Annotated in this window: 55 protein-coding genes; 50 read left to right on the top strand and 5 right to left on the bottom strand. The window is 40.5% G+C overall.

Going from position 1 to position 41,313, the window contains the following annotated elements:
* From A5877_RS02290 to A5877_RS02280, 3 genes are all read right to left on the bottom strand, one after another.
* Positions 1-488: Arm DNA-binding domain-containing protein (locus A5877_RS02290; protein ID WP_176273396.1), on the bottom strand; the 488-nt coding region annotated here is incomplete at its 3' end.
* 53 nt (positions 489-541) lie between these two features.
* A complete protein-coding gene (locus A5877_RS02285) occupies positions 542-955 on the bottom strand; it encodes an ImmA/IrrE family metallo-endopeptidase (RefSeq protein WP_086316284.1) in 414 nt (137 codons plus the stop codon).
* Positions 956-969: 14 nt separating this feature from the next.
* Positions 970-1,305: a helix-turn-helix domain-containing protein gene (locus A5877_RS02280; protein WP_086316283.1), complete on the bottom strand. Its 336-nt coding sequence runs from the start codon at positions 1,303-1,305 to the stop codon at positions 970-972.
* A gap of 303 nt (positions 1,306-1,608) precedes the next feature.
* Here A5877_RS02280 and A5877_RS02275 point away from each other — a divergent pair, with 303 nt between their 5' ends.
* Positions 1,609-1,815 (top strand): hypothetical protein, encoded by a 207-nt coding sequence (locus tag A5877_RS02275; protein WP_086316282.1) that lies wholly within the window; start codon positions 1,609-1,611, stop codon positions 1,813-1,815.
* On the opposite strand, the gene A5877_RS02270 is transcribed toward A5877_RS02275, so the two are convergent.
* Positions 1,812-2,012: a hypothetical protein gene (locus A5877_RS02270; RefSeq protein WP_086316281.1), complete on the bottom strand. Its 201-nt coding sequence runs from the start codon at positions 2,010-2,012 to the stop codon at positions 1,812-1,814. The two genes, A5877_RS02275 and A5877_RS02270, sit on opposite strands and share 4 nt — an antisense overlap.
* 101 nt (positions 2,013-2,113) lie before the next feature.
* Between A5877_RS02270 and A5877_RS02265 the strand changes: the two genes are divergently transcribed.
* The 7 genes from A5877_RS02265 to A5877_RS02235 all read left to right on the top strand — a co-directional run bounded on the left by A5877_RS02265 (position 2,114) and on the right by A5877_RS02235 (position 6,196).
* The gene (locus tag A5877_RS02265) at positions 2,114-2,305 is read left to right on the top strand and encodes a helix-turn-helix transcriptional regulator (RefSeq protein WP_042890429.1); all 192 of its coding nucleotides are present in this window, start codon (positions 2,114-2,116) and stop codon (positions 2,303-2,305) included.
* On the top strand, positions 2,305-2,589 hold the full coding sequence (locus A5877_RS02260) for a hypothetical protein (RefSeq protein WP_086316279.1): 285 nt from the start codon (positions 2,305-2,307) through the stop codon (positions 2,587-2,589). Before A5877_RS02265 ends, A5877_RS02260 begins: the two co-directional genes overlap by 1 nt.
* A gap of 2 nt (positions 2,590-2,591) precedes the next feature.
* Entirely contained in the window at positions 2,592-2,783 is a 192-nt protein-coding gene (locus tag A5877_RS02255) for a hypothetical protein (RefSeq protein WP_086316278.1), read from the top strand.
* A 10-nt stretch (positions 2,784-2,793) separates the two neighbouring features.
* The gene (locus A5877_RS02250; protein ID WP_086316277.1) at positions 2,794-2,982 is read left to right on the top strand and encodes a hypothetical protein; all 189 of its coding nucleotides are present in this window, start codon (positions 2,794-2,796) and stop codon (positions 2,980-2,982) included.
* 103 nt (positions 2,983-3,085) lie between these two features.
* Complete coding sequence (locus A5877_RS02245) at positions 3,086-3,913, top strand: hypothetical protein (protein WP_086316276.1); 828 nt, start codon at positions 3,086-3,088, stop codon at positions 3,911-3,913.
* A gap of 25 nt (positions 3,914-3,938) precedes the next feature.
* Positions 3,939-4,253: a hypothetical protein gene (locus tag A5877_RS02240; RefSeq protein ID WP_086316275.1), complete on the top strand. Its 315-nt coding sequence runs from the start codon at positions 3,939-3,941 to the stop codon at positions 4,251-4,253.
* A complete protein-coding gene (locus tag A5877_RS02235) occupies positions 4,250-6,196 on the top strand; it encodes an ATP-binding protein (RefSeq protein WP_086316274.1) in 1,947 nt (648 codons plus the stop codon). Before A5877_RS02240 ends, A5877_RS02235 begins: the two co-directional genes overlap by 4 nt.
* Positions 6,197-6,396: 200 nt before the next feature.
* On the opposite strand, the gene A5877_RS02230 is transcribed toward A5877_RS02235, so the two are convergent.
* Positions 6,397-7,212, bottom strand: a complete 816-nt coding sequence (locus A5877_RS02230; protein WP_086316273.1) for a TIGR02391 family protein — start codon at positions 7,210-7,212, stop codon at positions 6,397-6,399.
* A 45-nt stretch (positions 7,213-7,257) separates the two neighbouring features.
* Between A5877_RS02230 and A5877_RS02225 the strand changes: the two genes are divergently transcribed.
* The 42 genes from A5877_RS02225 (at position 7,258) to A5877_RS17120 (ending at position 41,310) form a co-directional block, all read left to right on the top strand.
* A complete protein-coding gene (locus tag A5877_RS02225; RefSeq protein ID WP_086316272.1) occupies positions 7,258-8,046 on the top strand; it encodes a recombinase RecT in 789 nt (262 codons plus the stop codon).
* The gene (locus tag A5877_RS02220) at positions 8,043-8,771 is read left to right on the top strand and encodes an MBL fold metallo-hydrolase (RefSeq protein WP_086316271.1); all 729 of its coding nucleotides are present in this window, start codon (positions 8,043-8,045) and stop codon (positions 8,769-8,771) included. Before A5877_RS02225 ends, A5877_RS02220 begins: the two co-directional genes overlap by 4 nt.
* 13 nt (positions 8,772-8,784) lie before the next feature.
* On the top strand, positions 8,785-9,687 hold the full coding sequence (locus A5877_RS02215; RefSeq protein ID WP_086316270.1) for a hypothetical protein: 903 nt from the start codon (positions 8,785-8,787) through the stop codon (positions 9,685-9,687).
* Positions 9,662-10,006, top strand: a complete 345-nt coding sequence (locus tag A5877_RS02210) for a hypothetical protein (RefSeq protein ID WP_086316269.1) — start codon at positions 9,662-9,664, stop codon at positions 10,004-10,006. Before A5877_RS02215 ends, A5877_RS02210 begins: the two co-directional genes overlap by 26 nt.
* Entirely contained in the window at positions 9,972-10,406 is a 435-nt protein-coding gene (locus A5877_RS02205) for a hypothetical protein (RefSeq protein WP_086316268.1), read from the top strand. Before A5877_RS02210 ends, A5877_RS02205 begins: the two co-directional genes overlap by 35 nt.
* A 20-nt stretch (positions 10,407-10,426) precedes the next feature.
* Positions 10,427-11,176: a hypothetical protein gene (locus A5877_RS02200; protein WP_086316267.1), complete on the top strand. Its 750-nt coding sequence runs from the start codon at positions 10,427-10,429 to the stop codon at positions 11,174-11,176.
* Positions 11,177-11,440: 264 nt separating this feature from the next.
* A complete protein-coding gene (locus tag A5877_RS02195) occupies positions 11,441-11,668 on the top strand; it encodes a hypothetical protein (RefSeq protein WP_086316266.1) in 228 nt (75 codons plus the stop codon).
* Between the two features lie 445 nt (positions 11,669-12,113).
* Positions 12,114-12,821: an ORF6C domain-containing protein gene (locus A5877_RS02190; protein ID WP_176273395.1), complete on the top strand. Its 708-nt coding sequence runs from the start codon at positions 12,114-12,116 to the stop codon at positions 12,819-12,821.
* Positions 12,822-12,859: 38 nt separating this feature from the next.
* The gene (locus tag A5877_RS02185) at positions 12,860-13,162 is read left to right on the top strand and encodes a hypothetical protein (RefSeq protein ID WP_086316265.1); all 303 of its coding nucleotides are present in this window, start codon (positions 12,860-12,862) and stop codon (positions 13,160-13,162) included.
* Between the two features lie 155 nt (positions 13,163-13,317).
* Positions 13,318-13,788 carry a hypothetical protein gene (locus A5877_RS02175; protein WP_086316263.1) on the top strand — a complete coding sequence of 157 codons (471 nt, stop codon included), beginning with the start codon at positions 13,318-13,320 and terminating at the stop codon, positions 13,786-13,788.
* A 339-nt stretch (positions 13,789-14,127) separates the two neighbouring features.
* Entirely contained in the window at positions 14,128-14,307 is a 180-nt protein-coding gene (locus A5877_RS02170) for a hypothetical protein (RefSeq protein WP_086316262.1), read from the top strand.
* Positions 14,308-14,352: 45 nt separating this feature from the next.
* Positions 14,353-14,604 carry a hypothetical protein gene (locus A5877_RS02165; RefSeq protein ID WP_086316261.1) on the top strand — a complete coding sequence of 84 codons (252 nt, stop codon included), beginning with the start codon at positions 14,353-14,355 and terminating at the stop codon, positions 14,602-14,604.
* Positions 14,605-14,664: 60 nt separating this feature from the next.
* Positions 14,665-15,456, top strand: a complete 792-nt coding sequence (locus tag A5877_RS02160) for a serine protease (protein ID WP_086316260.1) — start codon at positions 14,665-14,667, stop codon at positions 15,454-15,456.
* 35 nt (positions 15,457-15,491) lie between these two features.
* Positions 15,492-16,139: a hypothetical protein gene (locus tag A5877_RS02155; protein WP_086316259.1), complete on the top strand. Its 648-nt coding sequence runs from the start codon at positions 15,492-15,494 to the stop codon at positions 16,137-16,139.
* A gap of 55 nt (positions 16,140-16,194) precedes the next feature.
* Entirely contained in the window at positions 16,195-17,088 is an 894-nt protein-coding gene (gene terS / locus A5877_RS02150) for a phage terminase small subunit (RefSeq protein WP_086316258.1), read from the top strand.
* On the top strand, positions 17,063-18,358 hold the full coding sequence (locus tag A5877_RS02145; protein WP_086316257.1) for a PBSX family phage terminase large subunit: 1,296 nt from the start codon (positions 17,063-17,065) through the stop codon (positions 18,356-18,358). The genes terS and A5877_RS02145 overlap by 26 nt, the downstream gene beginning before the upstream one ends.
* 14 nt (positions 18,359-18,372) lie before the next feature.
* Positions 18,373-19,911 (top strand): phage portal protein, encoded by a 1,539-nt coding sequence (locus A5877_RS02140; protein ID WP_086316256.1) that lies wholly within the window; start codon positions 18,373-18,375, stop codon positions 19,909-19,911.
* Between the two features lie 4 nt (positions 19,912-19,915).
* Entirely contained in the window at positions 19,916-21,064 is a 1,149-nt protein-coding gene (locus A5877_RS02135; protein ID WP_086316255.1) for a phage minor capsid protein, read from the top strand.
* Between the two features lie 536 nt (positions 21,065-21,600).
* Positions 21,601-22,191 carry a phage scaffolding protein gene (locus tag A5877_RS02125; RefSeq protein ID WP_086316253.1) on the top strand — a complete coding sequence of 197 codons (591 nt, stop codon included), beginning with the start codon at positions 21,601-21,603 and terminating at the stop codon, positions 22,189-22,191.
* A gap of 13 nt (positions 22,192-22,204) precedes the next feature.
* Positions 22,205-23,092, top strand: a complete 888-nt coding sequence (locus tag A5877_RS02120) for a capsid protein (protein ID WP_086316252.1) — start codon at positions 22,205-22,207, stop codon at positions 23,090-23,092.
* Positions 23,089-23,253: a HeH/LEM domain-containing protein gene (locus A5877_RS02115; protein ID WP_086316251.1), complete on the top strand. Its 165-nt coding sequence runs from the start codon at positions 23,089-23,091 to the stop codon at positions 23,251-23,253. The genes A5877_RS02120 and A5877_RS02115 overlap by 4 nt, the downstream gene beginning before the upstream one ends.
* A 29-nt stretch (positions 23,254-23,282) precedes the next feature.
* Complete coding sequence (locus tag A5877_RS02110; protein WP_086316250.1) at positions 23,283-23,738, top strand: hypothetical protein; 456 nt, start codon at positions 23,283-23,285, stop codon at positions 23,736-23,738.
* On the top strand, positions 23,735-24,070 hold the full coding sequence (locus tag A5877_RS02105) for a putative minor capsid protein (RefSeq protein ID WP_086316249.1): 336 nt from the start codon (positions 23,735-23,737) through the stop codon (positions 24,068-24,070). Before A5877_RS02110 ends, A5877_RS02105 begins: the two co-directional genes overlap by 4 nt.
* Complete coding sequence (locus A5877_RS02100; RefSeq protein ID WP_086316248.1) at positions 24,070-24,435, top strand: minor capsid protein; 366 nt, start codon at positions 24,070-24,072, stop codon at positions 24,433-24,435. The genes A5877_RS02105 and A5877_RS02100 overlap by 1 nt, the downstream gene beginning before the upstream one ends.
* Positions 24,435-24,833, top strand: coding sequence for a minor capsid protein (locus A5877_RS02095; protein WP_086316247.1), 399 nt, complete (start codon positions 24,435-24,437; stop codon positions 24,831-24,833). Before A5877_RS02100 ends, A5877_RS02095 begins: the two co-directional genes overlap by 1 nt.
* Entirely contained in the window at positions 24,834-25,346 is a 513-nt protein-coding gene (locus A5877_RS02090) for a phage tail tube protein (protein ID WP_086316246.1), read from the top strand.
* Between the two features lie 54 nt (positions 25,347-25,400).
* Positions 25,401-25,781: a hypothetical protein gene (locus A5877_RS02085; protein ID WP_254907411.1), complete on the top strand. Its 381-nt coding sequence runs from the start codon at positions 25,401-25,403 to the stop codon at positions 25,779-25,781.
* A 4-nt stretch (positions 25,782-25,785) separates the two neighbouring features.
* The gene (locus A5877_RS02080; protein WP_086316244.1) at positions 25,786-26,367 is read left to right on the top strand and encodes a Gp15 family bacteriophage protein; all 582 of its coding nucleotides are present in this window, start codon (positions 25,786-25,788) and stop codon (positions 26,365-26,367) included.
* Positions 26,354-31,084: a tape measure protein gene (locus tag A5877_RS02075; protein WP_086316243.1), complete on the top strand. Its 4,731-nt coding sequence runs from the start codon at positions 26,354-26,356 to the stop codon at positions 31,082-31,084. Before A5877_RS02080 ends, A5877_RS02075 begins: the two co-directional genes overlap by 14 nt.
* The gene (locus A5877_RS02070; protein WP_086316242.1) at positions 31,081-31,836 is read left to right on the top strand and encodes a phage tail protein; all 756 of its coding nucleotides are present in this window, start codon (positions 31,081-31,083) and stop codon (positions 31,834-31,836) included. The genes A5877_RS02075 and A5877_RS02070 overlap by 4 nt, the downstream gene beginning before the upstream one ends.
* Positions 31,833-35,018, top strand: coding sequence for a phage tail spike protein (locus A5877_RS02065; protein WP_254907410.1), 3,186 nt, complete (start codon positions 31,833-31,835; stop codon positions 35,016-35,018). Before A5877_RS02070 ends, A5877_RS02065 begins: the two co-directional genes overlap by 4 nt.
* The gene (locus A5877_RS02060) at positions 35,015-35,455 is read left to right on the top strand and encodes a DUF1617 family protein (protein WP_086316240.1); all 441 of its coding nucleotides are present in this window, start codon (positions 35,015-35,017) and stop codon (positions 35,453-35,455) included. The genes A5877_RS02065 and A5877_RS02060 overlap by 4 nt, the downstream gene beginning before the upstream one ends.
* Complete coding sequence (locus A5877_RS02055) at positions 35,442-35,663, top strand: hypothetical protein (RefSeq protein WP_086316239.1); 222 nt, start codon at positions 35,442-35,444, stop codon at positions 35,661-35,663. Before A5877_RS02060 ends, A5877_RS02055 begins: the two co-directional genes overlap by 14 nt.
* Positions 35,664-35,676: 13 nt before the next feature.
* Positions 35,677-37,098 (top strand): BppU family phage baseplate upper protein, encoded by a 1,422-nt coding sequence (locus A5877_RS02050; protein WP_086316238.1) that lies wholly within the window; start codon positions 35,677-35,679, stop codon positions 37,096-37,098.
* A gap of 5 nt (positions 37,099-37,103) precedes the next feature.
* Complete coding sequence (locus A5877_RS02045; protein ID WP_254907409.1) at positions 37,104-37,418, top strand: hypothetical protein; 315 nt, start codon at positions 37,104-37,106, stop codon at positions 37,416-37,418.
* Positions 37,411-37,548, top strand: coding sequence for an XkdX family protein (locus A5877_RS02040; protein WP_086316236.1), 138 nt, complete (start codon positions 37,411-37,413; stop codon positions 37,546-37,548). The genes A5877_RS02045 and A5877_RS02040 overlap by 8 nt, the downstream gene beginning before the upstream one ends.
* A 79-nt stretch (positions 37,549-37,627) precedes the next feature.
* Positions 37,628-38,074 carry a phage holin family protein gene (locus tag A5877_RS02035; RefSeq protein ID WP_241655697.1) on the top strand — a complete coding sequence of 149 codons (447 nt, stop codon included), beginning with the start codon at positions 37,628-37,630 and terminating at the stop codon, positions 38,072-38,074.
* A 35-nt stretch (positions 38,075-38,109) separates the two neighbouring features.
* Positions 38,110-38,373: a DUF6275 family protein gene (locus A5877_RS02030; protein WP_016621078.1), complete on the top strand. Its 264-nt coding sequence runs from the start codon at positions 38,110-38,112 to the stop codon at positions 38,371-38,373.
* Between the two features lie 19 nt (positions 38,374-38,392).
* On the top strand, positions 38,393-39,430 hold the full coding sequence (locus A5877_RS02025) for an N-acetylmuramoyl-L-alanine amidase (protein WP_086316234.1): 1,038 nt from the start codon (positions 38,393-38,395) through the stop codon (positions 39,428-39,430).
* A 94-nt stretch (positions 39,431-39,524) separates the two neighbouring features.
* On the top strand, positions 39,525-40,526 hold the full coding sequence (locus tag A5877_RS02020) for an N-acetylmuramoyl-L-alanine amidase (RefSeq protein WP_086316233.1): 1,002 nt from the start codon (positions 39,525-39,527) through the stop codon (positions 40,524-40,526).
* A gap of 191 nt (positions 40,527-40,717) precedes the next feature.
* Positions 40,718-41,131, top strand: coding sequence for a hypothetical protein (locus A5877_RS02015; protein WP_086316232.1), 414 nt, complete (start codon positions 40,718-40,720; stop codon positions 41,129-41,131).
* A 29-nt stretch (positions 41,132-41,160) separates the two neighbouring features.
* A complete protein-coding gene (locus A5877_RS17120) occupies positions 41,161-41,310 on the top strand; it encodes a hypothetical protein (protein WP_175496482.1) in 150 nt (49 codons plus the stop codon).
* The last annotated feature ends 3 nt before the right edge of the window (positions 41,311-41,313 follow it).

The following is a 41,313-nucleotide window of genomic DNA, read 5'->3' as shown; positions in this document are numbered from 1 at the left end:
ATAACATTGGTGACTGGATTGCTTTCAACGATTTCTAAATTAATCGCCATTTTAAAAACTTTAGAAATGTAGTTCACAAATAAAGGGTATTGCTTTGAGGTTCCTGTCTTACTCCATTCAGTTACAACTTTTTGACAATATGCAACTGTAATTTCCTTGATTCCCAAATTACCAAATTTTGGCAGAATATGTTTGTCAAAAAGCAATGTAGTTCTTGATAATGTACTTTTTTTAACATCAGACTTATAGTGCTCTATCCACAAATCATAGACTTCCTTAAAAGTTACGTTATTGGTATTAACTGAAACTCCTTTTGTTTCAATTTCTAGCTCAAGACGAGAGAGGGCCAGTTTCGCCTCTTTTTGTGTCTTAAAACCTCTTTTGGTTGTATACTTCTTTTTTCTGGTGATCGGATCAATCCCCAGATAAGTTTTAAAGTACCAAGCTTTTTCTCCATTTTTCTTTTGATATTGTTTTATCATGGCCATGTTTAATCACCTCTTATTCGAATGTATGTTCTGTTTTTGTTAAAAAATAATAATTAGGCATAGATTATTGCAAAGTCATCAAGTATATGCTGGCAGAGAAGGTCTTTAACATTTCTTTCATATTTGAAATCTAAGTCTGAAGACTCGATAAAATAAATAGGATTGACCTGCTGGGGGGATAGATCATTTACTTCCATATAATCAATCAAAAGTTGATCCAGCATAAAACAATCTGCTTCGTATTCCATTTTAGAGCGGGGGATGGTGAGTTTGTATAACGCCTCAAGATCGTCATGTAAAACACCATGTCCCAGCTCATGATAAATTGATTTTAAAGCATCTAGTTCAGAAAGATTTTGGTTAATCAGAATGACTCTATTTGCCGAATCATAGTAACCATCAATGTCTAAATCTAAAAAGTACAGGGATATACCCTCGGTCATTAATAAGGCTTTCATTCGCTGCATGTGACAATCCACCTTTATCTATCGCTAAATTTTCCTTTCAAAAATGCACGTATGGTTTCTTTATCACGGTCAGTCATTTCCACACCGCCAAAACTTTTCATATTATCAAGTACATCTTCTAAGTCATCGGTATTTAACTTTGTATTATCTGGATCAGGATTGTCTGTCCTTCCCAATAGGTAGTCAGTAGACACATTAAAATAATCAGCTACCTTCTGAAGTGTATCAGCTTTTGGACTTTGGGTTTTCCATTTGTAAATTGAGTTTTTGCCAAAACCAACTCTATTTTCCAACTCTGAAACAGTTATTCCTCTCTTTTTACATAACTTTTTTATTCTCTCTAAAAGCACTGTAGAGCACCCTTTCCAGAGCAAACGAAAAATAAATAAGATTTCTGGATAGAAAGTCGTTGACAAATCTATCCAGTTGTCTTATATTTATTTCGTAAGCTAATTTAATAAGCTAACAAGCAATAAGAAAGAGACCTAGAAAAAATAAACAATTCGACGTCGCCAAACTAAGAATGTTGATTTAATAGGGAAAATTCTATGCTTATTTAACTGTATATAAATATAAGACAGTTGGATAGATTTGTCAATGCTTTTAGCTAATTTTGTTAGCTTACAAATTTTTAAAGGAATGAGGTGAGAAGGATGGAGAAATCAGATGGGAAAGTAGTAGTTGATGTTCATGTGAAAAACAAAGAGGAAGCTAGAAAGTATCAAGAGGCTATCCGAGAAACAGAATTAAATCTTTTGGAATTCATTAACACGACTGTCGAAATTGATGAGACAAAAAACAATCCTGAAATGGTGTCAGCATTAGCAGGATTGCTCAAGGTGGTTAAAAGAATACCCTAATTAGATAAAATTTTTATCTGAGTAACATTTTGTAAATTAATCATATAGGTTGTTTGATATGCGGTCAATCCAACATATATATAGTTAGGATCATCCAGTGGATCAATCAAAGAGTCCGCACTACAAAAATTGTTTTTATCAAAATGAAACTCAATAAATCTTCCCTCTTTAAGGTATTCAATAAGCATGTTTTTCAAAGGCTTTCTCCTTTCAATTTATTTCAACAAATGAGTTGATAGGAGAATTATATCAAAATTCGAAACTATTTTTAAGAAATATAAGAAAGAAGGTGTTGAATGTGTCACAAGATTTCATTGTCAAAGTCAGGATTCAATTAGCGAAGTATGGGAAATCTCAAAATTGGTTAGCTGATACCATCGGAATTTCTAGACCTTATATGTCCGATATTATGAATGGGAAACGCAATCCTGAAAAGCAAATTAAACCAATCGAGAATGCGTTAGCTTCGTTGAAGGAGGGGAATAGCTAATGGATTTGCACATACCAGATGAACAAATTCAGAAGCAAGTGGCATCAGGAATCGTCACTTTAGCAGTAGCTGAGTTTGAGAAACGCATCAAAATGATGACGATAACTGCTGAGTTACCCCCTTATGCAAACAAAGAAACAATCAAGCAGGTCTTAGGTATCGGGGATGTAAAGCTTAATGGATGGATTGATCAGGGATTGAAAATCCAAGTTTGGAGTAAGCAAGATATCCGGATTCGTCGAGAAGCTTTGCAGCAATTTTTAATAGAACATTACGAGGTGTGACTATGCCATATAACTTCGAACAAGAACTTCTGATCGACGGATTAGTCAAAAAAAGGATTCGATCTCTGCAGCAATTGACCCATGATAAGAAAGGTTTGCTTAGTGATCGTCAGCTTGAAACGGCACGTCATGAGTTGAAGCAGTACCAAGATCTGCAGTATCAAAATAGGCTTAATCGCCAAATAAATGTATAGGAGGAAGTATATGAGAAGAATCTATTGGCTTAGACGTACAGCGTTTTTACTTACTGTTTTTGCGATGGGAACATTGGTTGCAGGGGAAGTTCCTACGTGGGTAAAAATCTTATATCCAACAGCCGTGATGATTTGGTTGATTGCATATGATGATGCGATCTTTGAGCATCGCTCTCGGAGGTGGAAAGAAAATGACTAAATCAGAAATTTTAGATTTATTTTATCGGACGATCGATTGGAAGGAATGTTATTACGAAGCGGAAGCTTTGATGGCATCGAGGACAAACTAAGGAGGGAGCGTAATGAAGAGCTGGACCACAAAGGAATTAGCATATGTTCGAAAGAATGCATTACTGGCCGAAACAAATGAAGTTATAAATTCTGAGCAGCTTGCAAAGAAACTAGGCAGAACAGTTTCAGCAGTTATGAAGAAAGTATCTCAAATGAGAAAAGATGGACAGTTACCACCAATAAAAAGAGAAATGGCTTTTGAGAGTAACGGTAGACCATGGACAGCGACAGAAGAAAAGCGGTTGATTGCGATGCATAAGCAAGGGGCTTCTTATGTTGAAATTGGAGAAGCGCTAGGGCGATCAAAAGGATCATGTTCAAATAAAGTCTCAAAATTGCAAGCAGCAGGAAAGATAAAAAAGAAACGAGTTGAGCAGTGGACTAGTGAACAGGTTCAAGTTTTGTTAGATCATGTGACATTTGATCAAAACGGGTATGTATCAAATTATATGGAATTATCTAGAGTCACAGGTAAACAGTATGCTCAAGTTGTGCATAAAGTTAATAATTTGAGGAAAGAAGGGGAAATTCTCACACGTCCTCTTGATGGAACGACAAGCGTCAAGGCAAAAGAATCAATGCAAAAATTTAATGATGCTCGTTTTGCTCAGTACGAGAGAAAGGAGGACGCGAAATTGGAACAACCAATAAAAGAAAAACGCGTAAGTGCTGGCTCACTCAGTATTGAATCCAAAGAAGAACGTGTGATTCATACAGTCGTAATTTATGCAGGCATAGAAACACATACGTACTTCTCAGCAGAAGGAACCAAAATTGCAGAAATACAAAAAGAGCCTACACCAGTTCCCGCTAGTGAAGGCAAAAGTATAACTAATTAAATTCATTCAAGGAGATTATAACATCATGAACGAAAAAATTCAAAAAATGATCACAGAACTAGCATTGGAATGTCGCAAGGAAGATGTCACTTTATCTTTAGCGGCAATTGATGAAACAGGTCTTTGTTCGGTCGCACGATTTGGGAACAATCAAGGAATTGAATCAGCTATTGTCGCCCAAATTGAACACTGGGAACAGAGTGTGAAGGAATGTAATTGCTCAAATTGTAAAAAACTAGCAACTGCAATGCAAGAAGATGAAGAGGTAGAAGACCCCTCAGCTGCTGTTAACGACTTCACTGACAAATTAGCCGCTTTTTTTAGGGGTGATCTTACATGAAAAAAATTATCTTGAAACGACTATCATTGAAACACTTTAAAGGACTTGAAACATTTGAATTTGAGCCGTTAGGCAATAACGCCACAGTAAGTGGCCAGAACGGATCAGGAAAAACAACGCTTGCTGACGCCTTGTTATGGCTGCTATTCGGAAAAGATACTCGAGGCGCAAAATTGAATCCTAAGCCTTTAGATCAGAACAACGACGAGTTGTTAGGACTGGAGCCAACTGTTGAAGCAGAATTGATCATCAATGACACCATGGTTACGCTAAAACGCGTGCAAGAAGAAAAATGGAATACACCACGAGGACAATTAGAAAAAGTCCGAGGCAACGATACAACGAAATACACAATTGATGGCGTGCCTAAGATGGAAAAGGAATGGAAGGCATACCTCGAAACTATTGGAGCAGAGAACATTCTGCAGATGCTATTTGATTCCACCTACTTTATGAAAATGAACTGGAAAAACCGCCGAGAAATCTTGGTCAACATTACTGGATTGACGGACGAAGAGATCATTGCCAAAGATCCAGAGTTGAAGGGTATCGAAAAGATCATCAAGGAGCATACGATCGATGATTACCGCAAGGTGCTTGCGTCACGAAAAAAAGAGATCAAGCGGCAAATCGATGGTTTACCAGCAAGGATTCAAGAAGTAACTGAAATGTTTGCAAAAGCAAAAGCCGATATCGGTGATCAATCTGCAGACGAGATCCAAGAACAAGTATTTGAATACGAGGCAGATGTATCGGAGCTGCAAAGCAAATTGAATGCTATTGCTGCAGGTAATGCGGCACTTGATCACCAAGAAGAGCTATCAAAGTTGAAAATCAAGCTAGCAGAAGCGCAATCCGCTTATCTATCCAGTACCAACATGGAGACGCGATCCCTGCAAGACGATCTGAACAAGCAGCAGCGAATTGTCAACGAAATTCGATCACTGGTGGCTGAGACCGAACACAAAAAGAGTATTCTATCCACTCAAATTGATGAATTGACGGTCTTTATCGATAATCATTTGAAAGAATATTATGCTCTAAGAGATCAAAAATTTGATGAGCACCAAAAAATATGCCCAACTTGTGCGCAAAAATTGCCTGATGATCAAGTTAAGACAATGGTGGCTACATTCCAGCAAAAGAAATCTCAAAAAGAGGAAGATAACGTTGCGCAAGGCAAGGCGGCTAGAGATCGTAAAATTGCAGCTGAAACTGAACTTGTTGAAATCGAAAATGACTATAAGCGATTATCTCAAAAGTTGGTTGAAGCCGAAGCAACACTTAATAAAATCAATGCAGAGCTAGTATTCATCGAAAGTTCGACACAGAAATTCGAAGATACGGATCCTTATAAAAAAATTCAAGATCAAATAAAGATTGTTCAGCAAAAGATCCTGAATGCAACTAATGATACTGCAGTTGAAGAACAGGAGCTAAAAGAACAGATTCGTCAAAAGCGTCAACTTATCGCTGAGGCACAAGCGAAGTTTCAGCGTTTGGCCAGTCTATCGGATTATGAAAACCGCATTGAGGAACTTAAAAAAGAAGATGCAGCTTTGAAGGCGCAGAATCAAGATGTAGAACGTGAACTATTTCTTCTCGACGAATTTACCCGAAAAAAAGTCAGCTATCTAGAAGAGTCCATTAACAGCAAGTTTGAACTCGTCAAATTTAAATTGTTTAATATCTTGAAAAATGGCGGACTCGAAGAGGTTTGCGAGGCGACATACAACGGCATAGAGTACGGAACTAGCTTGAATACAGGCGCTAGGATCAATTGTGATCTAGACATCATCAACACCTTAAGCAAAGAATTTGGGTTGAGTGTACCGGTGTTTGTTGATAACACGGAATCAGTGAACGATCTCCACCAGATTGATTCTCAAATGATCGAACTTCGTGTGGCCAAAAATAAAAACTTGAAAGTAGAGGTGGCGTAATGGAAACTAGTCCACAATTTCAATTTGAAAAAGTAGATCCATCAAGCTATATCAAAAGGGATCTACTTTACAACGCAACTCAATTAAATGAACAACTAGCAAAAGAATTATCCTTGCTACAAGAAGAGTGTCATTCAAGGATTACCACTAGAGTTATTAATTTGGCAATGGCAACGGCCACAATTACAAAACTAGCTGAGCTAAATCAATCTGACTCGGACACAATCATCCAAAATAGAATGGGCCATTGACATCAATGTAAAAGCAGTGACGGCATCGTTTTCTGAGGATGGATTATAAAGTTTGGGCTCATGGGCTTTAGGATTCCGATATAAATACACAATTGTATTAATTAGACTCTTGAGTCCATTAAATTCACTTTTCTCTGACATCGTTTCATTCTTACTGTTACCAATGATGATAGTAGGATTTCTCAGGATGAATACTTCGTTAACTAGAGTCGTTCCATCGAGTTCTAGTCCAGATAATTCTCGAAGGCGTTGAAGCAAACCTTTACTAGCTTCAAGGATGGCATGGAAGTAATTTTCTGAAAAGAGTTCACTTTGACAATATTTTATAACTTCTGGGTGAATATCATATTCAGATAACCTTTCGTTAAACGATTGAAGACGTTTTTGAGCGTCATTGAATGTTTCAACAACCTCGATCACAATAACCTTTCCAGAATCGTTTACTTCAAATCCATAGAACATTAACTGACTATTGATATCACGCAGAATCTTTTTCCAATCATTTGGTTTATCCATGTATAAGGGTGGATTTAAAACGTACTGTATGACAGAAAATAAAGGGGCGGCGCTATTTGTTCTTTTACATTTATCTAGAACAGATTCGTTAATTCTTCGCCACTTTGTTGTTGTATAGTCACGCTCTAACTGATCAAAGTTTGGAAGATCCAAAAGTTCAAACATAGTATCTATTTTTGAACCTGTTAATTCTTCGGCAAGAATCCTTGAGATATGTTCAACAATTACATTATCAATTGGTTTACTCATTTTTTTCACCTCAGGAAAATTATAACAAAGAAAGGAATCACAAAAATGAAAAATCAAAATGAAATTCAAAAAAGAAAAATGGCAGAGCCAGTCGAATCACCATCACTAAATAATATTTGGACAGATCAGAACGCTTTCCAGACGGCTATGCGTATGGCGAATGCTTTATCTGCATCGACAATTGTGCCACGGGACTATCAAGGGGAGGACGGACTGGGAAATTGTATGATCGCGCTTGAAATGGCTAGTCGTTTGAATACAAGCCCGCTCATGGTAATGCAGAACCTTTATGTTGTTAATGGTCGACCGTCTTGGTCAAGCCAGTACATCATCGCGATGATCAACAACTCTAAAAAGTATCGGACAGAACTGCAGTTTGAGTTTGAAGGAGAAGGGGCTACCCTCGCTTGTACGGCTTATGTGGAAGACTATTCTGGAAGAGTGATCAAAGGTCCAAAAATCACCATGGAAATGGCTCGTGCCGAAGGATGGGTGAACAAAAACGGTTCGAAATGGAAAACAATGCCAGAAGTGATGATTCGATACAGAGCAGCTTCATTCTTTGGTCGACTTAATTGCCCGGATATGATCATGGGGCTTTATTCTACCGAGGAAGCAGCTGAAATTGACGCTGACTTTATCGTTGTTGATGAAGTTGCAGATCGGGTCGAAAAAGAGATTATTGAGAATGCGAATAGCGAGGTCTTAGATCCTGAACCTCACAAAGAAGATGATGAGAAGACTGTAGAACGTCATGACAATGCCAACGAAGACGGAGAAATTGAGGAATCTAGCCAAGAGACGTTAGATCTCGGAGAGGAAGATCCCTATTGATTTCAGTAAAAGTTTTCGGATCAGGAAGTAGTGGGAATGGCTATCTTATCGATGATGGCCATTCTCAGCTGATCATTGAGTGTGGGGTTCAATTTAGCAAAGTTCAGCAGCAAATGAGGCACAACTTTTCGAGAGTGGTAGGTGCGCTGATCACTCATGAGCATCGAGATCACTGCAAATATATCAGCAGTCTAATCGATAAAACTGCAGTTGATATTTTTGCGACACACGGCACCATAGATGCTATGTTTGACGATCCGGTCCTGAAGCTGAAAATCCACCATGGTTATCGATTCAACGAACTGCAGTACAAACAAACTCAAAAAATAGGTACTTGGTACGTCACACCTTTTGAGATCCAACACGACGTACGAGAACCTGCAGGTTTTTTAATCGATAATACTGCAGGCGATCGACTCATCTTTATCACGGATTCCTATTACGTAAAGTATCGTTTCCCAAATGTGACCCACATGATGGTCGAGGCGAACTACTCGAAAGATATCGTTGATCAGAAAATGAGCAAAGGTTTCGATCTCAAACGCAAGGAACGGTTACTTGAAAGTCACTTCGATTTTGATCGGACACTCGATTTTATCAAATCAAACAAAAGCGATCGACTGCGAGAAGTTTGGCTGCTGCATTTATCAGATGCAAATAGTCATGAACAAAAATTCAAAGAGGAAACGCAAAAGTTCGTTGGCGTTCCTGTTTATATAGCTTAGGTGGTGATCCCTTATGGCTAAAGGAGCTTTCCAGACGAGTAGAGAGATCTTTGAAAACCCAATATGGACGGATGTCGTGAAGTTTAGAATCTTCTTTTACATTTATGGAAATGCCGTTTACGCCAAAGAAGGGACAGATATTGCAGGCATTCATTTGAATAGAGGGCAGTTTCTAAGATCATATCGAAACCTTCAGAATGATCTTGCTTACATGGAGAAACGAGCGTTTAAAACTTATTCTATTTCGACGATCAAAGATAAAATTGATCAACTGGTGAAAGAAAAACGAATCAAGATTGAAGTTACCGATTACGGAACACTATTTACAGTGCTGAACTACGAGGAATACCAAGGGTTTGAGCGTTATAGTAAATCGTTATCCGAACAGCAACCGAACAGCAACCGAACACTATCCGAACAGCAACCGAACAATAATAAGAAAGAGAAGAAAGAGAAGAAGGATAAGAATAATAATAATAGTCCTCGCAACAAACGCAAAAAGCGCGTTTATGCGGACGATGATCCTAATAAAATTCTCGCAAAGACACTGTTTAAACTGATCAAAAAGAATCACAACATCAAAGATCCCAATCTAGATGAGTGGGCAAACACGATTCGTTTAACGATTGAATCGGACAAGCGAACAGGTAAAGAAGTTCAAGACGTGATTGTCTGGGCGATGCAAGATGACTTCTGGTACAAGGTTGTTTTATCGCCATCCAGCTTGCGTCGCAATTTTGATCAGATGGTCGCACAAATGAATTCAAAATCATTGTCTTCCAAAAAAACTTTGCGTGAAGAAACTTTACCCGAGTGGGCTAAAGAACCTACAGATTACGGCAATAAAAAAACGGAAGTCACAGAGGAAGATCTAAGGAGGTTTCTAGCGGATGCAGGAGACGAAGAGGGATTTTAGTAAACCCGTGAAAATGATCTACACTCTTTTATCAAAAGAACAACAAGAGTTGATGAAATTCCCGCTTGAATCAATGACTGGATATATCAAGGAGACGGGAGATACACAAGGTAAAGGAGCCGAAAAAAGATTTAGAGTATTTATGTTGCTATATCGGCACTGGCTGATCTCAGAGAAAATCGTTCGAGCGGACTTTTTTGGAAAAAGCTTTATTCAAGCAACGACTGACGAGCTATGGGATGAGTCACAACGCCTTTATATAAAATTAAAAGGAGAGAAAGAAAATGACAGAAAAAGAAGTGAGACCATTGGATCTTGATCTATCAAAAATTGATGAAGGATCCGTTCAGGAAAAATTTGAACACGAGATGGAAAAAGTGATCGAGAACATTCTTGATCGAAATACCAATCCAACTAAAAAGCGGTCAATCACAATCACAATCGATGTTTTGCCAAGCAAAGATCGGGATATGTTCGTGTTGGCTACGCAAACCAAATCAAAACTGGTACCTCGTGAAGAAACAGAAACAAAAGTCCTATTTGGACGTAACCAAGATACAGGAATATTGGAGGCCGCTGAGCTGAAATCAGGTGCACGTGGTCAGTTGTTCATGGATCCGGACGATCTAGAAGTCAAGCTAGACACAGGACAACCAGTTGCTGATCTCGAAAAAAAAGAAAATGAACTTGTTGATTTTAGAAAGCGTCAATCAAACTAAAAAAATTGGAGGAACCAACCATGAGTGAAAATATCAAAGATGCATTAAAGTACGCAGTAGATCTAAGTTCAGGTCAGGAGGTTATATACGAGGTAGATGGTCAGACATTTTACGATAATAGCAAAGCTAGTTTACGTAATTTATTCCCGATAGATTATGCGGCACAGCTTGAAGTCAACTCACTTACGGGCTTAACTCAGTATCTGTTATCTTGTTTTGATCAAGAATCGAAGGATCAGCCTGATGAACTTCTCGTACACGTCGAAAGCCCAACAAGAGTCGTTGTGTACAGCCAATTGAACGAAGAACGGAAACGTGAGAGCTTGATTGTCGCTCAAGCTGAATTGCAGAAATACCCATACGATCGTTTTATGGATCAAGAGCGATTTGTCATCAACATCCAGTCATTATTTGACCGTACAGACGATGCAGAAGCAGTTTTACGTTTTGCAAGTGCCATTCGGATTGATGATAGTGCCGACGTTACAGATAATGGGGTAACCCAAACAGCAACCGTGAAAACAGGTGCTAAAACAGTTGCAGAAGGCAGAGTGCCAAGCCCAGCAGCCCTGCGTCCATATCGTACTTTCTTAGAGGTTGAGCAGCCAGAAGGTCAGTTCATCTTCCGAATCAACGACCGTGGTGAATGTGCTCTCTTTGAAGCAGATGGAGGCCTATGGAAATATCATGCAAAAGAGTCTATCGAAAATTATCTTTCAGATGCACTCTCGGAATTAATCAACAAAAACAAAATCACAATTATCCAATAAGACAATAATAGAATCGACGTTCCCGGCGCACATTAAGCGTCTTACGTTGATTTGGTTTCAAATTCGAGTAACAAGTCGAGAAAATGTTAAAGTCACTTAGAATTGATTATAAGGCTGAAAAAGGTGATCGTATGATTTGCAGCAAATGTAAAGGTGAACGAATCCTTTGGAACAAGAACAAATTTGGACGGGCAGTGGCGAACAGCTGCCCGTCCTGTAATAGAAATGGTGATCCAATTAAGAAAGAACTGAAGGAGTGGGGTCTTGAACGCGAAAAAAGGAGTTATTGAGGTCTTTTGGACAAATGTACAATGGCACATGGAAAAGAAAAACATTAAAATGTCGGATCTTGTTAACGGAAAGACGACTGCAGCAAAAAACAAAACTGCAAATATTATGTTGCGACGTGTTCAAGAAATTGCGGATATTCTTGAAATTGACGACTATGCTATTTTGTTCGAGGAAATTGAAACAACGGAGGCAAATGAATGAATGAACTTTCAGTAATAGGCTTTGTTTTTTGCGTGACCATCATTGTAGTTGGTGTAATTGCGTGTAAAAAAGCGTTGGATGATGAATGACATTTTCCTAAAAATTAATGAGCACAAACTAGGGGTGAAACATTGAGAAATAAATATCCGGGATATTGCTATCGTTGTAGCGGATACGTTGAAAAAGGTAAAGGGCATTTTGAAAGGAAAAACGGTCATTGGAGAATTCAACACGCAGATTGCGCAATCAAATACCGAGGAACCAGTATTCAAGGGAATGGTACACGAGAGGTTGGCAATCCGACGATATAGCAGAAAAATACTCTGTCAGCACATGCAATGTTAACACTTTGCCTTTTTTTTAAAATAATGTCCACTTTTATTTTTAAAAAGTGAATAAGGGAGTGTAAGACAAAAAGCAAAATATATCAACAGGAGGAAAAGCGATGAATGAGCTAATTAAAACCTACAAGAACGATCAGAACGAGACTTTGGTGAACGGTCGTGAATTACATGAGTATTTAGGAGTGAGAACAAGGTATAACGATTGGTTCAATGACATGATTCAATATGGATTCATTGAAAACGTTGATTTTACAAGTTTTACTGAAAAAAGAGTAAAACCTTCAGGAGGTCGCCCATCAATTGATCACGCTTTAAAATTAGATATGGCAAAAGAAGTATCAATGATTCAAAGAACTGAAAAGGGACGACAAGCTCGCCAATATTTCATCGATGTAGAAAAACGATACAATGCAGCACCCATGGATAATACGGAATTATTATTACAAACAGCTCTGCAGCACCAACGTGGTTTTGTAGTCGTCAACGAACGGCTTGACCGTCTTGAAACAGAGACGACAATCAATACAAGTCAGCGCCGGAAAATAAAAGGAGCAGTCACATCAACTGTTATTAAGGTATTAGGTGGCAAAAAATCAAATGCCTATCGTGATGCAAGTATTCGATCCACTGCATTTAGTCAATGTTACAAAGAGCTTCGGGAGTTTTACGATGTGGCTTCATATATGGATATCCCTAAGGTCAAAAACGACGAAGCTATGAGTTTTATTCCAAAGTGGCAGCCTAGGCTCGAACTGCAAATTAGGATAGATTTTGCGAATGGCAAATCTGACTTGTGGGCCGAAGATTAATTCCGCAATCGTCAGCGATAAATGAATGGAGGGATACAATGTTGAACATGAAGGTTTTAGATTATCGAATCACTAGTGATGCAAACCAAGTCACTGTGAACAAAGTACGACGAAACGATCAAGAAGCAATTTTGATGATTACTGATAAAGACGGCACGCAAAGAGAGTCGCAAGGACTTGTGGGGCATTACAGCAACCTAATGAAAGCTCTCGTAGCCATACAGCGTGACTACGTGCTTGCAGAAGGTACAGATATACAAACAGTCAAGGAATATAAAAAATCGCTAGAAACGATCACTAGCACGCTAGAAAACAAATTGGAGTTAGGAGAGAAATTTTAAATGGGAAAGACAAAATCCAAAGTGAAAAAGAAAAAACGTCGGCTCCAGCAAAAAGCAGAGGCGAACGGAACCGCAAAAAAGAAATAAAAAAAGCCACTCCCCTGAGGGTAAGTGACCACTGACATGATTATTTTACCATAAAAGGGGTGGCGTTTGTGAGATTTCAGTGGCTTAAAAATTATCAAGACCTAGAAGAGCAAATTCTCTTCATGAAATGGAATCTTAACAAGAGTAGGTTGGAATTAGATCGATGGGTCAACGGTGACTTGGCAAACGTGCGCCTTGAAAAAAATTCAAGATCATCATCGTTGGAAGAAAGCATCAGAATCATAGAGGATGAACTGGAACTGCTCGAAAAAGATAAAATTGAACTGATGGAATTGATTGACTCGTTCAGTGGAGCAGACAATCAGATTGTAAAGTTAAAGTATATCGATGACATGGATGTTTACGATATATCAGATGAGACAGGCTACAGTGTATCTTATATAAGAAAGCGGCATACTGAGATTCGAAAGACATTGTCATTTGTTGATGAGTATGAATCACGGCGAGAGGAACGCTTGAAGAAGCAAGAAGAAATGGACTACTACTCAGCAGACCAAGATCAGTTGAGCTTGTTTTGACATTGCCACAAAATGCGACCTCAAAGCCTGTGTATATTTCTTGATTTAAACGGGTTATAGTAATAGCGTAGAAGAAACGGAGAGCTGGTTTTGGACTACTCACAACAATCCAAAAATCGAAAGGGGGCATAGTCCCCTCGTCGCTTATTCTTCTTAACTTGACTAGAAAGACAGCACAATTTTTTGGAAGAGGTGGATCATCTCATTTCAAAATTCGCTCGTGCTGTCTTTTTCTCTTGGTTTCACATCAAAATCATAAGATACTAATCAATCCTTTTAACACATGATCTGCTTATCAGAGTTAACATGTTACCAACATAAACGAAGGGATTTGATCAAATGAACGCATTACAATTAGCTACAAAAATCAAAAACAATCCTGAGTGGAGAAAAGCTTACGACTGTATTGCAAATGCTAAAAGTTTCGACAAGAAAATGAAAGCTTATCAAAACTTCGAGATAAGGTTTGGCATTAATTTGAATGATTCCATTGGAATTTATGTAAAAGGATTTTTATAAAAGTCTCTCGAGTTAGAGGCTTTTTAATTTTTAGGAGGAATTGTCATGATCACAAGCGAGACTTTGAAAGCAGATGAAATTAGAGAAGGTACGATGCAGGAATTGTCAATTGAAACAAAGGACAGTTTTAATGAGATTATAGAACTTATTTTTATTGGGGACTTGGATGGTGCACTCAAAAGAATTAGAAAACAATATGAGTTACAAGGAGACAAACTGTCTCTGAAGATGGATCCTATCAAATTTCTAGCTTTAGTAAGTATTATTCAGTTAGAAATATCAGCAAAAAAAAGTTAAATTATGTTTTATTTCACTCCGCTAATTGTTAAAATTGACAAAAAGGAGTGATTAATTAGTATGGATGCTACAGAAAAATTAGTTTCATGTACAGTTAGGCTGCAAACAGATATCAGTGTAGGTACGGGATTTTATTACAAAATGAGAGAAGACGAGAATGGAAATTTCAAGCCTGTGATTGTTACAAATCGCCATATGTTTGAAGGTGCCGAAAGACTTAACATTCACATGCGGTGTAAAAGTGAGTCTGGAATAGTAACTTGCGAGTTTCCGATAGAATCTTTGAAAGGTAGCGTAGTCTTTCATCCAAATCCTGATATCGATTTAGCTGTACTACCAATTCCCGGATTGTTTAAAATTGCACAAAATGAAATGGGGATATCCCCCTTAGTGACCTTTGTAAGTGAGGCAGATATACCGACTGATTCAGAGATAAAACAGCTTAGCTCGATTGAAGACGTTATTGCTGTTGGGTATCCGAACGGACTGTGGGATCAAGTCAATATTAGGCCTTTAGTGAGAAGAGGGATCACAGCTACCGATTACAAATTAGACTATGAGGGAAAACCAATTTTTGTTATAGATTGTCAGATATACCCAGGATCAAGTGGGTCACCAATTTTTCTATACGATAAAGGAACACAATTTCATGGTAACGATATCGTTTTAGGTGGACTGAAGGTAAAGTTTCTGGGTGTTAATTCTAGTGTTTTTATTCATAGTATAGAAGGAAAAATCATAGAAAAACCTATTCCAACAAACTACGGAGCAATTACCAATGTACCTATGGGGCTTGGGATAATAATTAAAGCTTGTGAGCTTAAAGAGATAGAGCCCTATTTACCAATCTGATTAAAAAACATAACTAAGTAAGGAGGCGCTTTACTGTGGAAAAAATTAAAATATGGATGAAGTCATTTAGGTGGGGAGGATTAGTTTTTAAAATACTGCCAATAGGTATTTCTGTTTTATCTTTGGGCTTAGCTCGAGTAAGTTATATCTCTAGCCAGCCGCTTGAAAAACTTTCATACGAAATACTTACGACGAACGATTATGTGGATCCTATTATTTTAGATGGAGAAGAAATAAAGGCAACCTTACCAAGAATAGTAAGATCAAGAGGTTCGATTGATAGGACGACATTAATTTCTTACCATTCTGGTGAGTATAAAAAAATTTCTGAAGCGCCTACAAATCGTCTGCTTGAAGATGTATCTTCGGAAAAAAATAAAAACAGTAATAGATTTGTTACTTCTTCAGGTTTTACTACATTGTATTCAATATATAGTGATGAAGAAAATCAAATATATTATACATATTATTTTTTGTTGATAGAGGGAATGGATAACTCTAAACATCTACATTTAATTACTCATTTTGTAAATAAAAAAGAGAACACAACTCTCACTAAAAACTATTCGGAAAGAACAATTCTTGAGCCGGAAAGAAATGAAGAATATACAAAGTATTTTGAAAAGGCTAAACGGGACTTCTTCCTTTTGAAGAAAGATTTAAGATTAATGGATTTGCTATAAGAAATTATAGAAACAAAACTCAACTAAAATAGCGATCGTGAGGTGGTGCATATGAATGGCTAGGCAACGAGATCCAAGAAGAAATGAAGCAAAAGAAATATGGCTAAAATCTAGTGGACAAAAGCTTTTGAAAGAAATTGCAGAAGAGCTAGGCGTTTCTGATTCGCAAATTCGAAAGTGGAAATCAATAGATAAATGGACCGAAGAATTGAAAGGTAATGTTACCGATGGCAAAAGTAACGTTACCAATCGAGGCGGTGCGCCACCGGGAAATAAAAATGCAGAAGGTAACAGGGGGAATAGTCGAGCAGCAGCACCTGTAGGAAACAAAAATGCGCTAAAAACAGGCGAGTATGAAACTATCTTTGCTGAATATCTAACTGAAGAAGAAAAGGATCTTTATTCAAATTTAGATGATGATCCTTTTTTCATTATGTCGGATGAAATTCGTCTTTTAAAAATTCGACAACGTCGAATGATGAAAAGAATAGCCGATGCAGAAGCTGGCTTGACTGAGAAAGAGACAGAACAGCTTTTTGAGTTGCGAGGGCGCAAAACCTTGGTTGAATCCAAAAAATCGGGACAAAAAATACAAGTTGAGGTGCCTGATTTAGTATTGACCGAGATGAAAGAACATTCTTTTCGTAAGATAGATGATTTACTCTCCATTGAGGAAGCTTTGACACGAGTTAGCGCTCAATTGACAAAAGCAATTAAACAGCTTAATGAATTATCCTTATCTGGTAGGAAAGTTACTCTGATGGAAGAACAAAAACGGAAGATGACTTTCGAAGCTGATATCCTTGAAAACAAAGCTGCTAAACTTGTGATTAAACAAGGTGAACAGAGTAAAGTACAAGGCCTTATTGATATTGGCCAGGCGCTTATTGGTCCAATAGAAGAAGATGAGGAGAGTGGACGAGATGAGTCAGTTGAAGTTATCGACTAAGCAACAAGAAAATATTTTTCAACCACTCAAAGGGATTCGGATGGAATTGAACGAGGGAACGATTCGTTCAGGCAAGACGATGTCAGATGTGCAGAAGATGGCGTTAATCTACGCAGGACATCCCGATACGAATCATCTTGTACTCGCTTATAACCAAGAACAAGCCTACAGAATGTTTATGGATTGCGAAGGGTTTGGACTTGAACATATCTTTGCAAGCTGTGCAGAGATTCGACACGATGAGCATGGCGACCACTTATGGATCAATCTTCCCACAGGGGAAAAGCGAATCTACTACAAAGGTGGCGGGAAAGTCAATGCTGTCGGAGCCATCACTGGAATGTCTTTTGGAACGGTCACTTTCTTAGAGTTCAATCTACTTAATAAAGCGGTAATAGAGGAGGCGTTTCGCCGAACCAAGGCATCTAGCTTTCGTTATCATCTAGCTGAGCAGAATCCGCCAGCGCCCAATCATCCCAATTTAGAGACGCTAAAACCATTCATTAAAACAGGATCCTTTAAGTTCCGACATTGGCGACCACAAGATAATCCTATTTTGACAAAACAGTCTTTGAAAGAATGGGAAGAAGAGTGCAAAGTCTCTGACTATCTCTACAAACGAGATTGGCTAGGTGATCGAGTGATGCCTGAAGGTGTTATCTATTCAATGTTTAATAAAGATACCCATATGACAAATGAAATCATAGGCAAGCCTGTAGAAGTGTTTTTCAGTGCCGATGGTGGTCAAAGCGATGCGACAACTTGTTCGTTAAACCTCGTTACATGGAAAGATGGAAAGTATTATCTCTATCGAATGGCCAACTTTTATCATAGTGGAGCCGATACTGGTGTCACAAAAGCGATGAGCGAGTATGCCAAAGAGATAAAGTTGTTTAAAGAGTGGTGTTATCAAGAATGGTCATGGCTGCCAAAGCATTCCAAATTCTTTGTCGATCCAGCCTGTAAGTCATTGAGTGAGGAATTACGTGTCTTGGGGATTGTTACCACAAAAGCAGACAACAACTCAAAAGACAAAGTTACCAGCAATGGAACCAAAATTGAAATAGGTATCGAACGTATGCAAAGCGCCTTTTCTAAAGGACGCTTTTTTCTTTACGATCATGAAGGCAAATATGGGCATTATTATTTTATCAAGGAGTTAGGGATGTATGTTCGTAATGATAATGGCTACCCGGTTGATAAAAACAACCATGCTCTGGATGAATGTCGGTACGCAATTAATTACTTTACGAAACGTTATGTTCTCTAATAGGAGGTGGTCCAGTGTCATTTTGGCAGTCAATAAAAAGAGTATTTGGAAAGGGGGCGGTTGCGATAGGAGCGAAAAAAGAGCTACAAAGTATTTTGGATCATCCAAAGATTCAAATGAGTCATGAAGAGTATGATCGTATTCAAAGCAGCTTACTTTATTACCAAGGGTACACCCATTGTGATTCTGGTCAACGAAAGAAAGCGAATATTAATATGGCCCGCAAAGTTGCTTCTGAGTACGCGAAAGTGATGTTCAATGAACAGGCAGAAATCACGATCGGAAAAGAGGATAAATCGAAAAAATATGATGAAGCCAGTGCTTGGATCGAATCTGTGTTTCAACATAATGACTTCAAGCGTAATCTCAGTAAGTATCTTGAACCAGCAATGGCGCTAGGAGGCTTAGTTGTGCGACCTTATTTCAATGATCAATCGGGAAAAGTGGAATTTTCATGGGCGCTCCCGGATGCCTTCTTTCCATTGGAAAGCAGTACAAATAAGATCAGTCAGTGTGCAATGGCATTTAAAACGATCAAAACCCAAGGGAACAAAACGTTCTATTATACCTTGTTAGAATTCCATGAGTGGATCGATGGCGAGTATTGGGTCTCTATGGAACTATACGAAAGTGAAAAATCTAATGTGTTGGGGATTCAAGTATCTTTAAATACATTAAAGCAGTATGAAGAATTTGAGGCGGCTGTTCATGGTGAAGAAATTGAACGTCCAATCTTCTCTTATTTTAAGACAGCAGGTTTTAACAATATCAACCCATATTCTCCGCTTGGTGTGGGTGTTTACGACAACTGTAAGCGAACGCTGGATCGACTAAACAAAGCGTTGGATGCGTTTGATCATGAAATTGACGTGGGCAAGAGAAGAGCGGCCTTTCCTGAATCTATGCTAAGTGGAATTCCTGACAAGGGAACAGGCGAAACGAAATTAACATTTGATAAAGATGATGACTTCTATGTCATTGTCCCTGGTACGAACCCTGATGAATTTAAAATTACTGATTTAACGCATGATATTCGAACAGAACAGTACATCGGGGCGATCAATCACCGATTGCGACTTCTAGAAATGGAAGTTGGGCTTTCCACGGGTACGTTCGTTTTCGATGGTGCTGGTGTACGTACTACGAATAAGACTGCAACCGAGGTAATCAGTGAGAACTCGCAGACGTACCAATCTAGAAACCAACAAACCACCGAATTGGAGGAATTCATTCGGGATGTTGTGCTGGCGTTGTGTGAGCTTGGCCGGGCCACAGAAGTTGATGGGAAACCATTGTTTAGTGGAGAATCTCCAAATCGTGAGGACATTGGCGTTAACTTTGATGATGGCATCTTCTTAGATAAAAAGTCAGAATCTGATTATTATCGTGAATTGAAAAATGATGGGCTGATTCCCGGATGGTTAACTTTAGCTAAAATAATGAAGTTGCCTGAAAGTAAGGCAAAAGATCTTTACCGACAAGCACAATTGGATGTGGTCGATGAAACTACTGGGAAAATACGGGATTCTGGATACGAAGACTTTGAGGAGTGATTGAATGACAATTACATCAAAGCAGTTGGAAATCGAAGCTTCATACGTCCAAGATGCTTATATGGCGATGGAAGATGAAATCATGAAGATGCTTGTCCGTCAGTTGAACAAGCCAACTAGAACACCGCTCACAGAAGATAACGCATTCCGGTGGAAGATTGAAAAGATGCAGCAATTAAATTTGTTGAGTCAACAATCATTGCAGCAGCTGGTCAATGAAACAAGTCAGTATTCCTATGATCAGCTACGTAAAATCATTGTGGATATGGGGTTTGAAGTCGTTTCGGACATCGACAAGGATTTGACAAAGCAAACAGGAAAAGAACCGCCACCACGAACTGAGATCGACAACGTGATGGAGTCGTATTTTAATCAGCAATGGCGAGATCTCGACAACCATGTCAATCAGACGCTGATTGATACCAATTACCCTGACAATCGACTAGCTAAGATGTATCAGCAAGTTTTAAACGATACAGTGGCTAAAATCATCGGTGGTGCTAAAACGCCACAGCAGGCACTTAGAGAATCAATCTATGCGATGGTGGAAAAAGGGGTGATGACGACCTTTGTCGACAAGGCAGGGCGTGAATGGAGTCTTGAGCGTTACGTACGGATGGTTTTGAAAGCCACAACTCACAGAGTCTATCAGGATCTGAGACTTAAACGAGGGCTAGAACATGGCATAGTTACTGCACTCATGAGTAGCCATATGGCTGCTCGACCACACTGTGCTCACATCCAAGGGGGATGGGTGCTACTTGTCCGTACAGAAGATGCACCAGAAGAATTACGGCACATTCCATCCATCTATGATTATGGATACGGTGAACCTGACGGCACACAGGGGATAAACTGCCGGCATCGATTGTACATTCAAATTTATGATCCGGATCTTGATGTTCATATGAAACAGTATGATCCAAAGCAAGCGATTGACAATGCGGACTTGGTTGCCAAACAGCGACGCATGGAAGTCGCTATTCGTCGTGCCAAAAGACAACTGAATGCCGCAATAACGATTGAAAATAAAGAAGATGTCCAGCATTTCAAACAGCTGATCAGACGACGACAAGGAGCATTGCGAATATTTATCAATGAGCATGATCAATTGTTACGCCGAGATTATTCAAGAGAACAAGTCTATACCTAAACTCAAAAACTGAAAAGTAATTGTGGAAGCTTATCATCTGTATGTGTTTTTTGAAAGTATTAATTGCAATGCTTCTTCTGAATCATCTAATCCGTGCCAAGTTACAAATCCTTTTGATAAGGAAAAAATGTATATTTTATCAGTCTTATTTGTCTTGCTAACAAGCTGGCTCTTTAGGTCATTTACTCTAAGAGACGTAGCAATTATGAAACTCGTTTTTGTTATGGCGAAATAATCGTCCCCGAAAGAATCTAAATAATTATATAGACTCTCATAATTTTGTTTATCATCTAATACTAAAGAAATGTTGTAAACATAGGTAATCACAGTCTCACCGTCCTTTTTTCACTATACCTAAATGATATACGAAAATAAATAAAAGTTAAATAAAAAATATACTGGAATTAGAGTCATCATAGCGATGGCTATTTATTTTGTCCTGAACATGACATAAAACTATTCGATTTACCGAGTGAGCGGTATAACTCGCACTCTAACTGGTACCAACCAGAATAAAAAGGAACGGAGAATGAATTATGGAATGGATCAAAGAAATTTTGTCAAAACACGTCGGAGAGGATGGGAAGTTTGATTTAGACGGGGCAACAAAGGAAATCAAGTCAGAATTTCCTAAGAATGCAGTGCCAAAGGCTGATTTTAACGATAAGTCTCAAAAGCTGAAAACGGCAAATGAGGATTTGACTGCCGCAAATGCACTTGTTGAGCAGTTGAAAGCATCGAACAGCGGCAACGAAGATTTGCAAAAGCAAATTGATGACTATAAAAATCAGTTAGAAACTGTGACTGCTGAACGATTAGCAGATCGTAAGAACGCTGCGATTGAATTAGCTTTAACACAAGCTGGAGCTAAGAACATTACGGCTGTGAAAGCTTTGTTGAAGACAGATGAGTTGGAAATGACTGACGAAGGTGTCAAAGGATTAGATGAAAAAGTAGCCACATTGAAAAAAGATGAAGGCTATTTGTTTCAAACGAATGATCCTACACCTCAGCCAAAGAAAAAGCAATTTGTGGCTGCTGGGAATACAGGTGGCGGCGAACCACCTAAAGAAAAAAGCTGGAAAGATACTCTAGCCGAGAATATCGCAAAAACAAAAAATAATTAGGAGAGTGGTTTAAATGCCAGTAATTTTAGACAGTAAAGATTTAGCGAAAATCGACAAGGAATTTGCTGCCGAGTCGCAAGTATGGGAAGTATTAACGCAAGGGGCAAAAGATATCACAGAAGAGGATTTTGTGGGGACTCATGAAGTACGTGTAAATGAAATGCAAGGATTTACTGCTGCTGATTATAAGCGTAATAAAGAAAATGAACGGAACAATATCTCAGTTGAGAAATCAACTTTAAAATTGGAAAAGGAACGTTGGATGGGCTACGATATGGATCGCTTGGATCAATCGGAAAATGCAGCGTATCAAGTAGGTGCTGTCATTGAAGAGCACACTCGATTAGTTACGATTCCTGAGAAAGATCAAACCGCTGTTGCTCGTTTACTTGAAGCTGGATTTGACACTTCTGACAATGTTTACAAAGGAAAAACGGTCAAAGAAACAATCACTAAATCTAACATTTTAGATAGTTTCGATGATGCTGAGGCGTACATGACTGATACAGAAGTCATTGGTCAGTTTGTGGCGTTTATGTCTAGTGATGCATACAAAGCATTGAAGAATGCAGATGGCGTCTCTAAGACTTTTACTACCAATACTGTTCAATTCAACGGTATCGATCGACGTGTTGAAATGCTGGACGGCACGAATATCATCATTCAAAAGGTTGCTAAGAATCGTTTGCAGGTCGATGAAGACAAGCATATTAACTTCATTATGACACCTATCACCGTTGCTAAGCCGATTGAGAAGTACAATACGATCGATTTAGTTCCTGCAGACCAGGATCGTGGCGGTTACCGTGACACCATCAAAGGATTGGATTATTACGATTGCTTGGTCCTTAAGAAAGCACGTCCAGCAATCTATATCTCTTATGATGACCCAAAAGCATGACCCCGGAAGAACCGGGGAAGTCTGGCGTAAAAGGTAAGTCAATCGACATCGACGATATGAAAGTTGATGAGTTGAAAGCTGAGCTAGATCGCTTAGGCATCGAGTATTCCTCTACTGCTAAGAAACCAGAACTAATCGAGTTGTTAAAAGAGAGTGAATAACCACTCTCTTTTTTCATGGAGGTGAAACCATGGAACGAATACGTCGTAAGCCGTTGAATGAAATCTTTGACGATCCGGAAAGTAACGAGCAATGTGGCTACCTATCTTTTAGAGAGTACAAACGACTCGTGGATCGTGACACGGAACTGACTGAAAAAGACTTCCGGAAGCTTCTGAGAAAAGCCAGTGCCTTATTGGACATCCAAACCAGACGCTTCTATCAGCGCAACGATCTTGAATCAGATATTCCATTGCGTCGCAACGCTTTTAAGTTGGCTGTTGCCTATCAAATCGAGTACATGCATGAAGCAAATGCCACTACCTCATTTGGCATGCAGGAGCCGGACAGTTGGTCTATTGGCCGCATGAGCGTTTCTAAAAGTAAGGGTGGTTCTTCCTCAACGAACGAAACGCCGCTGCTATCAGGAGACGCTATGCTGCAGTTGTCAGGAACCGGTCTACTATATCGTGGGGTGAGTCGATGAGAATGCCACCTAAACGATTTTTTCCGCATACAATGATCTATCGGAAGAAAATTGGTGTAACCCCAAGAGGTGAGCCCATTCTTGAGGATGAGCTTGTGATTGAGCATGTCCGCTTTGATGACACAGTCAAGTTTGAGCCGAGGGATGTTGATGGGAAAGTACAAACACCCAATGCATTGATCTCTATGGTGAAGAAATACACTGGACCATTACCGGAGTTTTCAGTTGCAGATCAAATTGAGATTTTTGGCAAACAGTACACGATCGCAAAAGTTGTACCGCTGAATGCTGATTCACCTGATCCTTTCGGTTATGAAATTGAGGTGGCCTGATGAGTGGGATCAAAATTGAAATTGATCTAGGTGGTGTCCGGTCAAAGCTCAGTGAAGATAACTTGGGACTAGGTCAGTTGAACATGGCCAACCGGATGCTACAAACCATGAATGAAACTGTGGTGCCATGGGACACGATGCATTTGCGTGACACTGGCCATGTATCTGGTCGGGGAAGTCAGCTGATATTTGATGCGCCATATGCCGGTCCGCAGTATTATGGCGGCCGGAAGCATCCGGTAACTGGTGTATGGATCCCATTTGTCAATAAGCAGCCCGGAACTGGTCCATTTTGGGATGAAGCAGCGAAACCGCTATTCATAAGTGATTGGTTACAGGCATTTAAGATTGGAGCGAAACTATAATGGATTTTATTGATCGGCTACAGGAAGTAGCTAGTAAAATCGATGTGCCAGTAATCATCCAAGCCATCGATCAGGAGGAGTCAATCCGGTTGGCACCACTACCGGGAGGCCGAACAGTCAAATCGTACATGAATGGGGACAAGGTCAAGGAATTGCCGTTTGAATTCCGGTTCAAGACAAAAGATTTTTCTGGCGACCGCGTCATCTATCAGCTTTCTGAGATTTTAGAAAATGTGAAATCTATCCCATCTGAAGATGGTTCTTATCAATTCATGGATTTGACAATTTCCAATGAACCCTTTTTGCTTGGGCAAGATGATCAAAAGTTCTTCTATTATCGATTAGTCGTCCAAGCAAAACTATATTTTAAAAATAAACCACAGGAGAGTGAAGACTAAATGAAAAATGTAAACAGTGAGCGTGGCCATTTTATCGCGCCATTTACGAGTATCAACACAGCACCTACGGAATCAGCGTGGGTAGAATTGGCTGACGGAATTGAAGACATTTCGGACGCAAGTACGGAGGCTACAGAAGAAAAGTCTTACTACAATGGCGTGACAACAAACTTGGTTAACCGTGTATCTGGTGCCTACAATGTCAGCGGAGATTACGATTCTGAAGATCCAGCGCAGAAAATTGTCGCAGATATGAAATACAAAACGGGTGTTGGACGAAAAGTTTGGCATCGAGTGGTAAGTGCTGACAAGACGAAACAATGGACTGGCCATGCGACAGTGACGGACATCGTGGCAGGATCTGGTGCAGCAGATACGACCGAGGACTTTTCTTGTACGATTACCTTTGACGCAACACCAACCGAAGGGGTTCCGGGATCTAGTAACGCAGATGCAGCGTTAAATTCTGCACCAGTTAACAATAAAGCAAGCAAAAAAGAAGAAGCCAAGTAAGAGGAGCGTTTAGCGCTTCTCTTTTTTACATACAATCGAATGGAGGAAACAAACATGGTAAAAATCCCGGTGAAAACAACCCAAATGCCAATTGAAATTGGCGAACATACATTCCACATCGACACATCAGAAAAAGGTGCAGAATCATTTTGGAAATTAGTTGCAGGATATGCGGAAAAATCCTCTAAAATCACGAAAAAGTTGGAAAAAGAACAGATAAAACCAGAAACAGCAAAAAGAAATGCACACGAAGCATTAGAAAAAGTGATTGATGATCTTTTGGGTCCCGGCGCATTTGACAAGTTATTCGAGCTTTCGCCTGACTATATGTTGATTTCTGAATACTACATGGAGATTTGTTCCGCAGTCAGTGAAGAAATTGGCGGGCGTAAGCAACAGTACTTTGATAAAATGCAGCACTACTTAGAAGGTTAGAACGATGAAACTGCAGTATCGATTAGAAGACACGGTGGAAATCGAAGGTGTTAGTTATCCGATCGATCTTTCTTTCGATACGGTACTTCGCCTTTTCGATTTATTAAAAGACCCGGGGCTATCGGAGCCAGAAAAAATCCTTTTAGGCATCAATCTGTTGCTGGGTGTTTCATTTTTATATGACATCGAAACACAAAATACGATTTTTTTGTCGATCTTGGAGGCGTTTGATATTTGGGAAAAGCCAAAACCACGATACGACAAGAAAGGTAACAAACTAAAACCAAAAATGAAAGAGATTGCGGACCAGCAATTTTCTTTTGATTACGATGCGCCGAATATTTACGCAGCCTTTTACCAAGCATACGGAATTGATCTGTTTGATCAGCGAGGAAAAATGAGATGGGAAAAATTTATTGCTTTGTTTGGTGGATTGCCAGATGAAACAAGATTCCGTCAAATCATTTCCATTCGAACGAAAAAAATGCCAACAGGAAAAGGAAACAAAGAAGCAAAGGATGAGCTTCGAAAATTGAAGAAACTCTATGCACTACCGAAAGAAGGTGAAGAAGATGAGCAGAAGTGATGGCAAGGTAACGATCGACATAATCGTCAATGGGAAACAGGTCACAAAAGAGATCGACACGGTCGAACAAGGCTTTTCTCGATTGGGTAAAAATGCCGATGATGTGATGAAAAAAGTCGGTTCTGATATAGGAACAAACACTGAATCAGGTGCCAAGTCCGCTAATAAAGCGGTGGATTCGGTAGAAAAGACTGTTTCAGATTTAGGCAAGACGACTGAAACCTCAACAGCGAAAGCAGGAAAGTCGATCGGTGATAACTTTGATTCTGGGTCTAAGGGAGCGAACCAAGCAACTGATAGCGTAGCGAAGACTGTCGCAGAACTAGCGTCATCTGTCGAATCTTCTGCGCCACTTATGGGGCGTAGCATTAGTGAAACCTTCTTAAGTGCTGCGAAAGATTCTGAAGCGTCAACGTACAAGATCTCAAACGCAACAGGAGAGATGAGTGGCGCTGTTGAAGCTCATGCGACTCGAGCGTCCAATTCAATAGCCAAAGGGTTTGAATCAGGTGCCAAAGATGCAAGTAATTCCACAGATGGGATCACTAATTCTGTATCGAATATGGTTGGTTCAGTAGAAATAGCCATGCCAGGTCTTGGTGGGGCTATCAGCGAGCCTTTTATTATCGGGTCGAAACATGCCACCGCGTCGATGGATGCGATCAAACAATCCTCTGCTAAAATGGTGCCCGAAGTAAATTTGGCGGCAACAGCAGCTGGAAATAGCTTGTCTCGACACTTAGAGGCTGCAGGAAAAGATGGCGCACGATCGATTGCAGATGCAGTTGCTATCATGAAAAAGGATCTTGGGGATCTCGGAGATCGTGCGGAACAAGTAGGAAATCAAACGGGCAATGCCTTTCATATTCCTGAGCCAAAAGCACAAAAACTGACCGGAACGATTGGACAGTTAAGTGCAGCGATGCTAATCACCAAAGGTGCCACAACTGCCTTATCCATGGCCAAAGGTTCGTTGGACAGTGCATTTGGTCGTATTGATACACTGAACAACTTCGAGAACACCATGACGCGATTGACTGGCAGCTCAGAAGAAGCGGCTGAGGGCATGGAAGGTGTGCGAGATGCGGTAGTAGGAACGAACTACATGCTGGATAGTGCCGCTCAGACGGTGCAACGATTGGTCATGCAAAACAAAGACCTTGAGAAATCGACGGAAAGCTACAAGGTTTGGGGTGATGCGGTCGCCTTCTATGGTGATGGATCTGCTGATGCGATGGATAACGTAATGGATGCGATGATCCAAATGCGTGCGACAGGCACGGTCAATATGGCACAAATGGACCGCATGGTTCGTCGTGGTGTTGATCCGTGGGAAATCTATGCCGATGCCACAGGTCGCAGTGTTGGCGAAGTTAGAGATGCTATGCGCGATGGCGAGATGGGAGCAAACGAGTTCTTCGATGCTGTGGAGCATGCGATGCGTGAAGGCGGTAATGAACTCGCTTCTGTTACCGGGATGGCTCAACAAGCAGGAGATACGTGGAAAGGCTCATTTGCGAACATGGCCACCGCTACTGCAAGGGGAACCGCAAGCATTATTCAATCTACTGATGAAGCATTTGGAGAAACTCGCTTTGGATCCATGAAAGAAAATGTCCAAGGGTTTGGGAAAACCTTTGAAGGTGTGTTAAACGGTGTAGCAGGTGTGATTCCACCAGTTGTTTCAGCTATCGATACGATGGTTGGTGGGATTATCGATCTCAAAGAATCATCAGTGGTTTTGGCGCCAGCGATTATTGGGGTAACCACAGCAATCGCTGGTTATATGGTCATCAAGAAAGCAGAATTGTACACTCGTGGTTTTATTGCGTCAATCAAAACCTTAACAGGTGCTAAGACAGCTGCGGCTGCAGTTACTAAAACCTTAACTGTTGCGGAGAAAACACATTTAAGTGAAACAGCCAAAACAAAGGCTCTTATGGCAGGGTCGGCTGCTGGAACCAAAGCTTATACATTGGCTACCGGAGCCCTTACTGCGGCGAAGATGGCGCTAAAAATGGTTATGAATCCGCTTGGAGGGACATTAACCTTGCTTGCTGGTGGAGCAGCGTGGTTAACCAAAAAATGGAATGATAATCGAAAAGCAGCCAAAGAATTGGCAAGTGAAATTGATGGTTTAGGTGATGAATTTGATGGCCTAAATGATGCAACGGAATCCAATGCAAAAGCATTTGAAGCACAAGTAAAGGTCATTGATTCCAATGCCGAACGAAACAAAGACCTAGCTGCAGAATTAGAACGATTGACCGCAATAGAAGGGAAGTCAGCTGCTGAAAAGCAATTGATGGCTGATACTGTTGAAGAGTTAAATAGTTCAGTTACTGGGTTGAATCTTGCCTATGATGAAGAATCAGGTTTGTTAAATGCCACAACCGAAGAAATTCAAAAACGAATTGAAGCTTCTAAAGGTATGGAAGAAGTCAATAGCTTGGTGGAACGTCAAAATCAACTGACACAAGAAGCGGCTGATTATGAGACGACCCTTAAGGAAGTTGCGAAAGAACGAGCGATGCTTGAATATGAGGCTTCTGTTTCAGGTGTCGATGGTAAAAAAGCTGTGCAAGAATCCCTAGCAGAATTGGACGCCAAAGAAGCCGAGGCTATGGGAAATCTTGAAGGAATCTATGCCGAAAAAGACCGTCTTTCGGATGAAGAGCAAGCGAAAAGGCAAGAAACATCTGAGGCTACCGCAGCAGCAAACGAAATGATGATCGTTTCTTATGCAAATTTGAGTGACAGTCAAAAGGCAGTAGTCGACGAATTAAATAGTCAGCTAGATAGTTTTCAAAAGAAGAATGAGGATGTTTTCAAAGATGTGCCTGAAAAAGTCGAATACGGTATGGGGCAGGCTAGGCAACACCTGAAAGATCACCTCACCTATCAAGCACAACATGCCGACAATATGGAGAAACTATGGGCGCGTGCCGGGGATGGCATGGATACAGGATTGCTTGAGAAGATGGCAGAAGGCACACCGGAGATGCGTGCTTTGGCTGCAGACATGGTCAATGCTTCTGAAGAGGAAATGTCGAAGCTGTTAGAGGAATACGCCAAAATAGGCGAAAATGCACCGAAACAGTTCGCCAAAACCCATGGCCTTGGGGAAGAAGATGTGCGACTCGCTTCACGGGAGTTAGCCAATGTTTCTGTAGGTACTCTTCGGGAAGAATTGGATAAAGCAGATTTAACCTCTGTTGGTAAAAAAGTGCCTGAAGAAACTGCAGAAGGAATAAAAGAAGGCGAAGAACAAGTTGCAGAAGTAGCAGAGAATATCGCACAAGTTCCGGGACAAGTGATTGAAGAAACGATCGCTAATACCAATTACGCAGAAATTACTGATCCACTTGCTAAGGGGACGTCAGACGGCATTTTGGCAGGGATCCAACCTGTCGAAGATGCGTCGAAAGAACTAGCCGAAACGCCAGAGAAGTTATTTGGTGAAGTGATTGATCAAGATGTTTTTGTCGCTCACGGAGAGACGCCGGGGAAAGGATATGCCGAAGGAATCGATCGTAGTAAAGAAGCTGTTCAGGCAAGTACCGCCGAATTGTCTGGTGTGCCACGAGAAGTCTTTGAAAAAGAAATGGATCCAGAAACGTTTAAAGGATTCGGTGTAAATATTGGGGAAGGTGCAGCTGGAGGAATTGATCAATCTGCACCACAAGTCGAAAACGCCACGAAACAGATGGCTGAGTTGGCAAACAAGGCTTTCCGTAAGGAAAATGATATCAATTCACCGTCCGGTGTTTACCGAGAATACGGTGGCAACATTACGACCGGTCTTGCCCAAGGGATCGAACAAAATGGCAGCGCACCTGAACGAGCGATCGTACAGCTGGCCAAGAAGCTGATGTCCTTATTAGATAAGGAATTAAATGCCAATCAGATGGGCAAACAAATCGGCAAGCCGATGATGGAAGGAATCGCTCAGGGGATTGATCAGAATTCTTCTAAAGTGTTGAGTTCAATTGCCAAAATGACAGACGAGATGGTCAAGAAGTCTAAGAAGGCTGCCGAAGATGTCGTCAAGGAATTTGAGAAAATGAATCGTGATGTTGATCGAATCTTGCAAAACATGCCAAGAATTGCGATTGCGGCTATGCGTGAATCCAATCAGGCTTATCGTGAGGGGATGCGAGATGCGAACGACACAATCCGTGATGGTGCTCAGCGTATGCCTGACCAGATGAACCATTTACCTGATCAGTTTTATCGCATCGGACAAAATTCCATGATTGGGTTAAACAATGGATTGGTGGCTGGTCAAGCACAGGTGTTGAATACTGCCGCAACGATCGCCAATCAGGTAGCCCAAACGATGCAGAGAGCCTTGGATATCAACTCACCTTCAAAAGTGATGATGATGGATGTGGGGCGATGGATCCCTGCCGGAATTGGTGAAGGGATTGAGCGTTTCAAGCATTTTGCGTTAGATGCCATTGAGGATTTGGGCGCACAACTTGTTTTGCCGAATATCCAAGCCGAGTCAGTGGCCATTGCTGGTAACGCTGGCTTTGGCTTATCTTTACCAGTTGCGAAGAGTGAATCGAGAACAACCAACCAAACGATCCATAATACAACGCACATCGACATTCATTTTGACGAGATTACCATTCGTAACGATCAAGATGTAGCAGAACTAACACAAGATATTGCCCAACAAACTGCAGACGAGATAAGGAGGTCATTAGAATGACGAATGAACCGTATTTTGAATTTAATGGCCAGAGATCAACCGCCAAGAACCTCTATCTCCTAAATGAGATGGAGTTGACGATTCCTGAATCAGACTTGCGTTTTGACGAGGTGGATGGCCGACAAGGCGCAATCATTTACGACAATGAACGAGAAAAAGATATCATCAAAACATTTCCAATGGAACTTAGAAAAGAAGCAGACAAGTCGCTTTTCCAGCAAGTCAGAGAAATTACTCACTGGCTGAAGGAACCAAAGCGATACAGTCGGCTTCTTTTTTCTGAGGATCCGGAATACTTCTACGAAGGTATCTTTCATTCACAAGTTCGAATTCTCGATCGCTGGCGTGATCATTTTGACGTGGCATTGCCGTTCCGGTGTAAGCCAGTGATGTATCGACTAGATGGCCAAAAGGCAGCTGCTCACATATCTGGGCGCACATTAGAGAATCCGGAAACAATCAATTCGTTGCCATTGGTCCAATTTAGATATAGCGGTACAGCAGATGCGACCTTGACCATTAATGGTCGCCAGTTTCGAATCCTAAGAGCTGCCGGTGCTGGCATGATTACGATCGACAGCGAGCTAGGAACGGCTTATCGGGATGGCATAGCCAATATCTCAAGTGCGATCTTGATGCAAAGTGATGGCTACCATGTCCCCGAGTTACGACCGGGAACAAACACGATTTCGTTCACAACTCAAATCACACAAATGACGATTACGCCAAGATGGAGGGTGACTGCAATATGAGTGTGCCGATTTTATACGACAAAGCAAACAATGATTACAGCACGCTTGGCTTGGGTCTCTTAAAAGAAGCAAGCAACGTTTTTGCGACCAGAAAAAGGAATAATTTTCCTTTTTTAGAGTTTACCTATCCGGTTTTCGGCGTTCTCTTCTCTCAGCTTGAGAAAGGGAAAAAAGTTGTGGTCGATGTAGGACCGGGAACGAGATCGAAGCGTCAACGATTTGAAATTGTCCGGATCACTAAACCACAAAATGGAATTGTGTCGATCTACTGCGAACACATTGCTTTAATCACTGAAAAAACAGCACTAAACAAAGGACAGAAGCACACCGCTATTTCAGCCCAAGAGGCGTTGAATCAGTGGCGTGCTCTTTTAGTCCCACAACGTGATTTCACCGTGTTCACAGATCTGACAACCGTTACTGCAATGGACTTTTCTGAAGTTGGCCACTTCGAAAGCGCAGCGGAGGCACTAGGTGGTAAAGAAGGCTCAATTCTTCAAAAATACAATGGCGAATACATTTTCGATAACAATGAAATTCGCTTGATGCGAGAAGGTGGCAAAGAGACCGGTGTTGTTATTGCATATGGCAAGAATTTAGTGGATCTCGTGCAAGAAGAAACGATCGAGAGCACCTATACTTCGATTCGTCCTTATGCTCGGGCAAATGAAGAAGGTGCCAGTGAGTTAGTTCTTCCGGAAGTTATTCTTGATGGTCCACACGTCAATAATTTTCCGGAACGTCGAGTTCAGACGGTGGATCTCAGCAGCCGCAATCCTCAGACTGTGGCTGAGCTTCGGCAGTTTGGGCAGTACTACATTTCTAGTAATCAGGTCGGATTGCCTCGTGTGAATCTAAAAGTGAAGTTTGCGGATCTGTACAGTGCGACTGGAGAAGAACAACATCGACAATTAGAACAGCTAGAATTGTACGACACTGTGACAGTGGCCTTTAATAAGCTAGGTGTAAACGTCAATGCAAAGATTAATCAGACGGTTTGGAATGTCTTGTTAGACAAATACGAATCCATTGAGATTGGCGATTCAAGAGCTACGCTAGGGTCCAATCAAAAAGAACAGGATCGCGATCGAGAGGAACAAGTCAATCGACCGCCAATCATCGGACCCGGAAACATTGCCAACGTGCGTCCCGGAACGATTACGAATTTCGTCGCTTATGGTGGTTTTAGTCAGATGTTCTTATTTTGGGATATGCAGGGGTTGACTGTCAGGGAGTACGAGATTTATGGATCCCAAGAAAAAGGGTTTATTCCGGGACCAAGCAACCTGCTAGGTACGACAAATGTGAATGCCTATACCCATGGAACAGAAACCAAGTTGCAATGGTATTACCGTGTTCGAGCGGTTAATCACCATGATGTTGCTGGTCCATTCTCAGATGAGGTATATGGTCAAACAGCCAATACAAAAGAACTGGATGAGCTAGAAGGAATCTTGGATGATTTAAATGATCGGATTCTTCCGGAACTAGATGAGCGGTTAACTGAGAATGATCAGATCCTTTATGAGTTGAAGGAGAACATTTTGCTGGATCTTGAAGGAAGGCTGAAAGAACTTGAAATCGAAATGGATATACTCACCACTGTAAAGTTACCGGGACTTGAGCAGAAATTGATTGATAACGAGCTTGCGTTGAATGAATTGAATAATGTCTCGCTACCACTATTGGATGAACGCTTGAAGTCAGCCGAACAAAATTTCCTAGATGCACAAAAACAAATCGATGATGCAATGGCAGATATTCGAGAGGTTGAGGATCTGCTTTCTGACTGGCAGTGGCAAGACACGGTTGAAATTGACGGCGGGAAAATTCGAGCTGACACCATTTTGGCAAGATCAATCAAAGCCGGAAGCATTACAACAACGCAGATTCAAGCTGGAAGCATCGTTGGGAATGATTTGGCTATTAACACCATTACAGCTAGAGAAATCAATGCGCAAACCATTACGGCTAATGAGATTGCGACAAATGCGATTATTACCAGACATATCTCAACAAATGCTGTAACCGCAAACGAGATCGCTGCCAATACTATAGCTGCAGATAATATTTCCACAAATGCAATTATCGCTCGACATATTTCAACCAGCGCAATCACGGCAGAAAAGATTAATACGAACGCAGTAACGGCCATAAAAATTAACGCAGGTGCTGTCACTGCTGAGAAAATTGCGACAAGTGCTGTGACAACAGTCAAGTTGAACGCCGAAGCGGTAACGGCTGCTAAAATAGCTGCCAATACAATCACAGCAGCGCAGATTGCAGCAAACACGATCACGGCGAATCAGATTGCCACAGAAACGATCACAGCGAACCGAATCGCAACAAACGGTATCATTGCGCGCAATATTACGGCAGGATCGGTCGTCGCAGACAAATTGGCAACTGGATCAGTGACAGCAGTCAAAATAGCTGCTGGAGCCGTCACCGCTGATAAGATCGTCGCGCGAGCTGTGACTGCGGATAAATTAGCGACAAATGCCATTCAAGTTGGCTTTAACAACATGGGGAATAGCTTGAGGTTGACGCCTACGACGTTGGCATTTTGGCAAAGCACCTCCGTGCGGTTTATGGAAATGACTGGTCTTCGACTTGAATTTTTCACTGGTCAAAGCACACGTATTGGTGGTTTTGAGCGAAGCAGTATGAGTGGGCGAACTTGCGTCGCGTACTTTGCAAGAAACTCTTATAGCTTAGTGTTGGGACGAATAGTCAACTCCGCAGGAACGAGTGAACAAAGAATACCTGTGATGGAAATTCAAGGAAATAACGCTGCAATCCAGATGCACGCCAACATCAACATGAATAGATGGAGCATTACCAATCAATCCGATATCCGCTTGAAAGAAAACATCCAAGAAACTTCTGTTTCAGGCATAAAAGAAACAAAGCGAATTCGCATGGTTGATTTTGATTGGAAACAAGACTATCGTCCAATTGACAAAGACACTCCGCCACCAACTACTCGTCAGTTTGGAATGATTGCCCAAGAGGTACCTTTCTTACAAGCAAACATTGATGGGGATAATCATTATTTGTCGATTGATATGAATAAACAAGTCAATCTTAATACGAAAACCAATCAAGAGTTGATCGCGATCGTTGAAAGCCAAGAACAACGGATTCAAAAATTAGAACGAGAAATGGAGAAAATCGCATGAAGATTACCCTAAAGAATTATGAACTAAGTGCTGCTCTTTTATTTATTCAAGAAATGGCGTTAAAAGCTGCAGATAGCCGCCATCGGTCAAAGTTTAAAAGTTCATTGATTGAAGCAGTCAAGGGGCTACAGGAATCAGAATTAGAATTATATGAGTTGTATGGGGAAAAAGACTCTGAAGGTCAATTGATCATAAATGAAGAAAAAACTGGCTATGAAATTAAAGCGGAAAATCGCCATCAATTTTATCTAGAAATGAAAGTTCTATTAGATGAAGAGGTCGTGATCAAGAGTGGGTTATACGCCAAAAATTTCGAGAAGTTTGGACAAGTACTTGCCAACTATGACGGTGTCATCTCAGGTAAGGAAGCCGATATTTACGACCGCTTAATGGACGAATTTGAGAAACAGGAGGAAAAACAAGATGTTAAAGACTAACAAAAGCACTAGTGTAAATGGACAGGTCATGATTGACGAAACGATGGTTATTTATCTATCGGCTTCGATCGATGAAGATAAAGGGGTGTCAACGACACCATCAATCAGTATCCAAGAGCCCGATTTATACCAAAAAAACAAAAAGACTTGCCGTGAAGGAATTCAAGAATTTTTGAAAGAACTGTGGGCGTTAGAAGACAAAGCCTGAAGGAGGACGGACGATGGAAAATCTCTACGTTACCAGTGAGATCACGTTAAACAAAACGGCGGAAAAACGATCTTCTCCTATACCGACCAATACAGAGTTTTTCAGTTATGACCAACGTGTCGCAAAAAAGACGATCAACTTTCAGTTTAAAGGGGAGCCGTTGGACCTTTCAGAGGCCAATGTCATTTTGGGCTTTGATTTCGTGACTGCAGGTCAGTCAGTTATTTTTGAAAGTGCTGATGACTCAATCAAAATTGAGGATCCAACAGCTGGAAAAGTAAATGTGATGTTGCCAAATGACATTTACGCGTACTCTGGCTCAGTGATCATTTATGTCTTTGTGGAGTTTCCTAATGGCCAATCGTTAGACTATCCGGCATTTAGTACGGAATTCCAAGAATCTTGGCTTGATCAAGATCTTGAAGAAATGGCGCAATTTTATGTGAAGCGGTTCGAGGATTTGCGGAACTTGGTTCTGGAACAAGCCTCAGGAATTGATCACGATTTGACCGAATTTGAAAATCGAATAGGACAAATTGAATCGGACCTTGCGGCCTTTGACATCGATGCTTTAGCGAGGGAAATTGAAGAAGAGATTCGTGCAACAGTAGAAGGCAGGCTCAGTGACATCGAGCAACGACTGGATGATGCGGATTTTGTCACAGAAGAAATTGTTGATCAAACACTAGAGAAGTTTATGTTTGGTGCACCGCTAGTTCGAGAACCATTGCTTGATTTAAATGGGAAAATTCGAGGAAGCTTTGTCGAAAATGTTCATAGAGCAGGTGGGGTCCTCTCGACATCTTTGCCAAGCAGTGCTGCTGGAGGGACAGAGATTACACAAGCTCAATACAATCGAATAGCCACGAATGACGGGCTAGATACTAGTATTAGTGCGTCAGCTTCAAATGGACGAATGCATGTTGTTTTTACATGGGACGTACTTGGCGATATGAAGCGACGGTTTCCGGAATTATTCACATTTTTTTCTCCACAAACAGTGCAAGAAGAATTGGCTATAATTCAACCTTTTGTAGAGAATATTCAGTTTACTGCCTATGCGCATATCAATTCCACCACCTCATATCCGATCATTGGGTATCGGAGAATGCCTGAAAACACCGGATTCAATTGGCAAGAAATGGCAAGCCACGAGAGCACTTTCCATGATAAACTCACTTTTCCACTTGAGTTAATAACCGGTACTACAGTACTGGGTCATATTGGAAAAGCATCCGTGGTATTACGAGGTCCTGAACGACAAGCAACTAATCAAAATGCGATTCGGATTGCATATGCCAAAGTAGACTATACGGTGGCGTTTAGTTTGGATAAGTTATTTATCCCTAAAACGATCAATCAGATCGCTAACCCAACCATCGATATGTTCAATCAGTTAGCCCAACGAGTAAATGACTTAGAAAAGAGAGGATGATAAAAATGGACGGACACAAAGCAATCTATGACACAAGGGATTTACAGGATCTACGGCCATTATATACGCCAAAGGATCGCCCTGTATTTCATCCCTATACGGAAGTGGCACCGCCAATTGAACCGCATGTGGTGGTTATTGGGTTTGATTTCAATCGTCAACGTTGGAATGTGGTAAGTGCTGCAACACCAGAAGAGGTTGAGGAGTTACAAGAAACCACGGATTCCTTAGGGCGATCGGTGGTACAACTGACGCTACAAAATCTTCAACTGTCACAACAAGTAAGAGAATTGACTCAAGGAGGGCAAAAAAATGCTTAATTTTGAGACGATTCAAGATTGGTACAATCGTGGCTGGATGACAGAAGATGACGTCAATCAGTTTCTGTCACTTGGTGCAATCACAGAGGAACAGGCAAATACAATTTTAGAGGGAGAAGGGAAGTCTTAAGGCTTCTCTTTTTCAATTTCGGAAAGTGAAGGTAATCGGTATGTTTTATTTTGTCAGTCTTTTTATAGGAGGAGATTTTATGGTTCATTTATTTGGAGGAAGTTTAGATGTCATTGATGTCTATTTAACCTTTGTCGTTATTGATTTGGTCGTAGGGTATTTTAAAGCCCTTAAGTCCCATAGTTGGATGTCTGCGGTGAATTTAGAGGGATTGTTTACGAAATTCATTACGTTTGCGACAATTTTTGCAGCTGCTTCTCTTGATAAAGTGGCGCCAATCATTGGGATTAGTTTACCAATCAACATTGCTCTTGTATGGACGATCTTACTTATTTTCTACGAGATTAGCAGCATTCTAGAAAATGCTTATGAATCTGGGGTCAAGGTTGGTTTCTTGCAAAAGTGGCTTGCGGTTTTCAAGGAAAATGTACACAAAGAGTCAACGCCACCAGACTATGGTGATGGCCAAAGCGAAACAGAAAAAACAATCTATCAGCACAAAGATCAGGATCAGTCGAAGGGCTGATCTTTTTCTATACCAAAATTTTAGGAGGAATTATCTTGGACGAGAAGAAATTTAGTGACAAATGTCGAGAACTAGTAGCCAGTTATACCAATGATCATTTGGATAAGAGTGATCAGGAAGAAATTACATCGGATGATGTGTTTATTGTCTGGCAAGTTAAGGTACTGCAGAACAACAAGGCGCTGTTAAGTACAAAGCTATTTGATGGGATGTACTACGAGATCACTTACAACGGTGACAAAGATGAGTACTACTTTGATGCATATAAAAAATGGGAAAACAAAGCTATCAAAGCTTAAAAATTAGGAGGAAAACACTATGACAAAAATCGTAGATTTACGCGGCGATTCAAGAATTTTAGGGCCATCTAACCCCAACAGATCTGTGGCTGGCATCACTAAAATTGCTCGTCACCACTCAGGAACTACAACAGGCGATGTGTTTGCATTTCAGAATCATTGGCGAAATGTAAATAAATGGGGGACTGGTGGCTATCACGAGATTATCCTGCGTGATGGATCAGTCCAATTAATCTATCGGGATAACGTCACTACAAATGGTGTGGGTAATCATAACAGTTACACCTATCACATTTGCCTAGTTGGCAGCGGCTCATTTACCGCAGAACAAGAAAAAGCGTTTGACGAGCGTGCACGTGCAGCCATGCAGCGTTTCAATCTGAAACCAGCTGATGTACTTGGTCATAACGAGTTTTCTGGACATAGATCCAACAGTTGTCCCGGAACCAATATGGCGGCGGTTCGCAGTCGTTTGAGTGGCTCATCTGGATCGACCCCGACACCAAGCCCTGCTCCTACCTACAATGTGGAGCCTTGGAACAAGCGCCAAACAGTGAGCACCGACGTGCTAAATGTACGTGCTGCTCAAAACACAAACTCTCGTATCATTAAAACGTTGCGACGTGGACAAACGTTCAACGCAACGAGAATCTCTCGGAACGGTGAAAGTGTCAATGGCTTTACTACTTGGTTTGAAGTTGATGGTGAAGGTTGGGTATCTGGTGCTTTAGTTACTGAGGTTTCCAATAATAATACAGCTGCAGCAACACCGCCGGCTAACGTTTGGCGTAGTCGTTCAGGAACCGTCACAGTGACTGCAGCTAAGGGAATCAATTTGCGTGGAACTTCTAGCGGAGATACCACTAATCCGACTGGCTTAGGCATTCTCACTTTGTTGGGACGTGGACAGCAAGTCAAATATGATCGTGTGCTAGTCCAGCGAAATGGTCATGCCTTTGTACGTCAACCTCGCTCAGGTGGATTTGGTTGGTTAGCTATTGGACCGACTAAGGATGGAAAAGTGACATCTTATTGGGTAAATGGAATCACAGTTTAAACTATAAAAACGCATACAATGAACCATAAAAATTCAAAAAAATATGTAAAAATGAATTTAATCAATAAAAAACATATTAGAGAGGAAGATTATTATGACAACAACGATTCAAGATTTACGAGGAGATGCAAGAATTTTAGGACCGTCAAATGCGAAACGAGATGTTTCAGTGGTGACAAATATTGCTCGCCACCACTCTGCAACGGACACTGGCGATGTATTTGTATTTCAAGAGTATTGGAACGGAACCTTAGGTTGGGGAACCGGTGGTTATCATGAAATAATTCTCCGTGATGGCACTGTTCAATGGTGTTACTTCGATGACGATGTAACCAATGGCGTAGGAGGACACAATACACCGACCTATCATATTTGTTTAGTAGGAAACAGCTCATTTACTGAAGCACAAGAAAAAGCATTTAATGAACGAGCGAAAGCAGCAATGGAACGATTTGGTTTAGGTGTTGAAAATGTTTTAGGTCATAACGAATTTAGTGGTCATGCTTCAAACATTTGCCCGGGCATCAACATGGATGTTGTGAGAGATATTCTTAACGGTGGTGATGGCAATATACCAGAGCCAGATTATATTATGCAAGATTGGAACAAAGAGATGGTTGTTGCAGCTGATATTTTGAATGTGCGTCAAGAGCCAAATACACAATCAGCAATTTTGCAACAATTAACGAGAAGTCAAGTCTTCCAGTCCGCACGTGTCACGATCAATGGTGAATTAGTAAATGGAATCAGACACTGGTATGAAGTTGATGGGAATGGATGGGTTTCAGGGTCATTAGTTGCGGAATCCTCTGTGGATAATGAGTGGATCGAACAGAGCGGTGAAGTGACAGTTGCTATTTCTGGAGGTATTAATCTTCGAGGTCCTTCTGTAGGTGATGTGACGAACCCGACGAGCTTACCAATTATGCGTCGAGTAGATTTAGGTGAAAAATTTGGCTATGATAGAATACTGGTTCAGAAAAATGGTCATGCGTTTGCCCGTCAATCGCTAAATGAGGGGTATGCTTGGCTAGCTATTGGTTCAACTGCTAACGGTATAGTTACATCTTATTGGGTAAGTGGTATTGAAATCTAAAGAAAAATACCGTCCCTTTTTAGGGACGATACATAAAATACATTGAAATACGAACTAATGTTTGATATAATTGCGTCATAATCCTCAATAGATTATATCTGCTATAGGAAGTCTTAGAAAACGCTTGTTTTCGAGGCTTCCTTTTGGTTTAATTTAAGTAGCAGATAAATCACGAGGACGGAGAATTATTTATGAATTTTGATTTAAGTTTACTGAATAAGTTTGAAGGGCAAAAGCTGAATGAATTTCTAGAAGCAGTTATTCCAGATTATAATCAGCAATTATTAGATTCTCGTAAGTCTGGGGAAGTAGGTAAAAAAGTAATTAGGAGAGTTTTAAATCAATTTCTTCAAGAACTGGACTTCGAAAAACCGGACAACTTAAATGCATTTGAAAGTATTGACAGAGCTTTTTTCTTTTTTTTATTTTATCAAGATCAGGATACGTATTATCATAAAAAAATTAAAAATAGAAATCTAAATATTGATTATGTATGGAGCTCACTAGAAGAAGATAATAATTGGAAAATATATTTAGACAAGCATATGGTTGATTTTTCTGCCAATGATGAAGTTGTTTCAATTAGAAAAGATAGATGTGTATAAGAGACAGATATATATGGAGGTGGGATTAAATGAGTATTTTAAAATCAGCTGTGAAATACAAAGCAGCTAAAAAAGCGACAGATAAAGTACTAGGAGATGGATTACTATCTAGCGTGGTAGCTGCAAAAACAGTCAAAAAAAGTAATGAGCGTAGTAGGTTAAGGAAAGAGAAGAAATAACAG

This window comes from Enterococcus sp. 3C7_DIV0644 (genome assembly GCF_002141235.1).
GTDB lineage: Bacteria > Bacillota > Bacilli > Lactobacillales > Enterococcaceae > Enterococcus_D > Enterococcus_D entomosocium.
Note: the sequence above shows the minus strand (reverse complement) of the source record. Positions and strands in the feature narration are given on the sequence as shown.

What these genes read in the sequence shown, in the direction of transcription:
- A5877_RS02285 (WP_086316284.1), bottom strand. Translation starts at nt 955, where the DNA reads ATGCAGCGAATGAAAGCCTTATTAATGACCGAGGGTATATCCCTGTAC.
- A5877_RS02275 (WP_086316282.1), top strand. Translation starts at nt 1,609, where the DNA reads ATGGAGAAATCAGATGGGAAAGTAGTAGTTGATGTTCATGTGAAAAAC.
- A5877_RS02260 (WP_086316279.1), top strand. Translation starts at nt 2,305, where the DNA reads ATGGATTTGCACATACCAGATGAACAAATTCAGAAGCAAGTGGCATCA.
- A5877_RS02255 (WP_086316278.1), top strand. Translation starts at nt 2,592, where the DNA reads ATGCCATATAACTTCGAACAAGAACTTCTGATCGACGGATTAGTCAAA.
- A5877_RS02250 (WP_086316277.1), top strand. Translation starts at nt 2,794, where the DNA reads ATGAGAAGAATCTATTGGCTTAGACGTACAGCGTTTTTACTTACTGTT.
- A5877_RS02245 (WP_086316276.1), top strand. Translation starts at nt 3,086, where the DNA reads ATGAAGAGCTGGACCACAAAGGAATTAGCATATGTTCGAAAGAATGCA.
- A5877_RS02240 (WP_086316275.1), top strand. Translation starts at nt 3,939, where the DNA reads ATGAACGAAAAAATTCAAAAAATGATCACAGAACTAGCATTGGAATGT.
- A5877_RS02235 (WP_086316274.1), top strand. Translation starts at nt 4,250, where the DNA reads ATGAAAAAAATTATCTTGAAACGACTATCATTGAAACACTTTAAAGGA.
- A5877_RS02230 (WP_086316273.1), bottom strand. Translation starts at nt 7,212, where the DNA reads ATGAGTAAACCAATTGATAATGTAATTGTTGAACATATCTCAAGGATT.
- A5877_RS02225 (WP_086316272.1), top strand. Translation starts at nt 7,258, where the DNA reads ATGAAAAATCAAAATGAAATTCAAAAAAGAAAAATGGCAGAGCCAGTC.
- A5877_RS02215 (WP_086316270.1), top strand. Translation starts at nt 8,785, where the DNA reads ATGGCTAAAGGAGCTTTCCAGACGAGTAGAGAGATCTTTGAAAACCCA.
- A5877_RS02210 (WP_086316269.1), top strand. Translation starts at nt 9,662, where the DNA reads ATGCAGGAGACGAAGAGGGATTTTAGTAAACCCGTGAAAATGATCTAC.
- A5877_RS02205 (WP_086316268.1), top strand. Translation starts at nt 9,972, where the DNA reads ATGACAGAAAAAGAAGTGAGACCATTGGATCTTGATCTATCAAAAATT.
- A5877_RS02200 (WP_086316267.1), top strand. Translation starts at nt 10,427, where the DNA reads ATGAGTGAAAATATCAAAGATGCATTAAAGTACGCAGTAGATCTAAGT.
- A5877_RS02190 (WP_176273395.1), top strand. Translation starts at nt 12,114, where the DNA reads ATGAATGAGCTAATTAAAACCTACAAGAACGATCAGAACGAGACTTTG.
- A5877_RS02185 (WP_086316265.1), top strand. Translation starts at nt 12,860, where the DNA reads ATGTTGAACATGAAGGTTTTAGATTATCGAATCACTAGTGATGCAAAC.
- A5877_RS02170 (WP_086316262.1), top strand. Translation starts at nt 14,128, where the DNA reads ATGAACGCATTACAATTAGCTACAAAAATCAAAAACAATCCTGAGTGG.
- A5877_RS02165 (WP_086316261.1), top strand. Translation starts at nt 14,353, where the DNA reads ATGATCACAAGCGAGACTTTGAAAGCAGATGAAATTAGAGAAGGTACG.
- A5877_RS02160 (WP_086316260.1), top strand. Translation starts at nt 14,665, where the DNA reads ATGGATGCTACAGAAAAATTAGTTTCATGTACAGTTAGGCTGCAAACA.
- terS (WP_086316258.1), top strand. Translation starts at nt 16,195, where the DNA reads ATGGCTAGGCAACGAGATCCAAGAAGAAATGAAGCAAAAGAAATATGG.
- A5877_RS02145 (WP_086316257.1), top strand. Translation starts at nt 17,063, where the DNA reads ATGAGTCAGTTGAAGTTATCGACTAAGCAACAAGAAAATATTTTTCAA.
- A5877_RS02135 (WP_086316255.1), top strand. Translation starts at nt 19,916, where the DNA reads ATGACAATTACATCAAAGCAGTTGGAAATCGAAGCTTCATACGTCCAA.
- A5877_RS02125 (WP_086316253.1), top strand. Translation starts at nt 21,601, where the DNA reads ATGGAATGGATCAAAGAAATTTTGTCAAAACACGTCGGAGAGGATGGG.
- A5877_RS02120 (WP_086316252.1), top strand. Translation starts at nt 22,205, where the DNA reads ATGCCAGTAATTTTAGACAGTAAAGATTTAGCGAAAATCGACAAGGAA.
- A5877_RS02115 (WP_086316251.1), top strand. Translation starts at nt 23,089, where the DNA reads ATGACCCCGGAAGAACCGGGGAAGTCTGGCGTAAAAGGTAAGTCAATC.
- A5877_RS02110 (WP_086316250.1), top strand. Translation starts at nt 23,283, where the DNA reads ATGGAACGAATACGTCGTAAGCCGTTGAATGAAATCTTTGACGATCCG.
- A5877_RS02105 (WP_086316249.1), top strand. Translation starts at nt 23,735, where the DNA reads ATGAGAATGCCACCTAAACGATTTTTTCCGCATACAATGATCTATCGG.
- A5877_RS02100 (WP_086316248.1), top strand. Translation starts at nt 24,070, where the DNA reads ATGAGTGGGATCAAAATTGAAATTGATCTAGGTGGTGTCCGGTCAAAG.
- A5877_RS02095 (WP_086316247.1), top strand. Translation starts at nt 24,435, where the DNA reads ATGGATTTTATTGATCGGCTACAGGAAGTAGCTAGTAAAATCGATGTG.
- A5877_RS02090 (WP_086316246.1), top strand. Translation starts at nt 24,834, where the DNA reads ATGAAAAATGTAAACAGTGAGCGTGGCCATTTTATCGCGCCATTTACG.
- A5877_RS02085 (WP_254907411.1), top strand. Translation starts at nt 25,401, where the DNA reads ATGGTAAAAATCCCGGTGAAAACAACCCAAATGCCAATTGAAATTGGC.
- A5877_RS02080 (WP_086316244.1), top strand. Translation starts at nt 25,786, where the DNA reads ATGAAACTGCAGTATCGATTAGAAGACACGGTGGAAATCGAAGGTGTT.
- A5877_RS02075 (WP_086316243.1), top strand. Translation starts at nt 26,354, where the DNA reads ATGAGCAGAAGTGATGGCAAGGTAACGATCGACATAATCGTCAATGGG.
- A5877_RS02070 (WP_086316242.1), top strand. Translation starts at nt 31,081, where the DNA reads ATGACGAATGAACCGTATTTTGAATTTAATGGCCAGAGATCAACCGCC.
- A5877_RS02065 (WP_254907410.1), top strand. Translation starts at nt 31,833, where the DNA reads ATGAGTGTGCCGATTTTATACGACAAAGCAAACAATGATTACAGCACG.
- A5877_RS02060 (WP_086316240.1), top strand. Translation starts at nt 35,015, where the DNA reads ATGAAGATTACCCTAAAGAATTATGAACTAAGTGCTGCTCTTTTATTT.
- A5877_RS02055 (WP_086316239.1), top strand. Translation starts at nt 35,442, where the DNA reads ATGTTAAAGACTAACAAAAGCACTAGTGTAAATGGACAGGTCATGATT.
- A5877_RS02050 (WP_086316238.1), top strand. Translation starts at nt 35,677, where the DNA reads ATGGAAAATCTCTACGTTACCAGTGAGATCACGTTAAACAAAACGGCG.
- A5877_RS02045 (WP_254907409.1), top strand. Translation starts at nt 37,104, where the DNA reads ATGGACGGACACAAAGCAATCTATGACACAAGGGATTTACAGGATCTA.
- A5877_RS02040 (WP_086316236.1), top strand. Translation starts at nt 37,411, where the DNA reads ATGCTTAATTTTGAGACGATTCAAGATTGGTACAATCGTGGCTGGATG.
- A5877_RS02035 (WP_241655697.1), top strand. Translation starts at nt 37,628, where the DNA reads ATGGTTCATTTATTTGGAGGAAGTTTAGATGTCATTGATGTCTATTTA.
- A5877_RS02025 (WP_086316234.1), top strand. Translation starts at nt 38,393, where the DNA reads ATGACAAAAATCGTAGATTTACGCGGCGATTCAAGAATTTTAGGGCCA.
- A5877_RS02020 (WP_086316233.1), top strand. Translation starts at nt 39,525, where the DNA reads ATGACAACAACGATTCAAGATTTACGAGGAGATGCAAGAATTTTAGGA.
- A5877_RS02015 (WP_086316232.1), top strand. Translation starts at nt 40,718, where the DNA reads ATGAATTTTGATTTAAGTTTACTGAATAAGTTTGAAGGGCAAAAGCTG.
- A5877_RS17120 (WP_175496482.1), top strand. Translation starts at nt 41,161, where the DNA reads ATGAGTATTTTAAAATCAGCTGTGAAATACAAAGCAGCTAAAAAAGCG.